This window comes from Granulicatella sp. 572.rep1_STHE, from assembly GCF_001073445.1.
Lineage (GTDB): Bacteria > Bacillota > Bacilli > Lactobacillales > Aerococcaceae > Granulicatella > Granulicatella adiacens.
Window position 1 is genome coordinate 48,412 of sequence record NZ_JVBO01000012.1, and the last position, 57,671, is coordinate 106,082.

The 57,671-nt window shown below is 36.8% G+C and carries 55 protein-coding genes, 3 pseudogenes and 1 riboswitch (1 of these 59 running past the window's edge); of the genes and pseudogenes, 56 read left to right on the top strand and 2 right to left on the bottom strand.

Annotated features, from left to right (window positions below; translation table 11 throughout):
- The coding region (locus ADH99_RS01605; protein ID WP_049555918.1) for a hypothetical protein at positions 1-1,155 on the bottom strand (1,155 nt) is incomplete at its 3' end.
- Positions 1,156-1,334: 179 nt separating this feature from the next.
- Between ADH99_RS01605 and ADH99_RS01610 the strand changes: the two genes are divergently transcribed.
- The 37 genes and pseudogenes from ADH99_RS01610 to ADH99_RS01790 all read left to right on the top strand — a co-directional run bounded on the left by ADH99_RS01610 (position 1,335) and on the right by ADH99_RS01790 (position 35,947).
- A complete protein-coding gene (locus ADH99_RS01610) occupies positions 1,335-1,817 on the top strand; it encodes a VanZ family protein (protein WP_049554721.1) in 483 nt (160 codons plus the stop codon).
- A 106-nt stretch (positions 1,818-1,923) separates the two neighbouring features.
- Positions 1,924-2,994, top strand: coding sequence for a competence type IV pilus ATPase ComGA (comGA, locus tag ADH99_RS01615; protein WP_049554720.1), 1,071 nt, complete (start codon positions 1,924-1,926; stop codon positions 2,992-2,994).
- Between the two features lie 31 nt (positions 2,995-3,025).
- A complete protein-coding gene (comGB, locus tag ADH99_RS01620) occupies positions 3,026-4,012 on the top strand; it encodes a competence type IV pilus assembly protein ComGB (protein WP_160313159.1) in 987 nt (328 codons plus the stop codon).
- A gap of 1 nt (position 4,013) precedes the next feature.
- Positions 4,014-4,319 (top strand): competence type IV pilus major pilin ComGC, encoded by a 306-nt coding sequence (gene comGC, locus ADH99_RS01625; protein WP_065427295.1) that lies wholly within the window; start codon positions 4,014-4,016, stop codon positions 4,317-4,319.
- Positions 4,320-4,321: 2 nt separating this feature from the next.
- Complete coding sequence (gene comGD / locus ADH99_RS01630; protein WP_049554718.1) at positions 4,322-4,750, top strand: competence type IV pilus minor pilin ComGD; 429 nt, start codon at positions 4,322-4,324, stop codon at positions 4,748-4,750.
- Complete coding sequence (locus ADH99_RS01635; RefSeq protein WP_049554717.1) at positions 4,728-5,093, top strand: hypothetical protein; 366 nt, start codon at positions 4,728-4,730, stop codon at positions 5,091-5,093. The genes comGD and ADH99_RS01635 overlap by 23 nt, the downstream gene beginning before the upstream one ends.
- The gene (locus ADH99_RS01640) at positions 5,053-5,565 is read left to right on the top strand and encodes a type II secretion system protein (protein WP_049554716.1); all 513 of its coding nucleotides are present in this window, start codon (positions 5,053-5,055) and stop codon (positions 5,563-5,565) included. Before ADH99_RS01635 ends, ADH99_RS01640 begins: the two co-directional genes overlap by 41 nt.
- The gene (locus ADH99_RS01645) at positions 5,552-5,902 is read left to right on the top strand and encodes a hypothetical protein (RefSeq protein WP_049554715.1); all 351 of its coding nucleotides are present in this window, start codon (positions 5,552-5,554) and stop codon (positions 5,900-5,902) included. Before ADH99_RS01640 ends, ADH99_RS01645 begins: the two co-directional genes overlap by 14 nt.
- Positions 5,903-5,988: 86 nt before the next feature.
- A complete protein-coding gene (locus ADH99_RS01650; RefSeq protein ID WP_244266360.1) occupies positions 5,989-6,834 on the top strand; it encodes a helix-turn-helix domain-containing protein in 846 nt (281 codons plus the stop codon).
- Between the two features lie 10 nt (positions 6,835-6,844).
- Entirely contained in the window at positions 6,845-7,438 is a 594-nt protein-coding gene (pgsA, locus tag ADH99_RS01655; protein ID WP_039848732.1) for a CDP-diacylglycerol--glycerol-3-phosphate 3-phosphatidyltransferase, read from the top strand.
- Positions 7,439-7,510: 72 nt separating this feature from the next.
- Positions 7,511-8,764, top strand: coding sequence for a competence/damage-inducible protein A (locus tag ADH99_RS01660; RefSeq protein WP_049554713.1), 1,254 nt, complete (start codon positions 7,511-7,513; stop codon positions 8,762-8,764).
- A gap of 85 nt (positions 8,765-8,849) precedes the next feature.
- Positions 8,850-9,896 carry a recombinase RecA gene (recA, locus tag ADH99_RS01665; RefSeq protein ID WP_048712013.1) on the top strand — a complete coding sequence of 349 codons (1,047 nt, stop codon included), beginning with the start codon at positions 8,850-8,852 and terminating at the stop codon, positions 9,894-9,896.
- 153 nt (positions 9,897-10,049) lie between these two features.
- Positions 10,050-11,720, top strand: a complete 1,671-nt coding sequence (locus ADH99_RS01670) for a putative polysaccharide biosynthesis protein (RefSeq protein WP_065427294.1) — start codon at positions 10,050-10,052, stop codon at positions 11,718-11,720.
- Positions 11,720-12,436, top strand: coding sequence for a pseudouridine synthase (locus ADH99_RS01675; protein WP_049554711.1), 717 nt, complete (start codon positions 11,720-11,722; stop codon positions 12,434-12,436). Before ADH99_RS01670 ends, ADH99_RS01675 begins: the two co-directional genes overlap by 1 nt.
- A 124-nt stretch (positions 12,437-12,560) precedes the next feature.
- Positions 12,561-13,970, top strand: coding sequence for a dipeptidase PepV (gene pepV / locus ADH99_RS01680; RefSeq protein WP_049554710.1), 1,410 nt, complete (start codon positions 12,561-12,563; stop codon positions 13,968-13,970).
- A gap of 170 nt (positions 13,971-14,140) precedes the next feature.
- The gene (locus ADH99_RS01685; protein ID WP_049554709.1) at positions 14,141-15,862 is read left to right on the top strand and encodes a septation ring formation regulator EzrA; all 1,722 of its coding nucleotides are present in this window, start codon (positions 14,141-14,143) and stop codon (positions 15,860-15,862) included.
- 154 nt (positions 15,863-16,016) lie between these two features.
- On the top strand, positions 16,017-16,709 hold the full coding sequence (locus ADH99_RS01690; protein ID WP_049554708.1) for a cytochrome c biogenesis CcdA family protein: 693 nt from the start codon (positions 16,017-16,019) through the stop codon (positions 16,707-16,709).
- A gap of 18 nt (positions 16,710-16,727) precedes the next feature.
- Entirely contained in the window at positions 16,728-17,339 is a 612-nt protein-coding gene (locus ADH99_RS01695) for a redoxin family protein (RefSeq protein WP_049554707.1), read from the top strand.
- Between the two features lie 16 nt (positions 17,340-17,355).
- Positions 17,356-18,471 carry a peptide-methionine (R)-S-oxide reductase MsrB gene (msrB, locus tag ADH99_RS01700; protein ID WP_049554706.1) on the top strand — a complete coding sequence of 372 codons (1,116 nt, stop codon included), beginning with the start codon at positions 17,356-17,358 and terminating at the stop codon, positions 18,469-18,471.
- Between the two features lie 122 nt (positions 18,472-18,593).
- A complete protein-coding gene (locus ADH99_RS01705; protein ID WP_049554705.1) occupies positions 18,594-19,340 on the top strand; it encodes a response regulator transcription factor in 747 nt (248 codons plus the stop codon).
- Positions 19,337-21,028, top strand: a complete 1,692-nt coding sequence (locus ADH99_RS01710; RefSeq protein ID WP_049554704.1) for a cache domain-containing sensor histidine kinase — start codon at positions 19,337-19,339, stop codon at positions 21,026-21,028. The genes ADH99_RS01705 and ADH99_RS01710 overlap by 4 nt, the downstream gene beginning before the upstream one ends.
- Positions 21,029-21,294: 266 nt before the next feature.
- On the top strand, positions 21,295-23,937 hold the full coding sequence (gene alaS, locus ADH99_RS01715) for an alanine--tRNA ligase (protein ID WP_049554703.1): 2,643 nt from the start codon (positions 21,295-21,297) through the stop codon (positions 23,935-23,937).
- A gap of 168 nt (positions 23,938-24,105) precedes the next feature.
- On the top strand, positions 24,106-24,372 hold the full coding sequence (locus tag ADH99_RS01720) for an IreB family regulatory phosphoprotein (protein WP_005605102.1): 267 nt from the start codon (positions 24,106-24,108) through the stop codon (positions 24,370-24,372).
- Position 24,373: 1 nt separating this feature from the next.
- Positions 24,374-24,799 (top strand): Holliday junction resolvase RuvX, encoded by a 426-nt coding sequence (gene ruvX / locus ADH99_RS01725; protein WP_049554702.1) that lies wholly within the window; start codon positions 24,374-24,376, stop codon positions 24,797-24,799.
- 17 nt (positions 24,800-24,816) lie between these two features.
- Positions 24,817-25,146 (top strand): DUF1292 domain-containing protein, encoded by a 330-nt coding sequence (locus ADH99_RS01730; RefSeq protein ID WP_005605104.1) that lies wholly within the window; start codon positions 24,817-24,819, stop codon positions 25,144-25,146.
- Positions 25,147-25,271: 125 nt separating this feature from the next.
- Positions 25,272-26,167 (top strand): annotated as a pseudogene (locus ADH99_RS01735) (helix-turn-helix transcriptional regulator).
- 60 nt (positions 26,168-26,227) lie between these two features.
- Positions 26,228-26,833 carry a GyrI-like domain-containing protein gene (locus ADH99_RS01740; RefSeq protein ID WP_049554701.1) on the top strand — a complete coding sequence of 202 codons (606 nt, stop codon included), beginning with the start codon at positions 26,228-26,230 and terminating at the stop codon, positions 26,831-26,833.
- A 184-nt stretch (positions 26,834-27,017) separates the two neighbouring features.
- The gene (mltG, locus tag ADH99_RS01745) at positions 27,018-28,160 is read left to right on the top strand and encodes an endolytic transglycosylase MltG (RefSeq protein WP_049554700.1); all 1,143 of its coding nucleotides are present in this window, start codon (positions 27,018-27,020) and stop codon (positions 28,158-28,160) included.
- Positions 28,161-28,164: 4 nt separating this feature from the next.
- Positions 28,165-28,797, top strand: coding sequence for a uridine kinase (gene udk / locus ADH99_RS01750; RefSeq protein ID WP_049554699.1), 633 nt, complete (start codon positions 28,165-28,167; stop codon positions 28,795-28,797).
- 171 nt (positions 28,798-28,968) lie between these two features.
- The gene (gene greA, locus ADH99_RS01755; RefSeq protein ID WP_049554698.1) at positions 28,969-29,448 is read left to right on the top strand and encodes a transcription elongation factor GreA; all 480 of its coding nucleotides are present in this window, start codon (positions 28,969-28,971) and stop codon (positions 29,446-29,448) included.
- 137 nt (positions 29,449-29,585) lie between these two features.
- On the top strand, positions 29,586-30,320 hold the full coding sequence (gene liaF, locus ADH99_RS01760) for a cell wall-active antibiotics response protein LiaF (RefSeq protein WP_049554697.1): 735 nt from the start codon (positions 29,586-29,588) through the stop codon (positions 30,318-30,320).
- The gene (locus ADH99_RS01765; protein WP_053091343.1) at positions 30,317-31,384 is read left to right on the top strand and encodes a sensor histidine kinase; all 1,068 of its coding nucleotides are present in this window, start codon (positions 30,317-30,319) and stop codon (positions 31,382-31,384) included. Before liaF ends, ADH99_RS01765 begins: the two co-directional genes overlap by 4 nt.
- Positions 31,377-32,012, top strand: a complete 636-nt coding sequence (locus tag ADH99_RS01770; RefSeq protein WP_049554696.1) for a response regulator transcription factor — start codon at positions 31,377-31,379, stop codon at positions 32,010-32,012. Before ADH99_RS01765 ends, ADH99_RS01770 begins: the two co-directional genes overlap by 8 nt.
- A 259-nt stretch (positions 32,013-32,271) precedes the next feature.
- Positions 32,272-32,949, top strand: coding sequence for an N-acetylmannosamine-6-phosphate 2-epimerase (locus tag ADH99_RS01775; RefSeq protein WP_049554695.1), 678 nt, complete (start codon positions 32,272-32,274; stop codon positions 32,947-32,949).
- A gap of 43 nt (positions 32,950-32,992) precedes the next feature.
- Complete coding sequence (locus ADH99_RS01780; RefSeq protein WP_005605121.1) at positions 32,993-34,498, top strand: PTS transporter subunit EIIC; 1,506 nt, start codon at positions 32,993-32,995, stop codon at positions 34,496-34,498.
- Positions 34,499-34,620: 122 nt separating this feature from the next.
- On the top strand, positions 34,621-35,436 hold the full coding sequence (locus tag ADH99_RS01785) for a MurR/RpiR family transcriptional regulator (protein ID WP_049554694.1): 816 nt from the start codon (positions 34,621-34,623) through the stop codon (positions 35,434-35,436).
- Between the two features lie 16 nt (positions 35,437-35,452).
- Positions 35,453-35,947, top strand: coding sequence for a PTS sugar transporter subunit IIA (locus ADH99_RS01790; RefSeq protein WP_179944350.1), 495 nt, complete (start codon positions 35,453-35,455; stop codon positions 35,945-35,947).
- A 42-nt stretch (positions 35,948-35,989) separates the two neighbouring features.
- Here the strand turns inward: ADH99_RS01790 and lexA are convergent, their stop codons facing one another.
- Entirely contained in the window at positions 35,990-36,613 is a 624-nt protein-coding gene (lexA, locus tag ADH99_RS01795; protein ID WP_005605127.1) for a transcriptional repressor LexA, read from the bottom strand.
- A gap of 141 nt (positions 36,614-36,754) precedes the next feature.
- Here lexA and ADH99_RS01800 point away from each other — a divergent pair, with 141 nt between their 5' ends.
- The 19 genes and pseudogenes from ADH99_RS01800 to ADH99_RS01890 form a co-directional block, all read left to right on the top strand.
- A complete protein-coding gene (locus tag ADH99_RS01800; RefSeq protein WP_005605128.1) occupies positions 36,755-37,003 on the top strand; it encodes a DUF896 family protein in 249 nt (82 codons plus the stop codon).
- Positions 37,004-37,194: 191 nt separating this feature from the next.
- On the top strand, positions 37,195-39,189 hold the full coding sequence (gene tkt / locus ADH99_RS01805) for a transketolase (protein WP_049554692.1): 1,995 nt from the start codon (positions 37,195-37,197) through the stop codon (positions 39,187-39,189).
- Between the two features lie 73 nt (positions 39,190-39,262).
- On the top strand, positions 39,263-39,961 hold the full coding sequence (locus ADH99_RS01810) for an AzlC family ABC transporter permease (RefSeq protein ID WP_065427291.1): 699 nt from the start codon (positions 39,263-39,265) through the stop codon (positions 39,959-39,961).
- The gene (locus ADH99_RS01815; protein ID WP_049554691.1) at positions 39,954-40,277 is read left to right on the top strand and encodes a branched-chain amino acid transporter permease; all 324 of its coding nucleotides are present in this window, start codon (positions 39,954-39,956) and stop codon (positions 40,275-40,277) included. The genes ADH99_RS01810 and ADH99_RS01815 overlap by 8 nt, the downstream gene beginning before the upstream one ends.
- Before the next feature lie 111 nt (positions 40,278-40,388).
- Positions 40,389-41,186 (top strand): TIGR00282 family metallophosphoesterase, encoded by a 798-nt coding sequence (locus ADH99_RS01820; protein WP_049554690.1) that lies wholly within the window; start codon positions 40,389-40,391, stop codon positions 41,184-41,186.
- Between the two features lie 23 nt (positions 41,187-41,209).
- Positions 41,210-43,765: a DNA mismatch repair protein MutS gene (gene mutS, locus ADH99_RS01825; RefSeq protein WP_049554689.1), complete on the top strand. Its 2,556-nt coding sequence runs from the start codon at positions 41,210-41,212 to the stop codon at positions 43,763-43,765.
- A gap of 3 nt (positions 43,766-43,768) precedes the next feature.
- Complete coding sequence (mutL, locus tag ADH99_RS01830) at positions 43,769-45,679, top strand: DNA mismatch repair endonuclease MutL (protein WP_049554688.1); 1,911 nt, start codon at positions 43,769-43,771, stop codon at positions 45,677-45,679.
- An 11-nt stretch (positions 45,680-45,690) separates the two neighbouring features.
- Positions 45,691-46,125 (top strand): peptide-methionine (R)-S-oxide reductase MsrB, encoded by a 435-nt coding sequence (gene msrB, locus ADH99_RS01835; RefSeq protein ID WP_049554687.1) that lies wholly within the window; start codon positions 45,691-45,693, stop codon positions 46,123-46,125.
- 391 nt (positions 46,126-46,516) lie between these two features.
- Positions 46,517-48,886, top strand: a complete 2,370-nt coding sequence (locus ADH99_RS01840) for a phosphoketolase family protein (protein WP_049554686.1) — start codon at positions 46,517-46,519, stop codon at positions 48,884-48,886.
- A 524-nt stretch (positions 48,887-49,410) separates the two neighbouring features.
- Positions 49,411-49,554, top strand: a riboswitch (Lysine riboswitch).
- A 154-nt stretch (positions 49,555-49,708) separates the two neighbouring features.
- Positions 49,709-50,491 (top strand): annotated as a pseudogene (locus ADH99_RS01845) (transporter substrate-binding domain-containing protein); the annotation flags it as partial.
- Positions 50,492-50,876: 385 nt separating this feature from the next.
- Positions 50,877-51,641: pseudogene (locus ADH99_RS01850) on the top strand (amino acid ABC transporter permease); the annotation flags it as partial.
- Positions 51,641-52,378 (top strand): amino acid ABC transporter ATP-binding protein, encoded by a 738-nt coding sequence (locus tag ADH99_RS01855; RefSeq protein ID WP_049554684.1) that lies wholly within the window; start codon positions 51,641-51,643, stop codon positions 52,376-52,378. The pseudogene ADH99_RS01850 and the gene ADH99_RS01855, both read left to right, overlap by 1 nt.
- 87 nt (positions 52,379-52,465) lie before the next feature.
- Positions 52,466-52,939, top strand: a complete 474-nt coding sequence (tsaE, locus tag ADH99_RS01860; RefSeq protein ID WP_049554683.1) for a tRNA (adenosine(37)-N6)-threonylcarbamoyltransferase complex ATPase subunit type 1 TsaE — start codon at positions 52,466-52,468, stop codon at positions 52,937-52,939.
- Positions 52,932-53,456 (top strand): GNAT family N-acetyltransferase, encoded by a 525-nt coding sequence (locus ADH99_RS01865; RefSeq protein WP_049554682.1) that lies wholly within the window; start codon positions 52,932-52,934, stop codon positions 53,454-53,456. The genes tsaE and ADH99_RS01865 overlap by 8 nt, the downstream gene beginning before the upstream one ends.
- A gap of 15 nt (positions 53,457-53,471) precedes the next feature.
- On the top strand, positions 53,472-54,170 hold the full coding sequence (locus ADH99_RS01870; RefSeq protein ID WP_049554681.1) for a 5'-methylthioadenosine/adenosylhomocysteine nucleosidase: 699 nt from the start codon (positions 53,472-53,474) through the stop codon (positions 54,168-54,170).
- A 3-nt stretch (positions 54,171-54,173) separates the two neighbouring features.
- Positions 54,174-55,115 (top strand): Gfo/Idh/MocA family protein, encoded by a 942-nt coding sequence (locus ADH99_RS01875; protein ID WP_049554680.1) that lies wholly within the window; start codon positions 54,174-54,176, stop codon positions 55,113-55,115.
- Positions 55,116-55,149: 34 nt separating this feature from the next.
- Complete coding sequence (gene murB, locus ADH99_RS01880; RefSeq protein WP_049554679.1) at positions 55,150-56,061, top strand: UDP-N-acetylmuramate dehydrogenase; 912 nt, start codon at positions 55,150-55,152, stop codon at positions 56,059-56,061.
- A gap of 15 nt (positions 56,062-56,076) precedes the next feature.
- A complete protein-coding gene (locus tag ADH99_RS01885; RefSeq protein ID WP_049554678.1) occupies positions 56,077-56,616 on the top strand; it encodes an ECF-type riboflavin transporter substrate-binding protein in 540 nt (179 codons plus the stop codon).
- A 726-nt stretch (positions 56,617-57,342) separates the two neighbouring features.
- Positions 57,343-57,671 carry the 5' end (the start) of an insulinase family protein gene (locus ADH99_RS01890; RefSeq protein ID WP_065427289.1) on the top strand. 2,593 nt of this gene lie beyond the right edge of the window, so the window shows 329 of its 2,922 coding nt (coding positions 1-329); it begins with the start codon at positions 57,343-57,345; its stop codon lies beyond the right edge, outside the window.

Below are 57,671 nucleotides of genomic sequence, written 5' to 3' on the forward strand. Positions count from 1 at the left end.
GCGCAAATTCCATTGATGAGATAAATCGAGGGAATCAAATTTTTTATCAAACCATTCTTCTTCAATTTCTAGTTCGATGAAATATTTTAGCATTTCTTGGAGGGGTTGATAACTTTCGATACTATTATTGATTTTGTTTGTTTTAAAGTAATGGAAAGTCAGTTCTTCATGAATCTTTTCAAGAAAGACAGGATCCCCGTTTTTTTCTGGGGAAATTTTGTTGACGATTACTTTTGTAAGACTATCTGTTAATAAGGGGAGAAGTGTACAAAAGCCAATGATAGAGTGTTTCATAAATCTTTGTTCTGCTTCACTTTTATCATCTGTTATTGCTGAATGATTATAATCTAATATAAAAACTTCACCTAGTAATTTTAGACATTGGTTTAGTGCACTTACAAAGTCTGTAAATATTCCTAGATTAAGATAAATCGTCTCTTCATTTTGGTAGATGGTTGGGAAAGGATTTGGACCAAAATTAATAAGGATGCTTTGTTTCGAGATAACGGATTGTGCAATACGGATAATATCGTATAACACAGACATCGTTTCCTCTTTACTCAAATGTAAATGTTGAATTGGAATGTATTCGCTTGGAAAGGTTTCTATATAATCTCTATATAAACGTAAAAATGAAGCTTTACTTTCTTTAATATGCTGATAATAAAATTCAGTAAGTTCTACTCCATATATGGATTTGAGAACATCCATATATTTGACTTCATTCATGTTTAATTGTTTTTGATATTTTAAATGGAAAAATTCTCTTAGAAGATTGAGGTGAGGGAATAAATTAATGATGCTTTCTCCACGAAGTCCTTTAATCCACAGTGCGGTTAATGTGTACAAAGCTTCAGAATAAGGCTTATGAAAACAGTGAGTAGAAAACTGATGGCGTAGATAATAGTCATTCAATTTTTGAAACTGCTTTTGTTGCTGGATAGAAAGAGTATGAGAAAAATCTTCAAAATGATGGATTAAAAAAGTAGCTTCACTAGAACAAATTAAATACTCAATAATTTCTTCAAATGCCTTATTATAAGGATTAGGATCTGGAGAAAATAAATTATAGAAAAAATAATGTTTTTGTTGTTGCTCCTCAAGCAATTCAATTTGTTTCACTAACAAACTTAAATCCTGCGTATAACGTTCCATTGTATGACCCTCCCTAAAACGGTTTTTATTTTATTGTAACGTTTTCATTTTTGGGCGTCAATATGAATATTTATCTATTTTTTAGTTAATATTTGTCGAATTTAAGATTTTTAAAATTAACTTGACTTCAAGGAGAGTGTCTTTCATAATGGAGAAAGTTTAAGAGAAGGAGAGGTTTTATGTCTAAAAAAACTAAAGGAACAATTGCAATTACTTTAGCAATCGCAGTGATGGTTCTAATATTTGTTAGTTCTAGTATGTCCTACAAAGATCAATCCTTAGTAGCGACGATTCAAAAAGGATTGCCCTCTCAACCATTTTCAGAATTGCTTTCAAAGATTAAGTTTGAATATGCGGGACAAACGATTAGTATTCCTTCGTTAGGCTATGCTCAATTCGTTGAATTTTTTATTCGTAAAATAACCCATTTTTTAGCTTACTTTTTCATTGGCTACCAATGGACAAGAGGATTAAGTGTTCATGTTCGAAAGAAAGGATTCCCTCAATTTCTAGCTTTCTTTATAACCGTTTTATACGCAATTACTGATGAATTCCATCAAGGAATCACACCTGGAAGAACTCCTTTGATTCAAGATGTGTTTATTGATGCATTAGGTGCGATGTTTGGGGTCGGTTTAGGAACTTTGAAAAAAATTAAATAGAGAGAAAAACGTTGAAGATTTTCTTCAACGTTTTTTTATTTTGAAGGGCTTTTTCATTTCATTTTTCATAGCTCATTATGACTAGTCAAAGAGTGGAGGAAGAGATATGGAAATGAATGAATTAGCCGAGGAAATCTTTAAACAAGCCATTTCCCACCAGTTGGATGATATTCATTTATTGCCCATTGGAGAGGAGTATGTATTTTATCTAAGAGATGTTAATGGTTTAAAAGAACTAAGGAAAGTTTCAACGAAAATCGCTGAACAGTTTATTTCATATTTGAAATACCAAGCTGGGATGGATGTTGGGGAGAGAAGACGACCTCAAAGTGGGTCACTGACTTTTGAATTCTCAGTTCATCAAAGCATTGAGTTACGATTATCTATTATTACCAATTTTAAGCAAAAAGAATCAATGGTCATTAGACTGTTACATCGTTCCAAAAAAGAGAATGCTTCTATCCAATCGACAACCTACTTTCCAAAGGATTGGAGATTATTAGAACAGTTTCTGAGATATAAAAGTGGATTAATTCTATTTTCGGGTCCTGTTAGTTCTGGAAAAACAAGTACGATGTATTCCTTACTTAGAGGAAGAATGAATGAAAAGACGTTACAGGTCATTACAATGGAAGATCCAGTCGAATATCATGAACCTATGTTTCTTCAAACGGAAATTAATGAAAAAGCTGGGATTACTTATGAACTTTTAATTAAAAGCTGTTTAAGACATCATCCAGATATTCTTCTCATTGGGGAAATTAGAGATGAAATGACCGCAAAGATGGCTATTCGAGCTGCCTTAACAGGTCATCTAATTTTAGCGACGGTGCATGCTAAAGATTGTAATGGTGTCATCTCTAGACTAATAGAACTTGGAGTTAGTAAGACGATGTTAGAACAAACGATTATTGCAATTTGTTCACAGCGTTTACTTCCAAGATACTGCGCTCTGTGTCAGCAAGAATGCCAAATTTATTGTAATCACTTAGCGAACGGAGAAAAAAGAGGAACGGTTTTTGAAATTGAAACGAATCGTAACATTTCGAACTTTTTAAACAAGAATCAGTTCGAAAGAGACGAAGAAAGGATTCATCCTTTTAATAAGGTGCTAAGAAAGGCTTATGCATTGGGATATATTACTGAAAAAACTTACGAAACCTATCAAATTATCTAAGAAATGGAAAGAGGACATACAAGCTAGATTCATGCTTCAATTGTCTCATTTATTGCAAGAAGGGTTTAGTTTAGACGAATCCTTAAAATTTTTAGAGTATTTATTTGATGCACAGAAAAGTCAGATAGAACAGATGAGAAAATTGTTGAGTGAAGGACATCGGTTTGATCAATGTTTAAGAGAGGTTGGCTTTTCAGAAACTCATACTTCTCAAATTTATTTATCGATGCAATTTGGAAGCTTCGAGACAGCTTGTGATTCTATTGGAGATTTTTTAATCCGTAAGCTAAAGCAAAAGAAAAAAATGCATCAAACAATGATTTATCCAGCCTTTCTTTTTATCTTTGTGATTGGGATGATTCTTTGTATCCGAGTATTATTACTCGATCAATTAGGAAGTATGATTCAAGAGGAACAATTAAAGCAGAGTGGATTTCTATATTGGATATGGCTAGGGTTCCAAAATTTACCGCAAATTTCACTCGTTATTCTTGGGGTTGGAATGATTCTCTCTTTTCTTATTTATTCTTTTTGGAAACAAAAGGATTCGTATCATCAATTTCTAAGTCTGATTCATTTCCCGATTGTTGGACAGAGTGTTCAACAATATGTCACTTTTTTGTATGCAAGAGAATTTTCTTATTTTTTAGGGAATGGGCAATCTCTTCTAACTATGGTTACGGAAATGAAGAAGGACGGAACGAGTAACCTTTCAAAAATTCTTGCTGAAAAAATTGAACAAGAACTAGTCCGAGGAGAATCTTTCTCGGGTGCGCTTGAGAAAATAGGACTATTTCGAAAAGAATTTATTTGGCTTGTATTAGAAGGAGAGAAGACTAGACAGTTGGATGTTCAACTAAAGGTATACGCAGATCAAATGCTTGAAGAATTTTCCAAAGGAATCGAAAAGAAAATCAAATGGATACAACCGATACTCCTGATGGGAATTGGGTTTCTCATCGTTTCCATGTATCTCATCTTATTACTACCGACATTAACAATGATTGGAGGAAATTAAAATGAAAATGAAAACAAAGAAAAAAGGTTTCACATTAATCGAATTGCTCGTGTGTCTTTTTATTATTGGCTTGATGATGCTACTGATTATTCCGAATATTGCGCAACAAAGAAAGACTGCACAAGAGAAAGCTGACGAAGCAATTGTGAATGTAGTCAAGACTCAACAACAATCGTATATGCTGCAAAATAATACAAAAGAAGTTCCGACGGTAGAAGAATTGCTTAACAAAAAGTATATTGATCAAAAACAAATGGAAGCTTATAAAAAGGTAGATCCTAAGCTTATCACGCCTGATGCTCAATAATTATGAAGAAAAGAGCATTTACACTCGTTGAATGCTTAATTGCGCTTGGCATTGCTTGCTTTTTACTTATACTGACACCACCTTTGATTAGTCGTTCCTATGTAAATTGGAAGGAAGAAGTATTTCTTAGAGAGTTTGAGCAAGTGATGGATACAGCACAGATTACAGCTATTTCAACGGGCAAAGGTTCATTTGTGACAGTTTCGGGTGGCCTAGTGGAATTAAATTGTCATGGAGCTAGAGAATTGGATAAGAAGATTCGTTTTCCAGATACAATGAAGAGTTATTCAATTCAAACGTATAGTTTCAAACCTTATAGTGGGAATGTTAGTCAGTTCTCATCCGTGACTTTTGATGGCCAGAATCGCAGATACACTTATGTTTTTCAATTAGGGGAGGCTAAGTATCATGTTGAAATTACCGACAAGTAGAGGATATGTATTGCTGGAAGCGTTAATAGGGCTGATGGTTTTATCGGTTATTGTCTCCTTAATTAGTTTTACGGTAGGGCAACTGTACCGCCGGCAACAACTAAAAGGATGCTTTTTGGATGCAGCATCGACACAGCTAATGGATTTACAAGCTAGCGCTACTTATCCTATAGCTATAGATAAATTACCAAATGAAGAGTTTCAAAAGATGAAAAAAGTTACACTAGAAAAGCTAAATTCAACAGGCTCGCCAACAATAGTAACAGTATCTTGTGGAGAACATAAGGAGGTGTTCCACATCAATGCAATTACCGAGAAAAAGGTCCGGATTTCTTCTCATTGAACACCTCTTGGCTCTTGTCATTATCTCTATTAGTTTAGTGGCATTTATGGGACTGTGCACAGCGTTTTTAAAAATCAAAGATCGACTCAATGTTCCTGATGATATTAAATGGCATGTAGCAGTACAACAGATGAATTATAATTATGCTGGATATAGACTGAAGTCATTTAACGGCTACAATCCTTATATTGCATATTTTGAAAACATGACATCTGAGAAAACAGAGGTGATTACATTAGTTTCTAGTTGGAGGGACGGAGGGAAAATTTATAAAGGATCAGGAGGAAGTGGAGGACACCAACCATTTCTCTACGGCATTCGCTCCTTATCCATTCAAAGAAATGGTAACAGATTACTTATGTCACCAACTCTGAATCAAGGGAATACTTTTCGATTAAATTTTGCACCAAAGAATCGTGTTATTTACATCAAAGTGAAAGAGGTAAAGGAAAAGAAAAATGATAAACCCTAAAAGAAAAGGAACATTACTTTTTCAGTTTTTAGCACTCCTTGCTATTGCTAGTTTCCTCATCATTGCTCTATTAAAAATTCATGCCCATAACACTCTTGAATATCGCCTTCTAGAAGATGGGTATCGAATGGATTTATTGCTCGAGATGGCGAGTCAAACAGTGCGTCAAAGGCTTTCTTTTAAAGGGGATGAAATGACTTTTCCGGATAATATTCAATTTTCTAATGGCACAGTGAGGGTAGAATGGAACGAGAAAGCACATCAATTTATATTAAAGGCATACCTTCCAAATGGCCACACGAAAGAAGATACACTAATTATTCAGTTTGTAAAATAAACCAAACGCTAGATAGCAACTTCTTTTGTTTTTTTCATTTTCAAGATATGGTATACTTTTCAATGAGAAAATGAAAAGATGGTGAAATGATGACACAAACAATCGGAGAAATTTTAAAAAGTGCAAGGCAATTAAAAGGATACACTCTTGATGACTTGCAACAAATTACAAAAATTCAAAAACGTTATTTAATTGCAATTGAAGATAATGATTTTGACTTGATGCCAGGTGCTTTTTATACACGTGCGTTCATTAAACAGATTGCGGACACAGTTGGTTTAGACGGTGCAGCTTTATTAGAAGAACATGCATCAGAAATTCCACAAGCAACTGTTAAAACAACGACTTCTACAGCTATTTCGGCTTCAGTAACAAGTAATCGTACACGTTTAAATAAGAATAAGAGTAAATGGTCTTCAATATCAGATACTTTAAAGAATTATTTCCCTACAATTTTATTGGGAATGTTCATAGTAGCGATTATTTTTGCAATTGGACAAGCGGTTTTAAACACTCGTAGTCAAAGAAATAATCAGGTTACCACACAAGTAACGACTCAGCAAAGTGCTGTACAAGAAACCACGGTTGCTACTACAACAACAAAAGCTCCCGAAGTTACTAGTGTCAATTACTCATACGCGAATGGGAATGCTTTATACTATACTGCTCAAGTAAGTAAATTCCCTCTAGAGGTTAAAGTGTTGAACCAAGCAAGAACCGATCTTTGGGCTCAAATCTCTGCAGATGGAACAGTTGTCGCTGATGGAGTACCAAGTACTGGGCAAACAGTTTCTGGTTCTATTCCAGAAGGAACAACTACCATTCGAATGGATTTTGGTTATACACCTTTAGGAACGATTACCGTTGGAGGAGTTGAACTAAAAATTCCAGAAGGTTCAACTGCAAATAGAATTTATATTACAGTACAATAGGAGAAACTCAGTGAATTTACCAAATAAATTAACCGTAATGAGAATTTTCATGATCCCGGTATTTATCGTTCTCATGAGTTTGCCAAGTGAAGCGTTCGGTACGATGAATCTTTTAGGTTCACAAATTAATGTTGTACACTTCTTGGCAATGATTATTTTCGCGGTAGCTAGTTTTACAGATTATCTTGATGGCTATTTAGCACGCAAATACAAATTAGTAACAAACTTTGGGAAGTTTGCAGATCCTTTAGCAGATAAAATGTTAGTGATGACGGCTTTCATCATGCTTGTTTCTTTTCATTTAGCCCCAGCATGGGTGGTTAGTATCATTGTCTGTCGTGAATTAGCAGTAACTGGTCTACGACTATTATTAGTAAGCGACGGAGAAGTTATGGCTGCAGCATGGCCAGGAAAAGTGAAAACTGCTACTCAAATGTTGGCGATTATTTTTCTGTTGACGGATGATTTGTTCTTTAAGCCAATTGGCGTTCCAATTGGACAAATCTTATTATATAGTTGTTTAGTATTTACAATCTATTCAGGTTTGGATTATTTTGTAAAGAATCGACATGTATTTGCGGATTCATTTACTAAAACAGAATAACAAATGAAGCCTGAAACATTATTGTTTTGGGCTTTATATTTTTACGAAAAAGAGTGTAAGGAAGGCGAAAAAATGAATGCGGAAATTATAGCAGTCGGAACTGAACTACTTATGGGTCAAATTGTAAATACGAATAGCGCGTATTTAGCTCAAGAATTGGCGAAAAATTCGATTCCAACTTACTATCAACAAGTAGTTGGCGATAATGAAGAAAGAATGGTTGAAGCGATTGAATTGGCTGCTTCAAGAAGTGATTTGATTATTCTCTCTGGCGGACTTGGGCCAACAACAGATGATATTACCAAGCAAGTATTGGCGCGCTTTTTAGAAGTGCCCCTAGTTGAAGATAAAAAAGCTCTTCAAAAAGTGATTGAGTTTCATGTGCGTTCTCATAGGGATATGAGTGAAAATAATCGTAGACAGGCATTAGCCTTTGAAGGTGGAACGGTTTTTAAAAATCATAACGGACTTGCAGTAGGGTGCGGTTTTGAAAAAGATGGCCGACAATTCATTGTTTTACCTGGACCACCAAATGAATTGAAAATGATGATGCAAAAAGAAGTGTTGCCTTTCTTACGTAAGAAAGTGGGCAAAGTGGATTTATTTGAATCACGTTACTTACGCTTCTTTGGAATTGGAGAATCACGCTTAGTAACCATTTTAGAAAATCTAATTGAAGAACAAACAAATCCGACGATTGCACCATATGCTGGTAAATTTGAAGTAATGCTTCGTTTAACGGCCAATGGTGAAACAGAAGAAGAGTGCAGAGATCTTCTTGATGGAATGGAACTACTTATCCAATCGCAAGTAGGAGAATTTTTCTATGGATACGGGGACCACAATACATTACAAGAAGTCACTGTTGATTTACTAAAAGAATCAGGTCTTACGATTGCTTGCGCTGAAAGTTTAACGGGTGGATTGTTTGCAGCAAGTGTCGTTGCCTTTGAAGGAAGCTCATCCTACTTCCAAGGAGGAACAGTCGCTTATCAAAGAGAAGCGAAAGAAACGCAACTAGGAATCGATAGTACCTTGCTGGATCAATACGGAATGGTTAGTGCAGAATGTGCCAAGGCCATGGCGGAACAAGCAAGACTCCATTATCAAAGTGATTTAGGCATTTCATTTACGGGAGTTGCAGGGCCAAGTGAAATGGAAGGAAAAGAAGTCGGAACGATTTTCGTCGCATTAGCTTCTCAATCAGACGTAGAAGTTCTTGAATTACACCTTGCACGTAATCGTAACGATAATCGTGAATTCGCAGTACAACATGGATGGAATTTACTCAGAAAATATTTTTTAAAACAAGTTCGAACAAAATAAGAACAAATGTTCGCATATTGCTTGCGCATAGAATAGAACATAGTGTACAATATGTTTGACTTAAAATTCGTGGAGGAATTAAAACATGGCAGAAAATGAAAATCGTCAAAGAGCATTGGAAGATGCGTTAAAGAAAATTGAAAAGAGCTACGGTAAAGGTGCCGTAATGAAATTAGGAGAAAAAGTAGATACACAAATCCAAACAGTATCTTCAGGGTCTCTTGCATTAGATATCGCATTAGGCGTAGGTGGGTTCCCACGTGGACGTATCATCGAAGTATACGGACCAGAATCATCAGGTAAAACAACTGTTGCACTTCATGCGGTTGCAGAAGTTCAAAAACGTGGTGGAGTAGCAGCGTTTATCGATGCTGAGCATGCTCTAGATCCAGAATACGCAAAAGCTTTAGGCGTAAACATTGATGAATTACTATTATCTCAACCAGATACAGGGGAACAAGGATTAGGAATTGCAGATGCGTTAGTATCATCAGGAGCCGTTGACATTGTGATCGTTGACTCAGTTGCTGCGTTAGTTCCACGTGCCGAAATCGATGGCGACATGGGACAATCACACGTAGGTCTGCAAGCTCGTTTAATGTCTCAAGCACTACGTAAGTTATCAGGTTCTATTAACAAAACAAAAACAATCGCAATCTTTATCAACCAAATCCGTGAAAAAGTAGGCGTTATGTTCGGAAATCCTGAGACAACACCTGGTGGACGTGCGTTAAAATTCTACGCGACAGTTCGTTTAGAAGTACGTCGTGCTGATCAAATCAAACAAGGTACTGAAATCTTAGGGAACCAAACTAAAATCAAAGTTGTTAAAAACAAAGTGGCTCCACCATTTAAAACAGCTGTTGTGGATATCATGTACGGAGAAGGGATTTCTCAACTTGGGGAATTACTCGATATGGCTGCAGACCTTGACTTCGTGAAGAAGAGTGGTGCATGGTACGCTTATAACGACGAGAAGATTGGTCAAGGTCGTGAGAATGCAAAAGCATACTTGGCAGACCATCCAGAAGTCGTTGCCGACTTGAACCAAAAAGTTCGTGCTCACTATGGCATTGGAGTAGCAGCTCCTGTTGAAGTGGAAGAAGAAGGACAAACAAGTTTATTAGACTAATCAAATCAATAGAAAGAATCGGGCTAAAGGGCTCGGTTCTTTTTTATGCAAAGTTTAGTAACTGCTTAAGGTTTCATAAGAATGCTAGCAATTTACTTTAAAATAATGTACTCTTATGGTTGGTATAATTTAAGAAAGAGGATTTATCAATATATGTTTAAAAGAAAGCCTTATGTAGGCCTAAGTGATAAAATTCGAAATCAGAAGAATTCGCAACAAATTCTCTTGGAAAGTTCATCTTGGTTAACGATTGGGAATATCGTCTCAAGATTACTTGGAGCTCTTTATATCATTCCTTGGGGAATGTGGATGGGTGCAGATAGGGATAATGCGAATTACTTATATTTTATCGCCTATAATATTTATGCATTAGTACTACAAATATCAACAGCAGGGATTCCAGTGGCGATTTCTAAAATCGTAGCGGATAACCAAGCGAGAAGAGATTATAAAACGAGCTGGCGATTGTTCAAAGGAACGATGCTCTTTATGACGTTCTTAGGGTTTGTATTTGCGGCAGGAATGTATTTTGCAGCGCCACTTTTTGCAAAAGGAGCTACTCCTGAAGAGATTGCTGATAGTATTTTGGTCATCCGTTCGTTAACGCCTGCGGTACTCATTATTCCACCGCTTAGCTTAATGCGTGGATACTATCAAGGGTACAACGAAATGGCTGCTTCTGCGAAATCTCAATTATGGGAACAAGTAGTGCGTATCTTGTATATGTTAGGATTAACGTATTTTGTGATGCGTGTTATCAACGGTGGATTCGTGATCGCTGTAGCACATTCTACATTTGCGGCCTTTGTCGGAGCGGTCATTGCGTTCTTATACTTAGCTTATAAGATGTTACGCGACCATAAAGGCATGATGGAATTAATGGAAGAGGGTCGTCCTGAACGTCCATTAAGTTTCTGGAAGATTATTCTGGAAGTAATGCGGGAGGCGTTACCTTTCGTATTAGTGACTTCAAGTATTCAAATCATCAGTTTGATTGACCAAGAAACCTTCCAACGTTTTGTGCCAATCTTTACAACTTATTCTTTTGAAGAAGGAAAAGAACTCATCACCTTATTTGGATTTAATGCGAATAAAATTATTATGATCGTGATTTCGCTAGCGATGAGTATTTCGACAGCGGCACTGCCACTGCTTGCGGCACATTATTCTGTGAATGATCGTGAAGAAGTTAAACGCGTCATAGCGAATAACCTTGGATTATTTGCGTATATTATGATTCCAGCTTCTGTCGGGATGGCGATTGTATCGGAACCAATTTATAATGTGTTCTATTCACCAGACCCAACTGGAACGTATTTATTAATCGTCTCATGCGTTATGTGTGTGTTCTTAGGATTATTTGTAACGTTCACATACATCTTACAATCGATGGAGCAACATATCATCGCCATTAAAGCTTTAGGATTTACAGTGATTATTAAATTGCTATGGCAACCAATGATGATGTACTTCCTTGGCGGAGCAGGTCCGTTAATTGCGAGTTCCGTTGCGTTCTTTGTAGCTACACTGTATATGTGTCGCCACGTTCTTCGATTGACTCGATTCGATTTGAATTACGTATTGAAGAAATTTGGCCAAGTGCTTCTTGCGTCTTTTACAATGGGCGTGACTTCTGCGATTACATTATTTGCAATTAAACAAGTCATGCCAATTGGTGGAAAAGTACGTGCTTTAATTGCAGTTGCTGTAGTTGGTCTTGTCGGAGTAGCGACATACGGACTGATTACGCTGAAGAATCGATTAGCAGATGAAATGCTTGGCGCTCGTGTCGGTGGCATTCGTCGTAAATTGAGGATGAAATAATGAGATTAGATAAATGTTTAGCAGATTGTGGCCTTGGAACTCGTTCCGAGGTCAAATCTTTATTAAAGGCAAAACGAATTACCGTTAATGGGAAAGTCGTAACGAATGGGAAAGTTCAAGTGAATCCTGAAACGGATGTGATTTTATTCGATGGTGAAAAGATTCAGTATGAAGAATTTGTCTATATTATGATGAATAAACCTAAAGGAGTCGTCAGTGCCACAGAAGATAATCTTCATAAAACGGTTCTGGATTTAATCGATCCGCTCTATTTTAAAAAAGGGGTTTTTCCGGTAGGTCGTTTGGATATCGATACACACGGATTATTACTTTTGACAAATGATGGAGAATTGGCACACCGTCTTCTTTCGCCGAAGAAACACGTCACAAAAATCTATCAAGCAAGAGTCGAAGGGTTGATGACTCCTGAAGATGCCGCTGCTTTTGAGAGGGGCATTGTGTTATCGGATGGGACGGAGTGCATGCCTGCACGTTTGGATATTCTTTCAACGACGCAGGATGAATCGGTTGTTCAGATTCACCTGAAAGAGGGAAAATTCCATCAGGTGAAACGAATGGTCAAAGCTTGTGGGAAAACCGTTGTAGATTTAGAGCGACTCACGATGGGGCCACTCAAGCTAGATGAGCGTCTCGCGTTAGGAGAGAGCAGACCATTAACTGAAGAAGAACTACAATTATTAATGAACAATGAATAATGAAAGCTTAGGAGAAATCCTAAGCTTTTATTTGTTTTAGAAAGTGTTTAACCGCTTTTCATCGCTTTGTAAAAATGGTAAGATAAGACTATTGAATCTACTTGATAGAGATTGGAGCGATTGGATGACAATTGATTGGAAAAAAGAAGTAGAACTTCGTAAAGAAGATTTATTAAAAGATTTATTTACATTATTACGTATTGACAGTGTACGTGATGATTTAAAAGCGACAGAGGAAGCGCCTGTAGGTCCTGGGCCTAAAGAAGCACTAGAAGCTTTCTTGGCAATCGGTGAACGTGATGGTTTCACAACAAAACAAGTTGGTAACTTAGCAGGGCATATCGAATTTGCACCAAATCCTGACTTTAAAGAAACTCTTGGAGTTTTAGGTCACGTGGACGTTGTTCCAGTGGGGACAGGATGGGAGACAGATCCGTTTGAACCACAAATCATCAATGATCGTATTTATGCACGTGGATCAAGTGATGATAAAGGACCAAGTATGGCAGCTTATTACGCGCTAAAAATCATTAAGGAATTAGGATTACCAGTTTCTAGACGTGTTCGTTTCATTATCGGAACAGACGAAGAATCCGGTTGGAAATGTATGGATCGTTACTTCCAAACAGAAGAAATGCCAGATTTTGGTTTCTCGCCAGATGCAACATTCCCAATTATTAACGGGGAAAAAGGAATTCTGTCATTACACTATGATATTCCAGGTGAAGCATCAGAAGGGGATTACCAATTACTAAGCTTCGATGCAGGCTTACGTGAAAACATGGTTCCTCAAGATGCGCATGCGGAAATTATTGTGCCAAATGAAAACGAAGTGGTGGACCGCTTCTTTGCATATGTTGCTGCAAATCCTATTGAAGGAACTGCTCAAGTTTTGGACGGGAAAGTAGTTCTTGATGTGGTTGGTAAATCAGCGCACGGTTCAACTCCGGATAAAGGTATCAACGCCGGAACACACTTAGCGAAATTCTTAAACCAATTTAACTTCAAAGGCAATGCGAAGAAATATTTAGCATTTGCCGCTGAAGTATTACATGAAGATACAGAAGGTAAAAACTTAAAAGTGGCTTATAACCATGAAGTGATGGGACCATTAACAGCTAATGCCGGAATCTTCACTTATACTCCAGAATTAGGTGGGGTAGCTGTAGTAAACTTCCGTTATCCACTAGGGGTCACTGCTGAAGGTCTTGAAATTAAGACAGAAGTAGTTGCTTCAGGATATGGCTTCACAGTTGCTCACGGTAAAGCACAAGTGCCTCACTATGTATCTCCAGAAGATGAGTTAGTGTCAACCTTATTAGAGGTATATCACCGTCAAACGGGATTACCTGCACATGAACAATCAATCGGTGGTGGTACATACGGACGTATCTTCGAACGTGGTGTAGCGTATGGAGCGCTATTCCCAGACTCAATCGATACAATGCACCAAGCAAATGAATTCTTCGCTTTAGAGGATTTATTCAGATCTACAGCGATTTATGCAGAAGCGATTTACGAATTAATTAAGTAAAATTTTTGGGAAAGGTGGATGATTTTCATCCACCTTTTCTTTTTGCATTAGAATTACAAAAAATCCCGTGATTTCTTAAAAGTTCTTTGCTATTCGTTTGTAAAACGTGCTATACTACTAATGATATTATGTGTGAAAACTGTAAATTATTCATTTTTGGAGGCTAAAGCATGGGATTTATAATCTTTCTAGTGCTGATTGTAGTACTAGGTGCTGCATTATATGGAACAGCAATCTATTTAACAAGAAAACAAAATAAAGTGATTGAGGAATTATCTGAGAAAAAAGATAAATTAATGGCAGTGCCAATTGCGGATACTTTCTATACTTTGAAGAATCTAAATCTAACAGGTCAAACAAAGAGAACATACGAAACATGGCAAGCGACTTGGCAAACAATCACACGTTTTAGATTTCCTGAAATTGAAGCTGCTCTAGTAAGCGCAGAACAATATATTCAAAAATTAAACTTCTTTAAGGGGAGACAAGTTACTCAACAAGCTGAGAACTTAATTGAAGAAACAAAAGCGGAAGTTGATAAAATTTATTCAGCATTACAAAAATTATTAGATAGTGAGAAGCAAAATAGAGCTGAGTTAGATTTATTACAAGAACGCTATGCTTCAATGAGAAAAGATTTATTAGCACATAGCTTTTCATTTGGAGAAGCCTTAGAGACTTTAGAAAAACGTTTAGCATACTTAGAGTTAGACTTCGCGAAGTTTAATACTTTAACAAATGAAGGAGACCACTTAGAAGCTAAGGAAGTACTTGGACGTATTGAGAAAGAGATGAAAGAATTTGAATCCATCGTGGAACAAGTTCCTCAACTCTTAAAAGAAATCGATACTGTCTATAATGAGCAAGTAGAAGATTTAAAACAAGGCTACAAGAGAATGGTTGAAGAGCATTATCAATTCTCGAAGATTTCTATTCCTGATGAAATTGAGAGCATTGAAAAAACGATTCAAGTGGCCCGTAACCATATTGCTGCTACAGAATTAGAGGAAGCTCGTCAACAATTAGATAAAGTGGCTCGTGAAATCGATCAACTTTACGATGTGATGGAAGCGGAAATTGAAGCACGTGAATTTGTATACCGAAACAAAGCGCAAGTTGAAAAACGATTGAACCAAGTATTACAAAGCAACCGTTATGTGAATATCGAGGTTGATCGTGTATCACAAAATTATATTTTATCGAATAATGAGTTTGTTCGTGTTCAAGAATTTGCTGAACAATTAGAAAAAGAACAAGAAGCTATTCAATACTACAGCAAGGCGATGGAAAATCATCAAGTGCCTTACTCAGTTGTTAAAGAACATTACGAACTCGTCCTTGATAAATTAAATAGTATTGATGAAGATCAAACGGATTTAGTAAATACTTTATCTGATTTACGTAGCCAAGAAAAAGCGATTCGTGACGGATTAGATGTCTTCGAATTAGACTTACGTAATATGAAACGTACGATTGAGAAGTACCACTTACCAGGTCTTCCAAAAGAATACTTAGAATTGTTCTTTGCAACAAGCAATCGTATTGAGCAATTATGGCAAAAGATGAATCGTGTGAAGTTAGATATGAGTGAAATTAATGCTGCAAATAATGTGATTGAAGAGGATGTTGAAAAATTAGATATCCTTACAGAGCAAATTGTGGACAACGCTCAATTAACGGAGTATATGATACAACATGCCAACCGTTATCGTTTATCACATCCTGAAATCGAAACTGCAATTGGTCGTGCACTTGACCTATTCAACCACACATTCAAATACGATGAATCATTACAAATTATTGAGTCAGCGTTAGAACAAGTAGAACCAGGTGCTGGTAACCGTGTCCGTCAAAACTATCAATCAGAAAAGAATAATAGTTTATTCTTCTAATAGATAAATGATTAAGCCACGTGAGTGAAAGCTCACGTGGCTTTTTTGTATTTTTTTGAATCATCGTATCATAATCAAGTTTTATGTGTGGAAAATCTATATTTTTAATATTCTTCCAGAAGTATACTAAAGTTACAAATGAAGGAGGGATTTTATGGATTTTGTATTATGGGGGAGCGTATTTTTAGCAGGCTTATTCTCGTTTTTTTCTCCATGCGTGCTACCGCTGTTTCCAGTCTATTTTGGTGTTTTAATGAGTGAACAGGACGGACCTCGCCTGAAGATTGGGAGATTAGAGATATATTGGAAGCCAATGATTCGCACAGTCATCTTTATTGCTGGCATTTCAACAGTCTTTTTCTTCTTAGGATTTGCGGCAACTGCATTAGGAAGTCTGATTTACAATCCTTGGTTTAATATCACACTGGGAGTCATGATTGTGCTATTAGGCTTGCACCAAATGGAACTGTTCCATCTACTATTTTTACAAAAACAAAAAACAGTTCAGTTTGAAGTAAAAGATAAAAAATCGCTATGGAGTAGTTACTTATTAGGACTCAGTTTCAGCTTCGGATGGACACCTTGTGTGGGACCAGTACTAAGTGCCGTCTTAACGCTTATCTCCACTCAACAAGCCAGTATCACCTATGGGATTTTCTTACTTTGCTTATATATATTAGGTTTAGCCATTCCGTTTTTAATCTTATCAGCTGCTTCAACCGTAGCGTTTAAATGGTTTAACCTTGCAAAAAAACGATTATTATTACTAAAAAAAATCGGAGGACTCGTGATTGTTATTATGGGAGCATCAATTATCTTTTCTCAACTGTCACAAGTTTTCCATTAAAAATTAGGAGGAATGAAAATGAAAACAAAATTGATGATTGCATTATTTAGTACATTGCTTTTAGGAGCTTGTCAAAATTCACAAATGGGTATGGATACAAAAGACATGAAAGAAACCACTGAAATGATGAGCTCTATGAGTGGTGAAAAAATGGATAAAATGGATAACATGAGTTCAAAAGATGAAAAAATGGACAAAAAGATGGGAGAAATGGACGATATGACACAGTCTACCTTTACAACATTAGATGGGAAAGAAGTTTCACTAGCAGATTATAAAGGGAAAAAAGTTTATTTGAAGTTTTGGGCTTCATGGTGTCCAATCTGTTTAGCTGGACTTGCTGATATTAATCAATTAGCGGACATGCCTCCCAAAGATGCAGTCGTTCTGACTGTTATTGCACCAGGTGTGAATCGTGAAAAAAATTTAGACGACTTTAAAGAATGGTTTTCTGGGTTGGACTATAAAACACTTCCAGTTTTAGTAGATAATAATGGCCAGTTTTTAAAAAAATTAGGAATCGTTGGGTACCCATCTTCAGCTTTTATTGATGCAAATGGGAAAGTGGTAAGAGTTCAACCAGGTCACGTAACGAATGAAGATATCGTGAAGACTTTAGAAACACTCTAGAAGAGGAGAAAGCAGAATGGATAAAAAACTAATGATTTCAGTCTTTGCCTTCATTATTTTATTAGCGGGAGCTTTGTATTTTGGTAAAGGCAATACAGTAGTCAGTTCTTCTGAATCAGAATCGATTTCAAAAAAGGTCACGAATCTGATTGAAAAAGAAGAAAACAAATCCAATACCAAAAAGGAGGCAACAAATATGAAAGAAATTTATTTGGCAGGAGGCTGCTTTTGGGGGCTTGAGGAATATTTTTCAAGAATTAATGGGGTAATTGATGTTGTTAGTGGTTACGCCAATGGGAATGTAGAAACAACCAATTATCAACTTATTCATAGTACAGACCATGCTGAGACAATTCATGTAACTTATGATGCGGATAAAGTTTCCCTAAGAGAATTATTATTCTATTACTTTAGAGTGATTGATCCTTTTTCAGTGAATAAACAAGGAAATGATGTAGGCCGCCAATATCGTACAGGAATTTATTATACAGATGAAGCCGATAGTAAGATTATACAGGAGGTCATGAAAGAAAAAGAAGAACAATTAGGAAAAAAATTAGCAGTTGAAACGGAAAAACTACGCCATTTCGTAGTTGCTGAAGACTACCATCAAGATTACTTAAAGAAACATCCAAATGGATATTGTCACATTGATGTGAAAAAAGCAAATGATCCAGTTATTGATGCGAATATGTATCCACTTCCTGATGAGGAGACTTTAAAGAAAACATTGACAAAGGAACAATATGCTGTAACTAGAGAAAATCGTACAGAATTAGCATTTTCAAATCAATATTGGAATAATCATGAAAAAGGAATCTATGTAGATGTAGCGACAGGAGAACCACTATTTTCTTCACGAGACAAATTTGATTCTGGATGTGGATGGCCAAGTTTCACGAAACCAATCTCTTCAGAAGTAGTTACTTATCATGAAGATAATAGTTTTAATATGAAACGAGTTGAGGTAAGAAGTCGTATTGCAAATTCTCATTTAGGCCACGTGTTTGAAGATGGCCCTAGTGATAAAGGCGGACTACGATTCTGTATTAATAGTGCTTCCATTAAGTTTATTCCTCTGGATGAAATGGATTCTAAAGGATATGGTTATTTGAAAGACTTTGTTAAATAGAAATAGATGCTTTAGAGGAGAGGGGTTAATGATGGGAATTTCTCTCTTTTAAAGCATTTTTTATGCAAAACTCACTCGAAAAAGTTTTATGAAAGAGTATAATGGAAACAGGAGGGGATTTTATGTATTCAATCTTGATTGTAGAAGATGAACCGGTTATCCGAAAAGGGATTGCTTCTCTTGTTGATTTTGAAAGTTTGGGGATATCAGGCGTTCTAGAGGCCGAAAATGGGGAACAGGCGATAGCAATGATTCAAGAGCAGGCGCCAGATATTTTGATGACGGATATTAATATGCCAAAAATGGATGGAATTACTTTGGCTCAATTAGCAAGAGCTGAATTTCCACAATTAAGAATTATCTTTTTAACAGGATATGATTATGTGGATTACTTGCTATCAGCAGTTAAATTAGGGGTCGATGATTATATTCTAAAGCCTGTTACCAAAACAGAAATTGAATCCTTGCTTATAAAAGTTGTCTCAAAATTGAATGAAGAAGAAAAACAAAGAAGACTATTAGAATTAGCCAGTAAGAATACCAGTCAATCTGAATCTGTTCACTTTGAGAAATTGATTTTAGAGAAATTATCTAATCCGGAATTATCTCTAGTAGAACTGGCAAAACAATTAGGATTTAGTTCGAATTATTTAAGTATGCTTATAAAGAAAGAACTTGGTAAGTCTTTCCAAGAATATGTAACAGAGCAGCGCATTCAAATGGCGAAAAGACTTTTATTATCTACCGATATGAAAATTTATGAGATAGCAGAAGCCGTAGGGATTGAAGATATGAATTATTTTTCCTACCGATTCAAATCAATAGTGGGAGTTACTCCAAAAAAATTTAGAAACGGAGCTAATGTATGAGAAAAAAGTCTTTAGCAACACGTTTATTTGGATATCTGAGTTTAATGCTATGTGTACTTGTAGTCATCATTGGTAGCTTCTATTGGGTTCAAAGTAGTGAACTGTTTCATAGAGAAGTGGAAGAGCATACGATTCATGAGATAGATACGAGTGCAAAATATATTGAGCAATATGTTAGTAATTTAAAATCAACCTCAATAGCATTAGCGCAATCAAAAGAAATTCAAACCTATGCCCAAAACGACCATGCAAACAACAAGGATACAATTCATCAGTTGTTTGATACTATTTTAAAGAGTCATCCAGACTTTATAGCCATCCTGTTTGTGACAAAGGATGGTAGAATTTTAAAGACTGGCATGGACGAAGAGATGGTAACATCTACAGATATGATGGCGCAAGAATGGTATAAAGAAGCTATCCTAAAATCAAACACGCCTATTATCAAATCGACGAAGAATAATAGTAATCAAGTTGTTATTTCTATTAGTCAGGAAATAAAAGGAGAAGATGGACAACATCTTGGTGTGATTCGTTTAGATGTAGATTATCAAGAATTAGAAAAGTATGTTAAAGAACTTTCTTTAGGAACAAATGGATATGCTTTTGTCATTGAAAAAGATGGCACAATTATTTATCATCCGGATTCTGAAGTGTTCGAGTCGGTAGAAAAACAAATGTCTGTTCAAGATATCTCCAATAGTCCGATGGATTCGATGGTTTCTGAAGATTACTTTGTTCATAAGAGTACCATTGGAAACGGTGATTGGGTCTTAGTTGGGGTAAGCTCGTTTAGTAGTTTTAAAGAGACGTCGTTCAAATTGCTTGCGATTGTGAGTGCTGTTGGGATTGTTAGTTTAATGATTTGTATGTTTGGAATTTATGCTCTGATGCGTTATCAACTGCTTCCTGTAAAACAATTAGGCCAGGTCATGAAGAAAGTTGAAGAGGGAGACACTACGATTCGAGCACAGGAGAACGGTGCGCAGGAATTCCAAGTGTTGGCTGCTAGTTTCAATCAAATGTTAGAAAAAATTGAAAAACTCATGCAGGATGAAAAGGAACAAGAAGCACTGACCAGAGTTTATGAATTAAAGGCATTAACGAGTCAAATTAATCCGCATTTTCTATATAATACTTTGGAGACTATTATTTGGATGGCTGAATTTCAAGACCATAAAAAAGTAGTAGAAATTACAAAAGCACTCTCTAATTATTTTAGACTTTCGCTGAATGCGGGAAATGAATTAGTAACATTACAACAAGAAATAGAGCATGTACGACAATATTTATTTATTCAAAAGGAAAGATATGGCGATAAGTTAAATTATCGAATCGATTTTTCAGAAGAAATTCCTCCGATTATGATTCCAAAAATTGTTATTCAGCCTCTCGTAGAAAATGCAATCTATCATGGAATTAAAGAAATCGATAGACCAGGGCAAATTGATATTACACTTCTAAAGATTGATGAATGGATTGAAATTTGCATTGCCGATAATGGCGTCGGAATGAGTGGGAAAGAAACTTCATCAAAACAGCTTGGTGGTATTGGAATTAAGAATGTCACTGAACGATTGAAACTATTTTTTGGGGAAGCATTTACGATGACGATTGACTCAAAACCAAATGAGTATACAAAAGTCTATTTACGCATTCTGATAAAAAGGCAACAAGACTTGCAATAGTTGACAAAACTAGACGCTTTTCGTATACTTCTAAAGGTAAGCAGTCGGATTGAGATTTTACCTATTAGAGAGGCTTGTCTGGTGAAAATAGCCATCAAAATCGTGCTCCCGATTGAAAACTTTGTAGAAATACAAACGCCCTTCCAGCGTTATCGGAATTAGAGATGAATGAACAGCTGTTTCATTGTAAGCAAGGTGGTACCGCGGTAGGACGCCCTTGCAGCAATGGAGCAGTTTTTTTATTTACAAAATGAAGGAGAATGAAGATGAAAAAATTATCAAGTAGCGAAATTCGTCAAATGTACCTTGATTTCTTCCAAGAAAAAGGACATAAGGTGCATCCAAGTGCGAGCTTAATTCCTGTAAACGATCCAACATTATTATGGATTAACTCAGGGGTTGCCACTCTTAAAAAATACTTCGATGGAACAGAAACACCAGAAGTTCCACGTATTACCAATGCTCAAAAGAGTATTCGTACAAACGATATTGAAAACGTAGGACACACAGCTCGTCACCATACATTATTCGAAATGATGGGGAACTTCTCAATTGGAGATTACTTCAAAGAAGAAGTAATTCCATGGGCATGGGAATTCTTAACAAGTGAAAAATGGTTAGGTCTTGATCCAGACCGCCTATACGTAACTTATTATCCAAAAGATCCAGAAACAAAAGCATTGTGGATGGATAAAGTTGGTCTTCCTGAAGATCACATCATTCCAGTAGAAGATAACTTCTGGGATATCGGTGCAGGTCCATGCGGTCCGGATACTGAGATTTTCTACGACCGTGGAGAAAAATATAATAACTTAGCAGAAGATGATCCAGAAAACTATCCTGGTGGAGAAAACGAACGTTACTTAGAAATTTGGAACTTAGTATTCTCTCAATTCAACCATATGCCAGACGGAACTTATCCACCATTACCACATAAGAACGTCGATACGGGGATGGGTCTTGAACGTGTAGTTTCTGTTATCCAAGACACACCAACAAACTTCGAAACAGACTTATTTATGCCAATTATTAAGCAATTAGAAAGCTTAAGCGCTGGTAAGAAATACAATGACTCTAAGGAATTAGATGTTTCATTCAAAGTAATCGCTGACCACATTCGTGCAGTAAGCTTTGCGATTGGGGATGGCGCGCTTCCTTCAAACGAAGGTCGTGGATATATCATCCGTCGTTTAATCCGTCGTTCTGTAATGCACGGACAACGTTTGGGAATTCAAGGTTCATTCTTAACTAAATTAGTTCCAACTGTTGCTCAAATTATGCACAGCTACTATCCTGAAGTTACTGAAAATATGGAATTCATCCAAAAAGTGATTGCAAACGAAGAAAATCGTTTCCAAGAAACAATTCACGATGGTTTAGCAATCTTAGAAACTATTTTTGCCGATATGAAAGCTTCTAATGAAACAACACTTTCTGGCGAAAATGCGTTCAAACTATATGACACTTACGGATTCCCATATGAATTAACATTAGAATACGCTAGCGACAATGGGTTCACAGTCGATGAAGAAGGCTTCCAAGCAGAAATGCAAGCGCAAAAAGATCGTGCGCGTGCTGCTCGTAATACAGAAACATCAATGAACGTACAATCTGCAGTATTACGTGATATCACTGTAGAGAGTGAATTCGTTGGATATGCTTCAACAACTGAAGAAGGCGTGTTAAAAGCGATTGTTGTGGATGATGAATTAGTTGAATCTGCACATAAAGATGCTCATGCTCAATTAGTATTCGACCGTACACCTTTCTACGCTGAAATGGGTGGACAATTAGCAGACCACGGTACAATCCAAGATGCAAACGGTACCGTTGTAGCGAATGTCTTACAAGTGAAGAAAGCTCCTAACGGACAACCATTACACACAGTTGAAGTGTTAGGCGACTTACAAGTAAACGCAACTTACACATTAGTGGTTGATGCTTCTGAACGTGCGAAAATCATTAAAAACCACACAGCAACTCACTTATTACACCAAGCATTAAAAGATGTTCTAGGAACTCACGCAAACCAAGCTGGTTCTCTTGTAACACCAACTGGTTTACGTTTCGACTTCAGTCACTTCGGACAAGTTACTTCTGAAGAATTAGCTGAAATGGAACGTATTGTAAATGAGAAAATCTGGGCTGGGTTAGAAGTGGTTACGATTGAAACTACACTAGAAGATGCGAAAAGCCGTGGGGCAATGGCACTCTTTGGTGAAAAATACGGTAAATTAGTTCGTATGGTAAACATTGGCGACTGGTCAATCGAACTTTGTGGTGGTATCCACGTTGGAAACACTCAAGAAATCGGATTGTTCAAGATTGTTTCTGAATCTGGTATCGGTGCCGGTGTTCGTCGTATTGAAGCTGTTACAAGTAAAGAAGCCTTTGACTTATTAAGCCATCACGAAAACTTATTAAAACAAGTGGCTGCTGAAGTCAAAGCAATCCAATTAGATACTGTTGTAGAACGCGTGGCTACTTTAGGTCAAGAATTGAAAGAAGCAAATAGCGAAATTGCGAAGCTAAAAGCTAAAATCATGAAAGCTGAAGTCGCGGATGTCTTCAACAATGTAGAAGAGGTGAACGGAACTTCATTCATTACCGTTTCTCTAGAAAATAAAGAAATGGATGAATTACGTCAATTAGCAGATACTTGGAGACAAAAAGGTGCGAGTGATATCTTCGTAGTAGGTACTGCTTCTGCGGATAAAGCCAATCTTTTAGTAGCCGTATCTAAAGATGCTAATGCAAAAGGATTAAAAGCAGGCGATATCATTAAGGCGATTGCTCCAGCTATTCAAGGTGGAGGCGGAGGCCGTCCTGATATGGCTCAAGCAGGTGGTAAGAACCCTGCAGGTATTCCACAAGCATTCGAATTGCTTAAAGAATATTTAGCTAAATAAGGCCAAAATTTGGAAACCTTCCTTAAGCTTATGAATGAGTTTTAAGGAAGGTTTTTATTGTGATAGCAAAGGAAAGGCTTTCTAAAAGTTTAAGAATCGGTAAGTATCGATTGTAGTTTTACTGAAAATCCTGTAAAATAAGCATATATATTGAAATGAGGTGTCAGTATGAGTTCAATAGATGAAACAGTCCTATTTAAGTTTAATGAAAAGGATGAAAAAAGCGTTCAAGAAACTTTAACTATCGTGTATGATGCGTTGAATGAAAAAGGATATAGTTCAATCAATCAAATTGTAGGATATTTATTGTCTGGCGATCCAGCGTATATTCCTAGACATAAAGATGCGCGAAATTTAATCCGTCGTCACGAAAGAGATGAGATTTTGGAAGAACTCATTAGACATTATATTCGTTCTACAGGAAGAGATGCCTAATATGAGATTGATGGGCTTAGATGTCGGAAGTAAAACTGTGGGCGTCGCCGTTAGTGATTTAATGGGATGGACTGCTCAAGGAGTTGAAACGATTCCGATAAATGAAAATGCTTCTGAATTTGGCTTTAAACGTGTTGTCGAGTTAGTGGAAGAGTATGGCGTTGAAAAAATCGTCATTGGTCTACCAAAGAACATGAATAATACGGAAGGGCCAAGAGTAGAGGCTTCTCGAAGATATGGAGCAAGTCTAGAGAAAAGACTCCAAATTCCCATTGTTTTTCATGATGAGCGCCTTACTACGATGCAAGCTGAAAGGATGCTTGTAGAAGAAGGAAATGTTTCAAGAAAAAAAAGAAAGCAAGTCATTGATATGCTCGCAGCAGTCATGATTTTACAAAACTATTTAGATTTAAATGGAAATCAATAAAAGAAAGAGGAAAGAAAATGACAGAACATTCACATCACGAACACGATCATGAACATGATCACTTAGAAGGACATGAAGGTCACGAACATATTACAATCGTTGACGAAGAAGGAAACGAAATTTTACACGAAGTATTATTTACTTTTGAATCAGAAGATTACAATAAATCATATGTTTTATGCTATCCAGCAGGAATTCCTGAAGGTGAAGAAGTAGAATTACAAGCATTTTCATATGTAGAAGCTGAAGATGGTACTGAAGGTCAATTAAACCCAATCGAAACAGAAGCTGAATGGGATATGATTGAAGAAGTATTAAACACATTCTTAGCAGAAGAAGATTTATAATCACAAAAGACCAAGGGTAACCTTGGTCTTTTATTTTTTTTAGAGGAATATAGTTTTATTTATAAAACCTGACAGAAGATGTCAACATTAAAAGAGTATAATCCATTAAGAGGTGAAGATAATGTATGAAAAATAATAGATTGTTTCGACTGCTATATTATGTTCTATCGAAAAGAAAAGTCACAGCATCACAGCTAGCGGACCATTTTGAAGTCTCAATTAGAACAATCTACCGAGATATTGATAATCTTAGTAGTGCGGGTATCCCTATTTACGCCACACAAGGGAAAGGGGGAGGCATTGAGATTTCTAGAGAGTTTATTTTGAATCAATCTTTGTTATCTCAAGAAGAAAAGGAACAAATAATGAATTCCTTACAAGGATTAGAGGCAACAAGTGACTTATCTGACAAAAATCTTCTTATGAAATTGTCTGCCTTATTTAATATGGAGATGATCAATTGGATTGAGGTTGATTTTCAAGGATGGAATTCTACACATGACACAGCATTATTTCAAAATTTGAAGCTGGCGATTTTGAATAAAAATTTAATTTCATTCGACTATTATAGCCATCTACAAGAAACTACAAGAATAGTCAAGCCAATTCGATTATGGTTTAAAAGCTTTAATTGGTATTTATATGCATTTTGTTTGTCTAGAAATAAAATTATAGATTATTTAAATTATCCAGAATAAAAAATTTGAAGACTTTGAAAGAAAGATATGAGGATTCTTTTGAGGAAATTTCGTTGAATGAATTAAAAGTACCAGATAATATGATTTCTCTTCAGGTTAAATTTGATAAAAGAGTGGCATATCGCGTTTATGATGAAATAACTACCGAGATCACTGTTGATGAGAATGGAGATTTATTGACAACTATTGAACTCCCGAATGATGAAAAAGTGGTTAGTTACTTATTCTCCTATGGCTCAAATGTCGAAGTACTTCAACCAAAAGAAATACGCCTACAAATAAAGCAATTGATTCAAACAATTGGAGAAAAATATAAAACATGACATGGGTTGGCAAGTATTCAATCGTATAATAAGAGTATCAAATAGAAAGGCGTGAGAAAAATGAAGTATGAATGGAGAAAACAAGAGAAAGAATTATACGGTGTAAAAACCAAAGCTGTTTTAGTAGATGTTCCAAAGCAAAAGTTCATTACGATTAAAGGACAAGGAAATCCAAATGAAGAAGATTTCTCAAATAGAATTTCCGCTTTATACTTAGTCGCTTATGGTATAAAGATGCTGTTTAAAAAAGCAGCATTGAATAATGAAATTAATGATTTTACTGTTTTTCCTTTAGAAGGTCTATGGCAAAAAGGAGATAGGGTTGAATTTGATAAAAATGATTTAAGTTATATTTTAATGATTAAACAACCCACACTCATCACTGAAGAAATATATTATCAAGCTATGGAAATCGTAAAGCAAAAAAAGCCTAATGATTTATATGAAGAAATCGCCTTTAAAGAATTTGAAGAGGAAAAAGCGATTCAAATTTTACACTTAGGAAGTTTTGATGATGAACCTCAATCTTTTGAGAAGATGGATAAATTGGCTACAGAATTACAATTAAAAAGAACATCTAATGTGCATCGGGAAATATATTTAACAAATAAAAACAGAACGAGCGAAGAAAAGCAAAAAACAATTCTAAGATATTCAGTAGAATAAATCCCCAAAAGGTAACAGTATGAATAGATACTGTTGCCTTTTATTGAATATAAACTAGCTTAAAATATTGTTATATGAACGTTCTAACTCCCTTTTGTAATTGAGTTTCTTCATTTTTTTATAATAATAGGGTATAATAACTACAACTATGGTTACCTTATGTGACTATCTTAGGAGGAAAACAATGTCTCAAAATGAACATAAAAAGCATTCCTTAATTTCCGAGACGGATTCTAAAAGAGATATCCGAAAGAAGGAAACGTCTATTATTAAAAAGATTATGAAGTACTTCATGATTGCACTTCTAGCAATTGTTCTAATTGGAGGAATCTTTACTTGGAACTACATTAACGGTGAAGTAAAACCTGTAGATAGCGAACAAACAGAATTGGTTGAATTTGAAATTAACCAAGGAGAATCTGTTAAAGATGTTGCAAATCATTTGAAGGAAAAAGAGTTTATTCGTAATTCAAAATTTTTTACGTTCTATTTAAAGTTTAAAAATATCGCAGGATTTAAGGCAGGAGCTTACCAAGTTTCAAAAAGTATGACTTTAGATGAAATTATTGAAGAGCTCTCGGGTAAAGGAAAAGAGAAAAACTTGAATGCAACGAAGGTTGTGATTCGAGAAGGAGAGCAACTGAGTGATATTTCTAAAGAAGTTGCAAAATCAACGAAATACTCAGCTGAAGATTTTATGGCTAAAGTTCAGGATAGTGGTTTTATTGAATTGTTAGTTCAAAAGTATCCTAAATTATTAACGCAGTCATACAATTCATATAATGTGAAATATGTTCTAGAAGGATTTCTTTTCCCAGCAACTTATGATATGAACGATAATAAAACACTTCAAATGTTAATCACTGAAATGGTTGCTAAAACAGATGAAGTGTTATCAAAATATTACTCCCAAATTGAAGCTAGTCCCTATACTTTACAACAAATTATGGCTTTAGCTTCCTTAATTGAAAAAGAAGGGGTTAAACTCGAGGATCGTAAGAAGATTGCTAGTGTCTTCTATAATCGTCTTGAAAAAGGCATGATGCTTCAAACAGACGTTGCTGTTCAATATGCTTTAGGAGAACATAAAGAAGCACTATCATTGAAAGATTTAGAAGTGGATTCTCCATATAACTTATACCAAAATTACGGTGTAGGGCCAGGACCTTATAATAGTCCAAGTGAGGATTCTATTGTTGCCGCACTAGAACCTGAAAAAACGGATTATTTATACTTTGTAGCGGATATTCATACGAAAGAAATTTATTTTGCGAAAACGTATGAAGAACATTTAGAATTAAAAGCTAAATATGTGGATAAGGAGTAAGGTCATGGAAAAGAGAAAGCCAATTGTTATCGGAGTTACTGGTGGCTCAGGAAGTGGGAAAACAAGTGTTAGTCGAAAAATTTTGGAGAATTTCCCGGAATTAACGATTGTGAAAATTGATCAAGATTACTATTATAAAGATCAAAGTCATATGCCGTTTGAAGAACGTTTAAAAACAAACTATGACCACCCATTTGCTTTCGATACAGATTTATTAATTGAACATATGAATAAATTAATCAATTTTGAATCGATTGAAGAACCAGTATATGATTACGAAAATCATACAAGAAGCGACAAAACAATCCATCAAGAGCCAAAAGATGTTATTCTGATTGAAGGTATTCTTATTCTTGAAGATAAACGCTTGCGTGATTTGATGGACATCAAGGTATATGTAGATACAGACGATGATATTCGTATTATTCGCCGTATTAAACGTGACATGGTGGAACGTGGAAGAACACTCGATTCAATTATTCATCAATATATGTCTGTTGTAAAACCAATGCACCATCAATTTATTGAGCCTACTAAAAAGTTTGCAGACATCATTATTCCTGAGGGTGGATCGAACACAGTTGCAATTGACTTAATGACCACAAAAATAGCTTCTATTTTAAGAGAATTAGCTTAATATTTGGGCCTTTGAACTTGTTTCAAAGGTCTTTTCTATACAAAAAATTCACTAAAATTTCTTAAAATCATATAAAAATAATGAATAGGGCTTGCAATCTTCACTATAAAATGTTAAAGTTTTAGCATTGTAGATTGAGATAATCTAAAAAACAATATAGGGGAGAGTCGTATGACTGAAAAAGTATTTCCAATGACGCTTGAAGGAAAAGCAAAACTTGAGGCCGAATTAGAAGAATTAAAAGTCGTTAAACGTAAAGAAATTGTGGAGCGAATTAAGATTGCTCGTAGTTACGGTGACTTATCAGAAAACTCTGAATATGAATCAGCGAAAGATGAACAAGCATTTGTTGAAGGACGTATTTCAACATTAGAAAAAATGATTCGTTTTGCTGAAATTATTGACGATAACAATGTTGAAAAAGATGTTGTTTCATTAGGTAGAAAAGTTACGTTTATCGAATTACCAGATGGAGATGAAGAAACTTATACGATTGTTGGTAGTGCAGAAGCAAACCCAATTGAAGGTAAGATTTCAAATGATTCTCCAATTGCCAAAGGAATTATTGGTAAAAAATTAAATGAAGAAGTAGTTATTCCAACACCAGGTGGGGAAATGAAAATCCGAATTATTGATATTCAATCTGCTTAATTCATAATATTGTAAAAAGCTAGGGAACTTCCTAGCTTTTTTGTATATCATTCTTTAGACTGATGGTCTTAAAATTATTTCGTGATAGGATTGTATGTGAGAAGATGATATACTAATACCTATATGGAGGTGAGAAGATGAAAAATATTAAAAAGATGCTCATTGTATTGTTACTAGGAACAATGATTTCAGCCATTGAAATTACTACTAGAATGGGCTTATTTATCATCTTTGCACTTGGAGTTGCTACTATCGTAAGTAGTTTGGTTCTTTTTAAAAATGTAAAATTTATGAAAAATATGGGTTTATGTTTTGGTAGTTTGTTTATGATATTGCCTTTACTATCTACTGCCGGAATTTGGTTAGGTATGATAGGAGCATTACTCATATTATTATTTAGTCATGATAGCTCGTCTTTTTCTGTGGTAACGACTATTTTTCAAAGAAAGGATCAACAAGAATATATTTTCGTGAATTCTAGAGAAGAAGAGATTGATTCGGAGAAAATTAAACGATTCGATTGGATAGGATCTCAAATCATTGGAAATGAGCCTTATGAATGGAACGATATCAACGCTGGACAATTAGTTGGAGATACCATTATTGATTTAGGAAATACGATTCTTCCAGCAAAAGAAAACGTAATTGTGATACGAAAAGGGTTTGGACGAGTTCGAATTTTGGTTCCGTATGGAGTCGGTGTCATGATTCATCACCATAGTTTCGCTGGAGAATTAGAGTTTGAAAAGCAATCTTATACGTTAAGTAATGAGTCTATTCAGTTATATAGTGAAGATTATCAAAGAACTAGTAAGCGAGTAAAAATCTATACGACAATTGTAGCTGGAAAAATTGAGGTGATTGAAGCATGAAGCAACGAATCCTCAAAAGCTGGCTTCTATTTTCAGCACTTTATAGTATTGTCAGTACAGTATTTATATTTCTCTTTAGAAAATGGTTTAATTTTGATCATTTAGAAGAGATTAGTTTTCAGGAAACACTTGGGACTATCACATTATTTCTTTTAATACTTCTATTTTTATCATTGATTTCTGCGGTTATCTTATATGTATTAAATCGTCAGGCTGAAAGAAAAATAACAGAGCAGCTGTTAATGATTCAAAAGGCACAGTTTCAGTTGGTAAAAGATAAAGATGAATCTAATTGGCTGAATGAAGCAACAATTCTAGATTTAAATGCTTTTTATACTCAATCAATGGCAATATCGAATCAGATTGAAACGGTATCTCTAGAGTTACAAGAAATAGGTAGAAAACCTCAATATGTTGGAGAAGAGACAAAAGAACAAATTATTGAACAAGAAAGAAGACGTATTGCCAGAGAATTACATGACTCTGTAAGCCAACAATTATTTGCCGCAATGATGATGATTTCAGCGTTGAATGAAAGAAAGCAACATTTTGATGAAAAAGAACAAAAACAACTAGCCATGATTGAACATGTTCTTTCTCAAGCACAGTCTGAAATGCGTGCATTATTACTACATCTTAGACCTATTTCTTTAGAAAATAAATCCTTAAAATCCGGAATCGAAGGTTTATTAGTGGAATTACAAACGAAAGTGCAAATGAAAATTCATTGGGATATAGAAGATGTTACTTTGCCAGAAGGGGTTGAAGATCATCTCTTTAGAATTGCTCAGGAATTACTCTCGAATACTTTAAGACATTCTCATGCCAAACATTTAGAAGTCTACTTAAGACAGAAAGACTCAAATGTAATCTTTAAAATAGAAGACGATGGTGTTGGATTTAACGTTGATGACATCCATCCTGGTAGTTATGGAATAAATAATATGAAAGAAAGAGTACAGGGACTCGGTGGACAAGTGAAGATTGTAAGTTTCCCAAATCAAGGGACAACAATAGAAATCAAAATTCCGCTTGGTCGTCATTTGGAGGGAAATTATGATTAATGTTTTATTAGTAGATGACCATGAAATGGTACGATTAGGCGTGTCTTCGTATTTATCAATGCAGGATGATATCGATGTTATTGCTGAAGCAAAAAATGGACGAGAAGGTGTGGAAAAGGCTTTATCTTATAAACCGGACATCATTCTAATGGATTTGGTCATGCCTGAGATGGATGGAATTGAAGCGACAAAAGAAATTTTACGTCAATGGCCAGAAGCAAAAATCATTATTTTAACCAGTTTCATTGATGATGAGAAAGTCTTTCCAGCCATCAATGCGGGTGCCAAAAGTTATATTTTAAAAACTTCTTCGGCCTCTCAAATTGCTAAAGCTATTCGTGATACTTTTCAAGGGGACGGAGTATTTGAACCACAAGTGACTGATAAATTAGTGAATAGAATCCAAATGAAGCAACAACATTTCCCTCATGATGATTTGACTCAACGGGAATTGGAAGTTCTTCTTCTAATTGCACAAGGAAAATCGAATCAAGAAATTGCGGATGAATTATTTATTACTTTAAAAACGGTAAAAACTCATGTTTCAAATATTTTATCCAAATTGGAAGTAGAAGACAGAACGCAAGCAACGATTTATGCATTTAAGCACCAGTTAATAAAAATGTAGACTTAGTTACGGTCATTAGTTATGAATGAATATGAATCATCAGAAGAATCAAAACGAAAAAGATGTATGGAAATTTCCATGCATCTTTTTTAGTGTAAAATTTTTGATTGGGCATGAAAGTAATTTCGAAAAAAGGATAAAGGAAGAAATGATAGAGACGGTTTTTGAAACTACTTACTAAAAAAACTAGGTGTATTGAAAATGGTTTCTATGACTAGTATACTGATAATATGAAAGGGTTTTAAAAAGGAGGCTGTTTATGAGAATACATGGTCAATTAATTGTATCATGCCAAGCATTGCCGCATGAACCATTGCATAGTGATTATATTATGGCTCGTATGGCAGTTGCTGCAAAGGAAGGAGGAGCAAAGGGAATTCGTGCCAACTCAGTAGTGGATATAAAAGCAATCAAAGAAGCTGTAGATTTACCAGTTATTGGAATTATTAAACGAGATTATAACGATTCAGATGTTTTTATTACGGCTACGATGAAGGAAGTAGATGAACTTATGACGGTTCAACCAGAAATTATTGCACTGGATGCGACTTCATCTACTCGTCCAAATGGACAATCGTTGGACGAATTTTATAAGGAAATTAGAGAAAAATATCCTAATCAATTATTGATGGCGGATTGTTCTACAGTAGAAGAAATGATTCACGCTGATGAACTTGGTTTTGATTTTATCGGAAGTACTTTAGTGGGATATACGAAACAAAGTAATGGCGATAAAATTGAAGCGAATGATTTTGAAATTTTAAGAACTGTTTTGAAACAAATCAAACATCCTTTAATTGCAGAGGGAAATATTGACACACCTGAAAAGGTGAAAAGAGTGCTAGAGTTGGGCGCTTATAGTGTAGTTGTAGGTTCTGCGATTACACGTCCACAACTCATTACAAAAAAATTTGTTGATGCTATTCATCAACACTAGGAAAGATAAGAATTATTCATTTTAAGTTTAGGGGGAAAACCATATGTTTAAAGTCTTACAAAAAATAGGGAAGGCATTTATGTTGCCAATTGCCATTTTGCCGGCAGCTGGTTTGCTATTAGGGATTGGGGGAGCTTTATCCAATCCAACAACTGTTGCGACATACCCTGCATTAAATAACGAAGTATTACAAGCGATTTTTAAAGTGATGAGCCAAGCTGGAGAAGTTGTCTTTGCAAATCTATCACTTCTTCTCTGTATCGGGCTCTGTATCGGGCTAGCAAAACGTGACAAAGGAACTGCTGCTCTTGCTGGAGTTACAGGATACTTAGTAATGACTGCAACTATTAAAGCGCTTGTTGGATTATTTATGGCAAAAGATGCTTCCATTGATACTGGGGTTATCGGTGCTGTTGTAGTTGGATCAGTGGCTGTATGGTTACATAACCGTTATAACAATATTCAATTACCTCAAGTACTTGGATTCTTTGGTGGTAGCCGTTTTGTTCCAATTGTAACATCATTTGCGTCTATCTTTGTGGGAGCTATCTTCTTCTTAGTATGGCCACCATTCCAACAATTATTAGTATCTACTGGTGGATATATCTCACAAGCTGGTCCAATTGGTACATTTTTATATGGCTTCTTAATGCGTTTATGTGGTGCTGTAGGGTTACACCATATGATTTATCCAATGTTCTGGTTTACAGAATTAGGTGGAGTGGAAGTTGTAGCTGGCCAAACTGTGGTTGGAGCTCAAAAAATCTTTTTTGCTCAATTAGCGGATCCAAACCATGTAGGACTATTTACTGAAGGAACTCGTTTCTTTGCTGGTCGTTTCTCAACAATGATGTTTGGTCTTCCAGCTGCCTGCTTAGCAATGTACCACTGTGTTCCTAAAGATCGTCGTAAAAAATATGCTGGTTTATTCTTCGGGGTTGCATTAACTTCATTTATTACAGGTATTACAGAACCAATTGAGTTCATGTTCTTATTCGTAAGCCCAGTATTATATGTTGTTCACGCATTCCTTGATGGGGTAAGTTTCTTCATCGCTGATATTCTAAATATCTCTATTGGTAATACATTCTCAGGTGGGGTTATCGACTTCACATTATTTGGGGTATTACAAGGTAATGATAAGACAAACTGGTTATTACAAATTCCATTTGGTCTTGTTTGGAGCGTTTTATACTATGTTGTATTTAGATGGTTTATTCTTCAATTCAATGTTGCTACACCAGGACGTGTTGAAGATGATTTAGCTAGTGATGAAAAACCAGTTGTGGAAACTAAAGATAGCTTAAAACAAGATAGCGTTCGTATTATTGATGCTTTGGGTGGTCAAGAAAATATCGAAGATGTAGATGCTTGTATCACACGTTTACGCGTATCTGTTAAAGATGTTGAAAAAGTGAATAAAGCAACGTTAAAAGAAATCGGTGCAGTTGATGTTCTTGAAGTAAAAGGCGGCATTCAAGCAATTTATGGAGCTAAAGCCATCCTTTATAAAAATAATATCAATGAAATTTTAGGTGTAGATGACTAGTAATCAATCTTAACTAAAGCAGGTAAACTAGCCCTCGTGTCTAGTTTGCCTGCTTTTAATTTTTAATAGGAATAGGCATCGTATGTTATAATAAAAAAAGCAAATGCAAAGGGGAGATGCAGGTGTTGTCATTCGAGAAAAAAGTGGCTCCTATTATAGAGTCTATTTACGATACTTTAACACCGATTGAAAAGACAATTGCACAGTATTTTCTAGAACCAATTCCAGAAGGAGTGTCTCTTTCGGCACAAGAAGTGTCCAATCGTTTATTCGTTTCCATTCCGTCACTGACAAGATTTGCCCAGAAATGCGGATATAACGGATATCGACAATTTATTTATGATTATGAAAAGAGAAGTAAGGAAGAGTCGACGCTTCATATTAATTCGACTAAAATCGTTCTTGAAGATTATGCTGAGCTTTTGTCGAAGTCTTTTTCCCTTGTAAATGAAGCTCAATTAATTCGAGTTTGTGAATTGCTCAGCAGTGCTAAAAGGGTATATATATATGGTCAAGGGAGCTCTGGACTAGCAGCATTAGAGATGAAATTTCGTTTTATGAGACTTGGGATGATTTGTGAGGCGATTACGGATTTGCATACAATGCTTATGAATCGTGTGCTAGTAGATGAAGATTGTCTTGTCATTGGAATCACAGTTTCGGCAAATGAAAGTGTGGTAAAGGCAGTAAATATTGCAAAGAATCAGGGAGCAAAAACGGTTCTAATCACTTCTAAAAAGAGTGAGGAACTGTCGCATGAATGCGATGAATTGGTTCTTATTGCGATGAAAAATGCTTTGGAACAAGGGACGACAATTTCACCACAGTTTCCGGTTTTAGTAGTGGTTGATATTTTGTATAGTTATTACAAGGAAATCGATAAGGAAAGAAAGCATTCTATTTTTTCAAATACATTGCATGCGATTCAACCTGAATAAAGAAGGAGAAGATAAAATGTTTGGATTTTTTAAAAAGAATAAAAAAGATAAAGAAGTAGTAGTTTATGCACTAGCGTCTGGAGACATAGTTCCAATTACGCAAGTGAATGATCCTGTTTTTGCGGGTAAAATGATGGGAGACGGTTTTGCGATACTTCCAACAAGTGGAGTGATTACTTCACCTGTTAAAGGAGAAATTGTAAATGTCTTTCCAACGCTACATGCTGTGGGGATTAAAACTCCTGAAGGACTTGAAGTGTTAGTCCATATGGGAATCGATACAGTTGAATTAAAAGGAGCTCCGTTTAAAACAACGGTAATGGTTGGTGAAAAGGTGGATGAGAATACAGTTTTATCCACGGTTGATTTAGAGGCTTTAAAGGAAGCTGGTAAAGATACAGCGATGATGGTCCTCTTTACAAATATGGATAAATTAGATACATTTTCTATCGCGACTGAAGGGTCAGTAGATGGAAAATCAGAAGTTGGGAAAGTAACGATGAAGCCTTAAATAAAATAAAAAAATCCGCTCTATTGAGCGGATTTTTCTATTTTAGAAAATATGACTACGGTATAAGCTAACTACTTTTCCTAGGATAGTACAATTTGGAAGAATAATTGGCTCCATTGTGTCATTCTCAGGTTCTAAGCGAACGTGGTCCTTTTCCAAGTAAAATCTCTTACAAGTAGCAGTGTCTTCTTCGGTCATTGCAATGACAATCTCCCCATTGGCTGCAGTAGATTGTTTACGAACGATAACAGAGTCACCATCAAAGATTCCAGCATTAATCATACTATCCCCTTTAATACGCAACATAAAAAGATCGTCGGATTCATTTTGTAATTCTGGTGGAATTGGAAAGAAGTCACTTGCTTCTTCTACAGCAAGAATTGGTTCACCAGCGGTAACCACACCAAGCATTGGAATAGCAGTTGCCTTTGCACCAATGGCCTTTAATCCTGCCATTGTTAATTCGATCGCACGAGGTTTACTTGGGTCGCGCTGAATGAATCCATTTTTTTCCAATCTGGACAAGTGGCCATGAACGGTAGAAGTCGAAGAAAGCTGAACAGCATTACAAATTTCACGCACTGTTGGTGGATAACCGTGTTCTTGAACTTCTTTATAAATAAACTGTAAAACATCTAATTGTCTTGAATCTTTTAAATTTGTCATCGGAACATCTCCTTCTTTAAAAATAGTTTATCACAGACTATACTAGAAAATCAAACAAATGTTCGTATGTAAATCGGATTTTTAGGAAGTTTTTATAAATCGTGATACACTAGGGACGAATAAAAGGAAAGGAATGAAGAAATGTTATCACCAGAGAAGATTAGTCGTATCAATGAATTGGCTAAAAAGAAAAAAGAAGGAAAATTAACACCTACAGAAGAAAAAGAACAACAACTCCTACGTCAAGAGTATTTGGAGGCTTTTCGTGGAGGCATGCGTAATCATATTGAAGGATTAAAAATTGTTGACGAAGAAGGAAATGATGTGACTCCTGATAAACTAAAAGCAATCCAAAAAGAAAAAGGATTACATAATCGAGGAGAAGAATAAGGATTAGGAGGTTGAGGATTTTCAACCTCTTTTTTTCTACTATTTGTTTCTCTAATAAATTTGAATCAATTTTGCAAGGGGTTACTTTATTTTATTAAAGATTAGAATAACGGTTGCAAAAGAATGTTTGAATTTAGTAAAATAGAGTAGTAAGTTCCTATTAAGGAAAACTATTTTTAAGGAGTGATTGTATGTTTGATAAAACCGATCAACTAGCAGTGAATACGATTCGTACACTAAGTATGGATGCCATTCAAGCTGCGAATTCAGGACACCCTGGACTACCAATGGGTGCAGCGCCAATGGCATATGTACTTTGGTCTAAATATTTAAAGGTAAACCCAAAACGTTCTAATTGGGTCGATCGCGATCGCTTTGTATTATCTGCAGGTCATGGATCTGCAATGTTATATGCTTTATTACATTTATCTGGCTATGACTTATCAATTGAAGATGTGAAAAACTTCCGCCAACTTGGAAGTAAAACACCAGGGCACCCAGAAGTACATGACACAGATGGGGTAGATGCAACTACTGGTCCGCTTGGACAAGGGTTTGCAAACGGTGTTGGGATGGCTATGGCTGAAGCTCATTTAGCAGCCAAATTCAACCGTGAAGGGTACCCAGTTGTGGATCACCATACTTATGTATTATGCGGTGACGGAGACTTAATGGAAGGGATTTCCTATGAAGCCGCGTCTCTAGCAGGGACATTGAAATTAAATAAATTAATCGTTTTATATGATTCAAATGACATCTGTTTAGATGGACCATTAAATAAAGTGTTTACCGAAGATGTGAAGAAACGTTTCAAAGGATTAGGTTGGAACTATATTCGCGTTGAAGATGGAAACGACTTAGATGAAATTGCAGAAGCTATTGAAGAAGCACAATGCCAAAAAGAAAAACCAACGATTATTGAAGTGAAAACGGTTATTGGTTACGGTGCTCCAAACCAAGGGACTAACAAAGTTCACGGTGCTCCTTTAGGACCTGACGGCATTGCAGAAGCAAAAGCAAACTACGGATGGGAATATGGCCCATTTGAAGTGCCTGAAGAAGTACAACACCGTTTTGATAAATTATTAGTCCAAACAGGTGAAAATGACTACAATGAGTGGAAAACTTTATTCGAAGGTTATAAACAAGCTTATCCAGAACTTGCAAAAGAATTCGAAGATAGCTTTGCAGGAAACATCGAAGTAGATCTAGAAAAAGTATTACCTTCATATGAATTTGGTAGCCAAGCAATGGCTTCTCGTGTAACAAGCCAAGCAGCGATTCAAGAATTAGGAAAGCATATTCCATTCTTCTGGGGTGGATCTGCAGACCTTTCTTCATCAAATAACACAATGAACAAAGCAGATACAGACTTTTCTCACGAAAATTATGGTGGAAGAAATATCTGGTTTGGGGTTCGTGAATTTGCGATGGGAGCTGCGATGAACGGTATGCTTCTTCATGGAGGTAATCGTGTATACGGTGGTACATTCTTTGTATTCGCAGATTACTTAAAAGCAGCAATGCGTGTTGCAGCGATTTCTCATTTACCTGCAATCTATGTATATACACATGACTCAATTGCAGTTGGGGAAGATGGACCAACGCATGAACCAATCGAACAATTGGCAGCGTTCCGTGCAACTCCAAACTTAAATGTGATTCGCCCTGCAGATGGGAACGAAGTATCAGCTGCATGGAAAGTGGCCGTAGAAACAAAAGACCGTCCATCAGTACTCGTATTCTCACGTCAAAACTTACCAGTTCTTGAACACTCACAGGAATTAGCATATGAAGGTGTGAAACGTGGGGCATATGTAGTAAGTCCTCAAAAATGCGATACACCAGAAGGTATCTTGATTGCGACAGGTTCTGAAGTGGCTCTTGCCATCGAAGCGCAAAAAGTTCTTGCAGAAGAAGGAATTGATGTATCAGTTGTTTCAATGCCATCCATGAACTTATTCGAAGAACAACCAAAAGAATACCGCGAATCAGTATTACCTAGCGATGTTCGTAAACGTGTAGCCGTTGAAATGGGGGCAAGTTTCGGATGGGGACAATATGTAGGCCTTGACGGAGCTACTGTGACGATCGACCGCTTCGGTTTATCAGGTAACGGAAATAAAGTCATGGAAACATTAGGCTTCACTGTAGAAAACGTAGTGAATACATTTAAATCTTTATAAAAATAGGTTAAAATGAAGATTGAAAGCCCACAAGTAGTGGACTTTCAATCTTTTTTTGTTTTTAGGAGAATGTATGAACGAATTGAAACAAGCATTTAAGATTAGTTTACCAATCTGTTTCGGGTATATCTTTTTAGGAATTGCATTTGCACTCTTGATGTCACAAGAAGGATTTCCAGCTTGGGCTTCTATTTTTTCAAGTATATTTGTGTATGCAGGATCCATGCAATTTGCTCTGGTCTCATTTATGAGCGCAGGGATGAGTTTTTGGATGATTGCTTTAATGACTTTATTTATTAATGCTAGAATGTTGTTTTATGGCGTTGGCTTTATTGAAGAATTTAAAAAGTTGGGCTGGAAAGCATTTTATTTAATCTTTGCCCTATCAGATGAAACCTTTTCTCTCTTAGTAGGGATGAAACAAACGAAGAGTGAAGATAATGAACAAGTGATGGTCTATGTTGGACTGTTGAACCATTTCTATTGGGTCTTTGGTACAGTCATTGGAGTTGTCATCGGCGAATTCCTTCCATTTTCAACAAAGGGCATCGATTTTTCAATGACGGCGCTCTTTGTTGTGATTCTTGTGAATCAATTGAAAAAGGCGGACCGTTATTTCCCGTTCATCATTGGGGGAATTAGTGCTATTTTCTGGTTAATTCTTGTTGGAAAACAATATTTCCTTGTGTGCGCCTTAGCGACAACAATGATCGGTTTAATTGCAATCTTCGAACGTGAGAAACTACAAATGAAGGAGGAAGAAAATGAGTAGTACGTATATTATTCTTGCTCTTATTACTAGTGGAGTTGTGACTTTTGCGATTCGATTATTTCCATTTTTAGTACTCCGCAATCAAACGAATTTATCCTCCCGCATGCAGTTTATTTCGGCGGTCTTACCACAAGCGATTATTACGATTCTAGTTGTCTATTGTTTAAAGGATATTTCGTTTATAAGCGCACCATTTGGAATTCCAGAACTCATTGCTGTCGCGATTGTCGTCTTATTGCAATGGTGGAAGGAGAATACTTTGCTGAGTATCTTTGTCCCAACGGTTATTTATATGGTGTTATTACAAGTGATGTAAAATTAACATATATGTTAATTTAAGCTACCTAGTTCATGGTTGTATCTAGGTATTTTCTAGCCTTATTTTATGGTAAAATAGAGCTACATTGATTTAGAAAGAGGCACTCTTATGAAATTATTATTTGTTGGCGATGTTGTCGGATCTCTTGGAAGAGAGATGGTCGCACAATACGTCCCAAAATTAAAGAAAAAATATAAACCGCAAATCACTGTCATTAATGGGGAAAATGCTGCCCATGGGAAAGGAATTACGGAGAAGATTTATAAGGAGTTACTGCAGGCTGGAGCAGATGTAGTAACGCTTGGGAATCACGCCTTTGATAACAAAGCAATTTTTGATTTCATTGAAGATGCCACAAAAATGGTACGACCGCTGAACTATCCAGCAGGAGTTCCAGGAAAAGGAATCGTTTATGTAAAATGTAACGACAAAGAAGTGGCCGTCATCAACTTGCAAGGCCGCGTCTTTATGAATACATTGGATGATCCTTTTGCAAAAGTTACAGAGGCGGTTGAAGAAGCTAGGAAGAGGACGCCGATTATCTTTATTGACTTCCATGCAGAAGTAACCAGCGAGAAACAAGCCTTGTCTTGGTACTTAGACGGGAAAGTGTCTGCCGTCGTTGGAACACATACGCATGTGCCAACAAACGACGCCAGAGTACTTCCGCAAGGGACAGCCTTCCTTTGTGATGTGGGAATGACTGGTCCGTATAACGGGATTCTCGGAATGGAACGCGATATTATTATTACGAAATTCCTCAATCAATTACCAGCACGATTTGAAGTGGCAGAAGACGATGAAGGCCAATTAAGCGCTTGTTTGATTGATATTGATGAAAAAACGGGTAAGGCGAAATCGATTCAACCGATTCGCATTACTCCAGATGCACCATTTTTTGAATAAAAAGATTAGAAAGAGAGTCAGAAATGCCACAAAAAACGAAACACACACCGATGATGCAACAGTATTTTTTGATTAAAGAAAAATATCCTGATTGCTTATTGTTTTATCGACTAGGTGATTTTTATGAATTGTTTTATGATGATGCGATTGAAGCAGCACGACTTCTCGAAATTACATTAACCAGTCGAAATAAAAATGCTGAGGACCCAATTCCAATGTGTGGGGTTCCTCATCATGCCGCAAAAGAATATATTAAAACGCTGATTGAACTTGGAAAGAAAGTAGCCATTTGTGAGCAGTTGGAAGATCCAAAGCTTACAAAGGGAATGGTGAAGCGAGACGTTGTTCAAGTCTTGACGCCAGGGACCTATACAGAATACCAAGCGCAAAATCAAAACCATTATTTAGTGTCGATTTTACCGCTTGTGGGGAAACGATTTGCACTGTCGTATGTGGATGTGTCAACTGGGGAATTAAAAGTGACACAACTCGAAAACTTAGAAGAAGTGCGTAGCGAATGCTCAAGTTTACTATGCCGTGAAGTCGTTCTTGTCGATAGTGATGTGACAGAAGAACTTCGTCATCTCTTTACGAGCATGCAAATCTTGATTTCAACAATTGAAAAAGATGAAATTAATGCCGAAGACTGCACAGACTTAGTCTCAGAACTAGAAGATGAAGCTTCTGTTCGTTGTGTGCAAAACCTACTCAGCTATTTGAAACTGACACAAAAGAGAAGCTTTTCGCACTTACAAAAGGCGCAAGCGTACCAAAGTGAGTTTTATCTCTCAATGAATTATGAGACAAAACGTAACTTAGAGCTAACAACAACCATTCGTGCCAATCAAAAACACGGGTCGCTGTTCTGGTTCTTAGACGAGACGCAAACAGCCATGGGAGGACGACTCCTTAAACAATGGCTTGAAAAACCACTTGTATTAGAAGGGGCGATTCAAAAACGCCATGCGCTAGTAGAAACATTGAACCAACATTACTTTGAACGTACAGACTTTATCGAAACCTTGAAACGTGTGTACGACTTAGAACGTATTGTTGGGAAAGTATCCTTTGGAACCGCCAATGCGCGTGACCTCTTGCAACTTAAACAAACACTTGGTCAAGTTCCAATCTTTAAATCGATTGTGGATAGCTTGGATTCAGAAGAATGGAGTGCTCTTGGAGAAAACTTATTCGACATTCCTGAGTTATACGATTTAATCGACCGTGCCATCGACGAAGATGCGCCACTGACGATTTCAGATGGAAACATTATTCGTACAGGGTATAACTCTACACTCGATACGTACCGCGACACGATGAAGCATGGAAAAGAATGGATTGCCGCGCTACAACAACAAGAACGTGAGCAAACAGGCATTAGTTCATTGAAGATTAGTTTCAACAAGGTGTTTGGGTACTATATCGAAGTGACAAAATCAAATCTATCCAAACTCGATAGCAGCCGCTATGAGCGTAAACAAACGCTGGCGAATGCGGAACGTTTTATTACACCTGAATTAAAAGAAAAAGAAACGCTCATTTTAGAAGCGGAAGAAAAATCAAGTGCACTCGAATATCAATTATTCGTAGAAGTGCGTGAACAAGTGAAAAATTACACCGCTCAGCTTCAACAATTAGCCAAGACGGTCGCAACGATTGACGTTCTGCAAGCCTTCAGTGTGGTGAGCGAACGTTATCACCTAGTGAAGCCTACGATTTCGATGAAGAACCGTAGACTCTGGATTGAGGATGGTCGCCATCCGGTTGTTGAAAAGGTGATGGGACAATCAACGTATGTTCCAAATAGCATTTCAATGAGTCCAGACGAGCATATTCTTCTCATTACTGGGCCGAATATGTCCGGTAAATCGACTTACATGAGACAATTAGCGCTCTGTGTGATCTTAGCGCAAATCGGATGTTTTGTACCTGCTAAGAGTGCAACGATTCCAGTCTTTACGAAAATCTTTACCCGTATTGGGGCTGCTGATGATTTAATTTCTGGCCAAAGTACGTTCATGGTAGAGATGATGGAGACAAACCATGCACTTCGAAATGCCGATGAAACAAGCTTGATATTGTTTGACGAAATCGGACGTGGAACAGCTACATATGATGGAATGGCGCTCGCTGAAGCCATCATCACATATATTCATGAGCATTTATCTGCAAAAGTATTATTCTCAACGCATTACCATGAGTTAACAAGACTCAGCGAGAAATATGCGGATTTACGCAATGTGCATGTGGGAGCCGTTGAAGAAAATGGTGAAGTGGTCTTCTTGCATAAAGTATTAGAAGGTCCTGCCGATAAGAGTTACGGAATTCATGTGGCGAAACTTGCTGGGCTTCCAACAGAGCTATTGAAAAATGCCAGAACGATTTTAAATCATTTAGAAGCTAAAGGGGCATCTAATGAAAATAGCACCTTCGTGGAACAAGTATCGCTCTTTGAAGAAGAAGCAGAAACTATGCCTGAATGGGTTCGCGAGCTTAAAGGATTAAACTTAATGAGCATGACGCCAATGGATGCAATGAACATCCTGTATAAATGGCAACAAATAGAAAAGGGTGAGTAGTGTATGGGAACCATTAAAGAATTAAGTCCATTACTGACAAACCAAATCGCAGCAGGGGAAGTCATCGAACGTCCTTCTTCTGTGGTGAAGGAATTGCTCGAAAACGCGATTGACGCTGGCAGTACTCGTATCGAGATTGAAATCGAAGAGAGTGGTCTTCGCAAGATTCGCATTCAAGATAACGGAAGTGGGATGACGAAAGAGGATGCTCGTATGTCGATTAAACGTCATACAACGAGTAAACTCTATTCGCCAGAACAACTCTTTAGAATTCATACGCTTGGGTTCCGTGGTGAAGCCTTAGCGAGTATTACGGCCGTATCGAAAGTGACGCTGACAACTTCTACCGGAGAAGACAGCGGCGTAGAGTTAAAGATCGAGTCTGGTGAAATCAAAGAAGAGAAGACCGTTCCACCATTAAAAGGAACGACTTTCCTAGTTGAAGATTTGTTTTATAATACACCGGCTAGGTTGAAATTCGTTCGTACATTGCAGACGGAGTTAGCTCATATTACGGATGTAGTGAGTAAAGCATCTCTCAGTCACCCAGAAATTGCCTTTATTTTAAAAAATGACGGTAATCTGTTATTGCAAACTTCTGGGAAGGGTGAGTTGCTGCAAGCAGTCGCAGGAAATATTGGACCCGTAAATGCTCGTAAGATGTTACCTTTTAGTGGAGAAGACGAAGATTTCAAAGTATCAGGATATACGTCGCTCCCAGAACTCACTCGTTCAAACCGCAATTACTTATCGATTTTCATTAATGGACGACCAATACGCAATATGGCAATCGCAAAGGCCATTACATTAGGATACGGATCCACATTAATGGTCGGACGATTCCCAATTACCATTATTTCGATTGAAATGGACGTACAACTCGTTGATGTGAACGTGCATCCAACGAAACAAGAAGTTCGAATCAGTAAAGAGCAAGAACTTTCTCTCGTAATTCAAAAAGCGATTAGAGAGGCGATACAGGGTGTACAACGCATTCCTGAGTCGATTGAAGACTTGTCCTTCAAACGCAAAGAAAACAGGGTAGAAGCTCCAAAACCAGTCCAACAAACTTTGGAGTGGCAATTGAAGACACCTATTGTGGAGCCTACTCGCGTAGAAACACCTTCTTATTCAGAAAATGTAAGAGAAGAAGTGGAAGTTCTACCGGTCGATGATGCGCCTATTCAAGTAAGGAAAGTAGTTGAACCTGTCCTTCAAGAAGAACTCGTGGACAGCCACGATGACCATGCAGACTACTTGAAATTAGCTGAGAAAATCGATACACAGCCTTTCGAAAAGGAATTCCCAGAATTGCATTATTTTGGACAAATGCATGGAACTTATTTATTCGCGCAAAACGAAAAAGGTTTATATATGATTGACCAACATGCCGCCCAAGAACGGATTAAATATGAACAGTTCAAAGTGGAGATTGGTCAAGTAGGCCGAGTCAGTCAACCACTAATGGTTCCGATATTACTGGAGTTCTCGAAGAAGGATAGCGTGAAATTGGAAGAACGACTACCTCTTGTAGAAGAGTTTGGAATTGGGATGGAGCCGTTCGGGCAAAATACCTTCCAAATTCAATCGCATCCAGCATGGATTAAAAAGGGACAGGAGAAGGCGATTATCGAAGAAATTATCGACTTTATCTTGGCTGACGAAAAGATTACGGTTGCTAAATTAAGAGAAGCTACAGCGATCATGATGAGCTGTAAAGGTTCGATTAAAGCCAATCACCACTTAAGTGAATGGGAAGCACGTCAGTTATTAGTGGATTTAGCAAAATGTAAAAATCCATATAACTGTCCGCACGGTAGACCCGTACTCGTTCATTTAACGAATAAGGACTTGGAACATCTCTTCAAGAGAATTCAAGATCCGCATCAAACGAAACGACAACAATTTGAATAGGAGAGACCACGATGGAATTTTCAAAAGAAGAACTAAAAAAACGATTAACAGAAATTCAATACGAAGTGACTCAAAATGAAGCCACAGAAAGACCTTTCTCAGGAGAATATGATGATTTCTACGAAGAAGGAATCTATGTAGATATCGTCAGTGGTGAACCACTTTTTAGCTCAAAGGATAAATTTGATGCAGGATGTGGTTGGCCATCATTTTCAAAACCAATTGAAAATACAACTCTAACGGAGAAAGAAGATTACAAACTAAGCCGTAAAAGAACTGAAGTAAGAAGTGGACAAGCAGATTCACATTTAGGACACGTCTTTGAAGACGGTCCAAAAGAATTAGGTGGACTACGTTATTGCATTAATTCAGCGTCTCTTCGCTTTATCCCAGTTGATAAACTCGAAGAAGAAGGATACGGAGAGTTTCTTCAATATTTTAAATAAAGATCTGTTTGAACCTTATTATATGGAAAATCCGGGGTGGAAACCTCGGATTTTTTTGATCCTATCATACTTTTTATGAACGTTTTATTGCGGAATGAACATAAAAAATGGTAATATAGAGTGCTCGATGAATTAAATGATCAAAAAATCGAGATAAAACAGTCAAATAAATGTGGTTATGAACGTTTTCGATATTTAGATAACTATTTCGAAAACAGGAATATTTCCTTGAGAGAACAGAAAATAATCGTAATCGGTAAAGGTTACCATGCTTCTTCTTGACAGATACTACAGGCTATGGTAAATACATGTCGATTAAAAAATAGGAATTTTTTGAATCGACTTTTCTGATTTCTTAGGAAACCAAAAACAAGAAGGGAAGAATATATACATGACACAATTTGATACACCAGAATACTTAGCAAAGGTGGATGCTTGGTGGCGTGCAGCAAACTACATTTCAGTAGCTCAAATGTACTTAAAAGATAACCCACTTTTACGTCGTCCAATCCAAAAAGAAGACGTTAAACTTCATCCAATCGGACACTGGGGAACAATCGCAGGACAAAACTTTATTTATGCGCACTTAAACCGTGCTATTAATAAATATGACTTAGATATGTTCTACATTGAAGGACCAGGTCACGGTGGACAAGTAATGGTTTCTAACTCTTACTTAGATGGATCTTACACAGAGTTATACCCACAAATCACTCAAGATGAAGCAGGGTTCAAACAATTATGTAAAATCTTCTCATTCCCTGGAGGAATTGCGTCTCACGCGGCTCCAGAAACTCCTGGTTCAATTCACGAAGGTGGAGAATTAGGTTACTCATTATCACATGCTACAGGTGCTGTTTTAGATAACCCTAACGTAATTGCCGCAGCAGTTATCGGTGACGGAGAAGCAGAAACGGGTCCTTTAGCAGCTGGTTGGTTCTCAAACACATTTATCAACCCAGTAAACGATGGTGCAGTTTTACCAATCCTTTACTTAAACGGTGGTAAAATCCACAACCCAACTATTTTAGCTCGTCGTACAGATGAAGAGTTAACACAATTCTTCAATGGTTTAGGATGGGATCCAATCTTCGTAGAAGGAACAGATCCTAAAGAAGTTCACCCATTAATGGCTGCTAAATTAGATGAAGCTATTGAAAAAATCCAAGCGATTCAAAAAGAAGCTCGTTCTAAGAGCGCCGAAGAAGCTACAATGCCACATTGGCCAGTATTAGTAGTACGTACTCCTAAAGGTTGGACAGGTCCAAAAGAATGGAACCATGAACCAATCGAAGGTGGATTCCGTGCTCACCAAGTTCCAATCCCAGTATCTGGAGAAGCTATGGAACACATCGATAGCTTAGTAGACTGGTTGAAATCATACCGTCCAGAAGAATTATTCGATGAAAATGGTAAATTAGTAGAAGAAATTGCTGCAATTTCTCCAAAAGGCCCACGTCGTATGAGCATGAACCCAATCACTAACGCAGGGGTTGTAAAACCAATGGAAATTACTGATTGGACTAAACATGCAATCGATACATCTAAACCAGGTGCTATCCAAAAACAAGATATGATTGAATTTGGTAAATTTGCTGCTGACTTAGTAAAAGCAAACCCAGATAACTTCCGTATCTTTGGACCAGACGAAACTAAATCTAACCGTCTAAACGAAGTCTTCAAAGCAACTAACCGTCAATGGGTTGGTCGTCGTGACGAAAGCTACGATGAATGGATTTCACCAGTTGGTCGTGTTATCGACTCACAATTATCAGAACACCAAGCTGAAGGATTCTTAGAAGGGTATGTATTAACAGGTCGTCACGGATTCTTCGCATCTTACGAATCATTCTTACGTGTAGTGGACTCAATGATCACTCAACACTTCAAATGGTTACGTAAAGCTAAAACTCACGCTCCATGGCGTAAAAACTATCCATCATTAAACTTGATTGCAACATCAACAGTGTTCCAACAAGACCACAATGGATATACTCACCAAGATCCAGGTTTATTAACACACTTAGCTGAGAAAAAACCTGAATTCGTTCGTGAATACTTACCAGCGGATACAAACAGTTTAATGGCTGTTATGGCTGAAGCTTTAAGTTCAGAAGATAAAATTAACTTAATCGTTTCTTCAAAACACCCACGTCCACAATTCTACTCAGTAGAAGAAGCTAAAGAATTAGTACGTGAAGGTTACAAAGTAATTGATTGGGCTTCAACAGTGAAAGAAGGAGAAGAACCAGACGTAGTAATTGCTGCTGCAGGTACTGAACCTAACTTAGAAGCATTAGCAGGTATTTCAATCTTGCACAAACAATTCCCAGAATTGAAGATTCGCTTCATTAACGTAGTAGATATCTTGAAATTACGTTCTCCAAAAGTGGACCCACGTGGTTTATCTGACGAAGAATTTGATAAATTATTTACTACTGATAAACCAGTTGTATTCTGCTTCCACGGTTATGAAGGTATGATTCGTGATTTATTCTTCGATCGCAACAATCATAATGTTCATATCCACGGATACCGTGAAAACGGAGATATCACAACTCCATTCGATATGCGTGTATTATCTGAAATGGACCGCTTCCACGTTGCTAAAGACGCTGCAGTTGCTGTATACGGCGACAAAGCTAGCGAATTTGCTGCGAAAATGGACGAAACTGTGGAATTCCACCACAGCTACATCCGTGAACACGGGGAAGATATTCCTGAAGTTGTGAGCTGGCAATGGGAAAATGTGAATAAATAATTCATCTAACAGGGTGCCTCAGAAATGAGGCACTCTTTTTGTGCTGGGAAATAAATACTTTATAAATGATTACTTCGGAACCTTCGGTTTCTTTTATAATCGCTGTAGTGGGGTACCGGTTCGAGCCTTGAGTCTCTCACCTTTAAAGCCTCAAAAAGGGAGTAAGGGATAAATTCCTAACTCCCTTTAATTCGCATTTAATACGATTCCCCACCACTGCGATTATAGAAACTCGAAGTCCTTCGTAATCATTTATTTTTTTAGTGCAAAAAAATCATTTCTAAGGCAACCTGATAGTGGAGGGGGAAAGGAGACAGTAATTACTCCAAATCCTTGCGGATTTTCCGTAATTAATATATCTGTTGCTTCATCGACTAATATATAATGCTTTTCTGAGGCATAATGTTAGAGAAGGTGGAGGAGATAAAAAGGAGTTTTGATAGTTATTTTCAAAAAATGTAAATATAGGGGTTGACTTTCAAAAAATTATGTGTTAATTTATGTTCAACAATTAAATCAAATGGTTATTGAACTGAGGTGCGGATGACAAGAGTACAGGAAACTGGAAAGGGGATTTCGCCGAAACGTGAAAACGTTGGGGGCTGGTCATAATAGGTCAGTCACTGTCATGATATCTGCCCAGATACTCATGAAGTGCAATCAATTACCGGGCAAAAGAATGACTACTTATGACTTTTTTTATGGGGAATCACGGCTTTTGTTCGTGGTTCCTTTTTTGTGTGTGATGAGTGAACCAGTTTGATAATCGAAAAGGAGAGAAAGAAAATGAAAAAAATTTTAGGCGCAATTGCAACTTTAGCAATGACAGTAGGATTAGCAGCGTGTGGAACCCCTGTTAGTCAAGGAACAGCCAATCAAAATCAATTAGTGGTTGGGATGGAAGCAGGATATCCACCATTTAACTGGACTCAAAACGATGATTCAAACGGTGCGGTAAAAATTCAAGGAACTGACCAATACGCTGGTGGTTATGACGTTGAAATCGCAAAACGTGTAGCTAAACAATTAGGAAAAGAATTAGTTATTGTTAAAACTGAGTGGGATGGCTTAACACCAGCTCTTGTTTCAAGTAAAATAGATGCAATCATTGCTGGTATGAGTCCTACTGAAGAGCGTAAAGCGACAATCGACTTTACTGATTCTTACTATGATTCACAATTAGTATTAGTCGTTAAAAAAGGTTCTAAATACGCAAATGCTACTTCATTAGCGGATTTCTCTGGTGCTAAAGTAACAGCTCAATTAAATACTTTCCACTACTCAGTAATCGACCAAATTCCTGGTGTCAACAAACAAACTGCTATGGATAACTTCCCAGCAATGCGTGTGGCTTTACAATCTGGAACAATTGACGCTTACGTTTCTGAATTACCAGAAGCAATTTCAGCTCAAGCAGCAAACAGCGACTTCGTAATGGTTAAATTAACAGATGGCTTCAAAACATCACCAGAAGACACACAAACAGCTGTTGGTGTGAGAAAAGATAGCTCACTAACAAAAGAAATCAACGAAGCATTAAAAACAATCTCTAGCGAAGAACGTCAACAAATCATGCAAGAAGCAATTAAGAATCAGCCAGCTGCAGAGTAGGATGTGAGACATCGCGTTCAGAAATGGAACGTTGGACCGGAACGCCGGAAGGGACTCGGAACGAGTCGTGCGGACGTTTCGGGAAACGCACGCCATTTCTGCGATGGCGAGCTCAACTTTATAGAACTTTGAGTTTAACAAGCCCGAGTTCAACTACAGGATGGCAGAAAGACAGAAGCTAATAAAAATCTCACAGTGCGAGATTTTTACGCTTCGTAATCTTTCCCCACAAAGTTTATTAGACTTTCTTAAATCACGAGCGATGAAAAGAAAGTCAATAAACCACTGCGCAGGAGCACAAACATAACACACCGCCACCTCGTGTGGCGTATACATACACAAAATACAGAAAGTAGGAAATTAAATGAGTATTGATTGGATTGTTAAAATCATTCAACAGAACTGGCAAATGTTCTTAACAGGTGCCTGGATTACACTATATATTTCAATTATTGGAACAATTATTGGGACTTTAATCGGGATGTTCATCGGATTTGTTAAAACAATTCCACTTCCAGAAAAAGGACCAAAACGTATCCTTTTAAAAATTGCAGTTATCATTTTAAACTGTTATACAGAATTCTTCCGTGGAACACCGATGATTGTACAAGCGATGGTAATTTATTACGGAACAGCTTTAATGTTTGGAATCAACTTAGATGTGACATTCGCTGCGATTTTCATCGTATCGATTAACACAGGGGCTTATATGTCAGAAATCGTTCGTGGTGGGATAATTTCTATCGACCAAGGGCAATTTGAAGCCAGCCAAGCTATCGGGATGACACACTGGCAAACAATGCGTTATGTTGTTTTCCCACAAGTACTTCGTAACATCCTTCCAGCAGTAGGGAACGAGTTCGTTATCAACATCAAAGATACTTCTGTATTAAACGTAATTTCAGTTTCAGAATTGTACTTTGCGACAAAAACAGTTGCGGGACAAAACTTCCGTTACTTCGATACATTCTTTGTCACATTAATTTTATACTTCATCATGACATTCACGGTGACTCGTATTTTACGTTACTTCGAGCGTAAATTAGATGGTCCAGATAACTATGAAGTGATTTACTCAGATCCATTGAACTCAAACTCAATGTCAGCAGTCGAAGAAAAAACTAGACAGAAAGGAAATGCATAATGAGCGAAGCAGTAATTTCCATTCAAAACTTAAGTAAAACTTTCGGTACTAATGAAGTTCTTAAAGATATTTCTTTTGAAGTAAAACAAGGCGAAGTAGTAACGATTATCGGATCAAGTGGTTCTGGTAAATCAACACTTTTACGTTGTGTCAACTTACTCGAAAAACCAACTTCAGGAAAAATTTCCTACAATGGCCAAAACATTCTTGAACATGACAAAAGCATTTACGAATACCGTACCCACGTAGGAATGGTATTCCAACAATTTAACTTATTTAACAACTTAAACGTGTTAGAAAACTGTATCGTTGGACCTATGAAAGTGTTAAAAAAATCAAAAGAGGAAGCAGAAAAAATCGCAAAAGAGTTCCTTGAAAAAGTAGGAATGTCTGCGTACATTAATGCAAAACCTCGTCAATTATCAGGTGGTCAAAAACAACGTGTGGCTATTGCGCGTGCGTTGTCCATGCAACCAGATGTATTGCTTTTCGACGAACCAACATCAGCGCTTGACCCAGAAATGGTAAATGAAGTGCTAGAAACAATGAAAAGCTTAGCGCACACAGGGCTAACAATGATTGTGGTTACTCACGAAATGGGATTTGCTAAAGAAGTTAGTGATCGTGTAGTCTTCATGGATAAAGGGGTTATCGCAGAAGAAGGAACGCCAGAACAAATCTTTGAACATCCTCAAGTAGACCGTACAAAAGAATTTTTGGGACGCGTTCTAAAATAAGTGAAATATGCTATAATGAGCTAAGACAGTTTGTCTTGGCTCTTTTTTTATGCATGACAAACGAATCAAGTTTGAAGGAGTATCATCATGTTTGAAATACATACAACATCACAAGAGGAGACAATGGAACTAGGCAAGCGTCTAGGAGAACTGTTATTTGAAAATAGCTGCGTCATTCTAGAAGGCGATTTAGGCGCTGGAAAGACGACTCTTACAAAAGGAATTGCCCTTGGGTTAGGCATCGACCGTGTCATTAAGAGCCCAACCTATACATTGATTCGCGAATACCGTAAAGGGCGACTTCCGCTATTTCATATGGATATGTATCGTATTGAAGAAAGTGGCGGCGCCAGTGAAGTAGGCCTCGAAGAGTATTTTTATGCTGGTGGTGTGTGTGTCGTTGAATGGGCGCAGTATATCGAAGATGAACTTCCTTCGACATTCTTAAAGGTTCAAATCGACCGTGTTGGGGACGCAGAGTCTGAACGTCTGATTCGTTTAGTCCCGCACGGAAAAGAGTACGAAGAATTTATCAACAAATTGGAGGCAAAAGATGAGTAAAGAAAGAGAAATTACATTTGCGCTTCCCGTCAAAGACGATGCCAAAGCGCTTTTAGATTACAGTAAAAAAGTAGGAAGTGAAACAGACTTTCTCTCTTTTGGAGCTGAGGGAATGAGATATTCTGTCGCTCAAGAAGAACTGTTTATTGAATCACTCTATGAAAACGAAAATCAATATATGTTACTCGCAAAAGATGGGGATACCATTATTGCCGTTGGTTCGATTGCTGGTAGCTTACATCCTAAATTCTCACACCGAGGAGAGTTAGGAATCAGTGTTTTGAAATCATATTGGGGCCAAGGAATTGCGACCGTTATGATGGAAGAAATGCTGGATTGGGTGAGGGATTATTCAACTCTTTCTCGTGTTGAACTTGAGGTCGTAGCTATCAATAAAAAGGCCCGTCGCCTCTATGAAAAGTGTGGATTTGAAGAAGAAGGACGACTTAAGAACGGTGTAAAAATCGGTGACGGATATGAAGATATTGTCTTGATGGCGAAGATGATTGAACGATAATGATGAGGTGAAAGAATGAAATTTGGAATTATTGCGGCAATGGAAGAAGAAAAACGTCTGCTCGAAGAAGAGATGACCATTGAGAAGAAAACAACCGTTGCCAATTGGGAATTTATTGAAGGGACACTTGTTGGAAAGTCAATCGTACTTGTCCAATCTGGAATCGGAAAAGTGATGTCAGCTCTTGCTACAGGGATCTTAATTGACCGTTTCGGAGTTGACTTGGTGATGAATACAGGTTCTGCCGGTGGGTTTGGTTCATCTCTTGAAATAGGAGATATCGTCATTGGAACGGAACTGGCTTACTGTGATGCTGACGTAACAGCCTTTAATTACGTTTACGGGCAAATGCCGGGTATGCCAGCGCGTTTTGCCATGAACCAGGACTTCTTACCGTCACTTGAACAAGCGATTGCTAAGGTGGATTTAAAGAGCCATACAGGTCTTATCGTTTCTTCTGACAGCTTTATCCATACTCGTGAGCAACGAACACATATTTTAAAGCATTTTCCAGATGTGATGGCGTCTGAAATGGAAGGAGCAGCAATCGCACAAGCGTGTCACGCATTTGGAGTTCCATTTATTGTGATTCGTGCGATTTCAGATATTCCAGAGCGTGGGACCTCTGCTGTTGATTTTGATACTTTTATTGTTCAAGCAGGGAAACGTTCTGCTCAAATGGTTCATCAATTACTACAAGAATGGGAAGGATAAATAATGTTAAACATTGGGATTGTTGGTGTTGGAGCGATTAGTCAAAAAGCTTACTTACCGGTGATGCGTTCGATTGGGAATGTCAAATGGTATATGTGTTCTCGAAATCAAGAAGTGTTGAATCGAGAATCTAAATTGCTAGGGAGATGTATTCCTTGCAATACGATTGAAGAATTATTGCAATTTCCGTTAGATGGAGTCTTTATTCATGTGTCTACAAACGCTCATTTTGAGGTGGCAAAACAATTTTTAGAAAAAGGAATTCCAGTTTATATGGATAAACCAGTAGCTCCTAGTTATGAAAAAACGCTGGAGTTATATCAAGTAGCAAAAAATCACGATACCTTCATCATGGCTGGATTTAATAGACGTTTTGCTCCTAAAGTAGAAGTCTTAAAAAGTGTAGAAGATAAGAAGAGAATTATTGCAGAAAAGAACTGTACGGTTTCTTCTCAAGATACAAGAACTAGAGTCTTTGATGTTTTTATTCATCCTTTAGATACAGCACTTTACTTAATGGATTCACTTCCAACGAATGGTACTTATTTCTATAAGAAAAAGGACGGAGTATTAGAACAATGTACGGTTTACCTAGAAAATGAAAATGAAACGGCTTTGGTTCAATTCAATGAAACTTCTGGAGCTAACTTAGAAAGAATCGAAGTGCAAAGTCCTAGCGGAACTTATTCCATTCGAAACTTAACGGATTTAGTAATTACTCAAGGTCAAGATGATGTGTTGGATGGTTTTACGAGTTGGGATTCTACTTTGTACAAACGTGGATTTGAGACGATTATTCATAGCTTTATTATCGCCGTTCAGACAAAATCAGAAAACCCAGTTTCAGCAAACAGTAGCTTGTTAAGCCACTTGATTTGCGAAAGAATCGTTACGGCAAAAGCTCCTCAAGGTTTCCTAACATTTGACGTAAACTCATTAGAATAGTAGTATTAAAAGGATTACGATTAAGGAGAATAGTATGGACTATACATTATTTTCAAAAGAGTTTCCAACTGTTAAAGTTTTTTATAATGAACCTCTAAAAAAATATACATTTACTAAGACTGGTGGGAACGCAGCAATTCTTATTTTTCCAAAGGATAAACAAGAAGCAAGCGAGGTAACACATTGGTTACGTGAGCAAAATATTCCAACAACAATATTGGGAAATGCTTCTAATGTTATCATTAAAGATGGGGGAATTTCCGGTGCTGTAATTATGTTGAATGATATGTCGCACTTAAAAGTAGACGGCACAAAGATTGTTGCTGAAGGCGGAGTAGCCTTAATTGACGTTTCTAAGGAAGCTGCTAAAAATGGCTTAACAGGTTTGGAATTTGCATGTGGAATTCCAGGAAGTGTAGGTGGAGCCATTTATATGAACGCAGGAGCTTATGGTGGAGAGGTCAGTGAAGTTGTAGAATATGTAGAGGTAATTACTCCAGAGGGCCACTTAAAGACCTATTCTGCTGAAGAATTAGAGTTTAGTTACAGACACAGTTTCATTCAAAATACTGGAGATTTAGTGATAGAAGTGGGATTCCAATTAGAAAAAGGGAATCAAGAAGAGATTGACGAAAAAATTGCAGAATTAACGCATTTACGTCAAAGTAAACAACCGCTTGAATACCCTTCATGCGGAAGCGTCTTTAAACGTCCCGAAGGATATTTTACTGGGAAATTAATTCAAGACGCTGGCTTACAAGGATATCAAATTGGTGGGGCACAAGTCTCCAAAAAGCATGCTGGATTTATCGTGAACATTGACAACGCAACAGCCACGGATTATATGGATCTAATTCGCCACATTCAAAAAGTAATTTTAGAAAAAGATGGAGTTTCTCTAGAACCAGAAGTTCGAATTATCGGAGAAGAACCTACATCGCATTAAGAGGAGGAGAGGATTGTGAAAGACGGATTACAAAAAACAGTTGTCTATACAATTTTAGGAATTGTCATCATGACTGCTTTAATGACCTTAACGTCGATTACAACACCGATTGAAGGAGTATATATTCAATTGGCATATGGGTACCTTGCGCTCTTTGCGGGTGTTGCTGGAGCACTTCCAGCTGCCATTGTTGGGTTTACTGGCCATGTATTGTTTGATTTATTCAATACAGATCATTTATGGATTTCTTGGGCTATCAGTTCAGCTGCGTTAGGTTTTACGTTTGGATTTGCGATTCGAAGAAGTAGCCTTCGACAAGGAGTGTTTTCAAAACACGATATGATTCGATTTAACGTGGTTCAAGCGGCAGTGAATATTGCAATCTTTGGGTTGATTGCCCCAACCTTAGATGTTTTATTCTATCAGTCTTCTACAACCATTGTATTTACTCAAGGCTGGATTGCAAGTATTCTAAATTTATTAACCGTCGCTATTTTTGGAACGATTTCTTTAAAAGCATATGCGACCTACAAATTGAAACAAAACAAGCAATAGAAAAGAAAAATCCCTCAATTCACATATAAGTGAATTGAGGGATTTTTGTATATTAGGAAAGAAAGTTTGAGTTTTCAAATTTTTAAGGGATTAAGTGATTGATGTTGCTTAATCCTTTTTTTATGGTTACAAGATTAAGTGGAGAATTATCTTCCTGCAATCTAAATCATATATTTTAGAAAAACACACTATATGTGGAAATGTACCTGAAACTGAACACAAAATAGATTCAAAAAATTGAAAATAATATTTCTGATAAAAACAAGAAGTAATCCCTAAAGTAAACTTTTAGTATATAAAAAGAAGCGATTTATATATAAATAAAAATCTAATAATTAGTCAAAGAAATAGAGCGTATATAGAAAAATATTGGAAAAAGATTTTTCCACAATAAAATATTTCCCTTAGTTTACCAAAATCGAAAAGGAATCGTTTTAATTCTGAACTAAAATTATATGAGTTCAATAAAATTCTATTAAATATTTGAATAGTAAATTTTCAACGGAAAAGAAGTCTTAAAAAAGTAAAATGTAACATATATGTTACATTTTAAAAATATGAAAATTCTCTAGTAAATAAATGGACACACGCGCCTATAAATTTGTGATTCCATTTATTGTAAATCCAGCATCTTCACCAAATAACTTAATTCAGTCCCTAATCTTCTTTTTTTGCACCAAAAATGTTAAAATAAGTGAAAACCTTTTAAAAAGAAGGAGGAATTTTATGCCAAAAGAATTTAAAGGCTTTAAATTATTAGAAAAGAGAGACTTACCAGATATCCGATCTGTAGGGTATTTATATCAACATGAAAAAACAGGAGCGGAAGTTCTTTATTTAGAAAACGAAGACGATAATAAAGCTTTTAATATCGCGTTTAGAACTCCACCGTATGATGATAACGGAATTGCGCATATTATCGAACATTCAGTATTAAATGGATCTAGAAAGTATCCAACTAAAGAACCTTTTGTAGAGTTATTAAAAGGATCTTTGAATACTTTCTTAAATGCGATGACTTATTCAGATAAAACAGTGTATCCAGTATCTTCTCG

Bases quoted from the DNA above. Each gene is read 5' to 3' on its own strand.
- msrB (WP_049554687.1), top strand. From the start codon at position 45,691: ATGGAATTTTCAAAAGAAGAACTAAAAAAACGATTAACAGAAATTCAA.
- ADH99_RS01675 (WP_049554711.1), top strand. From the start codon at position 11,720: ATGAGATTAGATAAATGTTTAGCAGATTGTGGCCTTGGAACTCGTTCC.
- alaS (WP_049554703.1), top strand. From the start codon at position 21,295: ATGAAAAAATTATCAAGTAGCGAAATTCGTCAAATGTACCTTGATTTC.
- comGB (WP_160313159.1), top strand. From the start codon at position 3,026: ATGCTTCAATTGTCTCATTTATTGCAAGAAGGGTTTAGTTTAGACGAA.
- ADH99_RS01780 (WP_005605121.1), top strand. From the start codon at position 32,993: ATGTTTAAAGTCTTACAAAAAATAGGGAAGGCATTTATGTTGCCAATT.
- ADH99_RS01705 (WP_049554705.1), top strand. From the start codon at position 18,594: ATGTATTCAATCTTGATTGTAGAAGATGAACCGGTTATCCGAAAAGGG.
- ADH99_RS01710 (WP_049554704.1), top strand. From the start codon at position 19,337: ATGAGAAAAAAGTCTTTAGCAACACGTTTATTTGGATATCTGAGTTTA.
- tsaE (WP_049554683.1), top strand. From the start codon at position 52,466: ATGTTTGAAATACATACAACATCACAAGAGGAGACAATGGAACTAGGC.
- ADH99_RS01820 (WP_049554690.1), top strand. From the start codon at position 40,389: ATGAAATTATTATTTGTTGGCGATGTTGTCGGATCTCTTGGAAGAGAG.
- ADH99_RS01720 (WP_005605102.1), top strand. From the start codon at position 24,106: ATGAGTTCAATAGATGAAACAGTCCTATTTAAGTTTAATGAAAAGGAT.
- recA (WP_048712013.1), top strand. From the start codon at position 8,850: ATGGCAGAAAATGAAAATCGTCAAAGAGCATTGGAAGATGCGTTAAAG.
- ADH99_RS01840 (WP_049554686.1), top strand. From the start codon at position 46,517: ATGACACAATTTGATACACCAGAATACTTAGCAAAGGTGGATGCTTGG.
- greA (WP_049554698.1), top strand. From the start codon at position 28,969: ATGACTGAAAAAGTATTTCCAATGACGCTTGAAGGAAAAGCAAAACTT.
- ADH99_RS01645 (WP_049554715.1), top strand. From the start codon at position 5,552: ATGATAAACCCTAAAAGAAAAGGAACATTACTTTTTCAGTTTTTAGCA.
- ADH99_RS01640 (WP_049554716.1), top strand. From the start codon at position 5,053: ATGCAATTACCGAGAAAAAGGTCCGGATTTCTTCTCATTGAACACCTC.
- ADH99_RS01775 (WP_049554695.1), top strand. From the start codon at position 32,272: ATGAGAATACATGGTCAATTAATTGTATCATGCCAAGCATTGCCGCAT.
- tkt (WP_049554692.1), top strand. From the start codon at position 37,195: ATGTTTGATAAAACCGATCAACTAGCAGTGAATACGATTCGTACACTA.
- lexA (WP_005605127.1), bottom strand. From the start codon at position 36,613: ATGACAAATTTAAAAGATTCAAGACAATTAGATGTTTTACAGTTTATT.
- ADH99_RS01865 (WP_049554682.1), top strand. From the start codon at position 52,932: ATGAGTAAAGAAAGAGAAATTACATTTGCGCTTCCCGTCAAAGACGAT.
- ADH99_RS01855 (WP_049554684.1), top strand. From the start codon at position 51,641: ATGAGCGAAGCAGTAATTTCCATTCAAAACTTAAGTAAAACTTTCGGT.
- ADH99_RS01770 (WP_049554696.1), top strand. From the start codon at position 31,377: ATGATTAATGTTTTATTAGTAGATGACCATGAAATGGTACGATTAGGC.
- pepV (WP_049554710.1), top strand. From the start codon at position 12,561: ATGACAATTGATTGGAAAAAAGAAGTAGAACTTCGTAAAGAAGATTTA.
- ADH99_RS01660 (WP_049554713.1), top strand. From the start codon at position 7,511: ATGAATGCGGAAATTATAGCAGTCGGAACTGAACTACTTATGGGTCAA.
- ADH99_RS01765 (WP_053091343.1), top strand. From the start codon at position 30,317: ATGAAGCAACGAATCCTCAAAAGCTGGCTTCTATTTTCAGCACTTTAT.
- ADH99_RS01790 (WP_179944350.1), top strand. From the start codon at position 35,453: ATGTTTGGATTTTTTAAAAAGAATAAAAAAGATAAAGAAGTAGTAGTT.
- ADH99_RS01800 (WP_005605128.1), top strand. From the start codon at position 36,755: ATGTTATCACCAGAGAAGATTAGTCGTATCAATGAATTGGCTAAAAAG.
- msrB (WP_049554706.1), top strand. From the start codon at position 17,356: ATGGATAAAAAACTAATGATTTCAGTCTTTGCCTTCATTATTTTATTA.
- ADH99_RS01730 (WP_005605104.1), top strand. From the start codon at position 24,817: ATGACAGAACATTCACATCACGAACACGATCATGAACATGATCACTTA.
- ADH99_RS01740 (WP_049554701.1), top strand. From the start codon at position 26,228: ATGAAGTATGAATGGAGAAAACAAGAGAAAGAATTATACGGTGTAAAA.
- comGD (WP_049554718.1), top strand. From the start codon at position 4,322: ATGAAGAAAAGAGCATTTACACTCGTTGAATGCTTAATTGCGCTTGGC.
- ADH99_RS01650 (WP_244266360.1), top strand. From the start codon at position 5,989: ATGATGACACAAACAATCGGAGAAATTTTAAAAAGTGCAAGGCAATTA.
- murB (WP_049554679.1), top strand. From the start codon at position 55,150: ATGGACTATACATTATTTTCAAAAGAGTTTCCAACTGTTAAAGTTTTT.
- mltG (WP_049554700.1), top strand. From the start codon at position 27,018: ATGTCTCAAAATGAACATAAAAAGCATTCCTTAATTTCCGAGACGGAT.
- ADH99_RS01875 (WP_049554680.1), top strand. From the start codon at position 54,174: ATGTTAAACATTGGGATTGTTGGTGTTGGAGCGATTAGTCAAAAAGCT.
- comGA (WP_049554720.1), top strand. From the start codon at position 1,924: ATGGAAATGAATGAATTAGCCGAGGAAATCTTTAAACAAGCCATTTCC.
- mutL (WP_049554688.1), top strand. From the start codon at position 43,769: ATGGGAACCATTAAAGAATTAAGTCCATTACTGACAAACCAAATCGCA.
- ADH99_RS01670 (WP_065427294.1), top strand. From the start codon at position 10,050: ATGTTTAAAAGAAAGCCTTATGTAGGCCTAAGTGATAAAATTCGAAAT.
- udk (WP_049554699.1), top strand. From the start codon at position 28,165: ATGGAAAAGAGAAAGCCAATTGTTATCGGAGTTACTGGTGGCTCAGGA.
- ADH99_RS01685 (WP_049554709.1), top strand. From the start codon at position 14,141: ATGGGATTTATAATCTTTCTAGTGCTGATTGTAGTACTAGGTGCTGCA.
- ADH99_RS01815 (WP_049554691.1), top strand. From the start codon at position 39,954: ATGAGTAGTACGTATATTATTCTTGCTCTTATTACTAGTGGAGTTGTG.
- ADH99_RS01690 (WP_049554708.1), top strand. From the start codon at position 16,017: ATGGATTTTGTATTATGGGGGAGCGTATTTTTAGCAGGCTTATTCTCG.
- ADH99_RS01870 (WP_049554681.1), top strand. From the start codon at position 53,472: ATGAAATTTGGAATTATTGCGGCAATGGAAGAAGAAAAACGTCTGCTC.
- ADH99_RS01635 (WP_049554717.1), top strand. From the start codon at position 4,728: ATGTTGAAATTACCGACAAGTAGAGGATATGTATTGCTGGAAGCGTTA.
- ADH99_RS01695 (WP_049554707.1), top strand. From the start codon at position 16,728: ATGAAAACAAAATTGATGATTGCATTATTTAGTACATTGCTTTTAGGA.
- ADH99_RS01810 (WP_065427291.1), top strand. From the start codon at position 39,263: ATGAACGAATTGAAACAAGCATTTAAGATTAGTTTACCAATCTGTTTC.
- ruvX (WP_049554702.1), top strand. From the start codon at position 24,374: ATGAGATTGATGGGCTTAGATGTCGGAAGTAAAACTGTGGGCGTCGCC.
- mutS (WP_049554689.1), top strand. From the start codon at position 41,210: ATGCCACAAAAAACGAAACACACACCGATGATGCAACAGTATTTTTTG.
- comGC (WP_065427295.1), top strand. From the start codon at position 4,014: ATGAAAATGAAAACAAAGAAAAAAGGTTTCACATTAATCGAATTGCTC.
- liaF (WP_049554697.1), top strand. From the start codon at position 29,586: ATGAAAAATATTAAAAAGATGCTCATTGTATTGTTACTAGGAACAATG.
- ADH99_RS01610 (WP_049554721.1), top strand. From the start codon at position 1,335: ATGTCTAAAAAAACTAAAGGAACAATTGCAATTACTTTAGCAATCGCA.